Here is a 56,502-nt window from a genome sequence, read left to right on the forward strand (position 1 = left end):
CCGATTCATCTTTATGGTCAAAGACAATGATGTTTTTATAAAGCATGAAATGACAATCCGGCATGTCTGTGTCATTGGGCAGCTCCCCGCCGATATCTTCATAGGAGCGAATAGCATCATAACCGGTATATCCTACTGCACCTCCAAAGAAGGGGAGGGGAATATCAACATCCAATGAAGGAATTTCGTTTTGTAACACGGATAAAACCGTCTCATACCGTTTTTCGGTTGTTTGTTGATATCGTATGGTCGTTTCATCATGGCCTCCGGTGATTTCTATATATGGGTCAGCTCCGATAAAGGAATATTTGCCTTTTTCTTCATGTTGGAATGAGCTTTCCAGCAAAAACCGTTTTGTTCCTTGCAGGTTTTGAAATATGCCTATCGGGGTCAGGGTGTCAGCGTTACGTTTTATATATTTATAGGGCAGTGGTTTTGAGTTGGTTACCATGTCTGCAAAACTCCTTTTCGGTTAAAAATAAAAAACCTCTGCAAACATAGTCGACTATGTTTGCAGAGGACGATTGTGACCGCGGTGCCACCTCTTTTTGGAGACAACGAATGTTATCTCCATCTTTTTCAGATACGGGATGTGTAAGGGACGTTGCTTTGGACCTTTTCATCCGATACCTTATCCGTATAACGGCGGAGTCCCGTGTTTCCGTACTGTCGTTCAGGAAACCTCTCACAAGTCCATTCGGCAATCATCCACGTGCCGGTATTGCACCACCACCGGCTCTCTGGAACGCTTCATAAAAGCTTACTTCTCTTGCTCAGCGATTTGTAGTTATTTTGTTAGTATCCGAACTGCCAAGTGGGTTGATTGGTTATGGTGATCAACCCATATAAAAAAGCTTCCCATCCTTGTAAAAAAGGACGGGAAGCCCGTGGTGCCACCTTTATTAGCTGCAGAAACAGCTCACTCCGACCATAGGAATGTATCCTATGCCTCCCGGATAACGATGGGAATTAAGTCGCCGGAGTCTACTGTAATAACGGTTCGATCCGGAGCTCGGAAGTCCATTCGCCTGCCATATACACCGGTTTACACCTACCACCGGCTCTCTGGAGAATAACAACAGGGTACTCCTCTTCGTCAACGCTTTAATTTGAAAGAATATTTAATATTTATTCTAACGGCGTTTTAACCTGATGTCAATACAAAATAACCGGAAAAATTATTTTTATTTAAAAATACAGGTTAATGTGACGGTCATGTGTATCCGATTTTTTCTCGGGATAACATTTTTTCTGTTTTGAACGAGCCTTTTTGTGCTATGTTAGATATATATATGTGCAAAGGGGTTCTGAGGATGCCGAAGAAAACGGTAGGGATTATTTTTGGCGGCAAGTCCGCCGAACATGAAGTTTCATTGCAATCAGCCAAAAATATCGTTGATGCGATCGATGAAGAAAAATATAAGGTCGTTTTGATTGGAATTGACAAGCGGGGGAAATGGCATATAAATAACCCATCATCCTATTTGATTAATGCCGATGACCCGACATCCATTCGGCTGAATCAGTCGGAGCAAACGGTTGCGTTGGTACCCGGAAAAACAGACCATCAGCTGATTCATGCCACAGATGCCCGTTTGATTGAGCAACTGGATGCTGTATTTCCGATTGTTCATGGAACGTTGGGCGAGGATGGCAGTCTTCAGGGGATGATGCACTTGGCTAACCTCCCGTTTGTCGGTACCGATGTGCTTGGTTCAGCGATCTGCATGGATAAGGATATTGCCAAGCGGCTGCTGCAAGCGGCTGGGTTAAACGTTGCCAAAGGGCTGACCTGTTCACATGCGGATCGACAGGAGATGACCTTTGCAAAAGCGGAAAAGGAAGTAGGTGTGCCGATGTTCATTAAACCGGCCAACCAAGGGTCATCCGTCGGTGTCAGCAAAGTTTCGGGAGAGGAAGCGTTTGATCAAGCTCTGGATGAAGCCTTCCAGTATGATCGAAAGGTCGTTATAGAAGAGACGCTGAACGGTCGTGAAATTGAGTGTGCGGTATTGGGCAATGACGATCCGAAAGCATCCGTTCCGGGTGAAATTTTACCGCAGACGGAATTTTATTCGTACGAATCCAAGTATATTGACGAATCCGGTGCGAAATTGGAAATGCCGGCTGATCTATCGGATGAGGCGGCTCGAAAGGTGCAAGCAACTGCCGTAAAAGCGTTTCGAACACTGGAGTGCGAGGGGTTGGCGCGCGTGGACTTCTTCCTGACTGATGACGGAGACGTCTATGTGAATGAGGTTAATACATTGCCCGGTTTTACACGCATCAGTATGTATCCGAAATTGTGGGAACTGAGTGGCGTTGCCTATCCGGAATTAATTGATCAACTAATTAAACTGGCTATTCAACGGCATGAGCGTAACAGTAAGAAGAAAAGTGCCGTATGGGACGACTAATCTTGCTGTAAATTAAAGACACTGCATGGCTTGGATATATTATGTTTAGGCATTCCCTGTATTCCGGGGAATGCCTAAACATTCATTGATAAAGTTCTATAATGTTTGATAAGCGTCTGCCAAATCTCTGACGCTCCAAAGCCAGTGGAACATTGATAAGATTTTGGTTAGGGTGCTATTCATAGTTAATGAGTGATGCCGTATTTTAGTAGATAAGGAGATGGGATAATGGCAAAAGATAATCGTGTGGCTCTTGTCACGGGTTCCGGAACAGGTTTAGGAAAGGCGATTGCCACATCGTTCGTTAATGAAGGCATGACGGTCGTGTTAACTGGTAGACGGGAGGATGTATTGCAGAAGGCGAGCGAGGATATTGGCCAGGATCAAACGATTGTGCTCCCGGGTGATATGACGAGTGAAGCCAGTGTTCAAAAGCTTCGGGATAAATTGCTGGCGCAAACAGGCGGGAGACTTGATATTCTCGTAAATAACGTCGGAGGTGTTCCTGCCAGAGAATCCATCGAAGACATGACTGTGGATCAATGGTACCAAGTGATCGATAAAAATACGACAAGTCAATTTCTTGTTACCAAGTATTTTCTGCCTGCTCTGCGCAGGAGTAATCACGCAGTTATTATTACGGTAACATCAGTCCTTGCCCATTTTTATATGAAAGGATTTGGCGCTTATTCGGCAGGTAAAGCAGCCGCTGAAGCCTTGATTCAAACGGTTGCCGAAGAAGAGAAGGCTAACGGCATACAAGTGGAACTGCTTGATCCCGGAAGCGTCGCGACAGATGCCAATCCGAGCGGCAAAAATGATTCTATGGATGTAGCAGCGCGGCTGGTTAATATGGTTAAATAGGCTATTAAGCTTAGATAAATCCGAGGTATAGCATTTATGCCATTCAGTTTAGACGAGGGGGTAAGGATGATGGACATTCGTGAAATTGAAATGAACGACAATCAGGCATTGAAACGCATTATTAAATGGTCATTGGAGGATGCTGGCTTAAATATTCCCGGAACAGCCTATTTCGATCCTCAGCTTGGCTATTTATCACAATTTTATAAAGAGAAGCCCGGGGCCAAATATTGGGTGGTTGTGACAGATGCGAATGAAGTTGCGGGTGGGGCGGGTATTGCTCCCTACGCCCAAAATTCAGACGTGGGAGAGTTGCAAAAGTTGTATATTGCGCCTGAATTTCGAGGCAAGGGGCTATCCAAGCAATTGATGACGACAGCGCTCGACTTTGCCAGCAAGCATTATACGTATTGTTATCTGGAAACGTCGCGGAAACTTGAAATCGCCAGCTACTTATATCGCCAGTTTGGCTTTCAGGAACTGAATGAACCGCTGGATGGCTCGGAACATGGCGCCATGGATGATTGGTATATCAAAAAGTTAGTTTAAAAGCTATACAACTTTTAAGTAGGAGAAGGCCATTTGATATCGTTACCCTTCAAATCGGGTGAATTTATCGGTGGCCGGGATTCGTTCCTTTTTGACGGGCTTTTCATCAAAATAGCCGAGATGCAGGAACCCGACGATTTTTTCGTTGTTACCTATGTCCAGGATCGCTTTCACCGCCGGATCATAAATATGCGAATTGGTTTTCCAGACAACCCCAAGCTGATGCTCCCATGCAAGCAACCAGAAGTTTTGAATCATACAGGCGGTTGCACCAAAGTTTTCATCCCATTGTTTTTGACTGTCAGGTTCATCCATGACGACAATAAGGAACGCGTTGGGTTCACAAAGGTATTGATACCGGTTTTCCTGGCGTTCTTCCGGATACGTGGCGGCAACGTTTGCGGCAAAGGTTTCTTTTTGCTCCGGTCCGACAAAGATGAATCGCCAAGGCTGACGGACGCCGTGGGTAGGTGCCCATATAGCATCTTCCAGCAGTTCTTTGACGGTATCCTCGGTAACGGGTTTATCGTTGTAATGCTTTTTGACAGCACGTCGGTCGCGGATGGTCTGTTGAAGTGATGTCTTTGTCTTAGCAGAATTCAATTCTCACCCTCCATCAAAAAATATGTATTGATCATTTATTATAGCTTATAAATGAATAAGTAGCAAAACATTAAAAAGGTCTTGATTTGTGAAATGAATCACGTAATAATGGGAGGAACAGTAAGAATTCGCATAATTAAAAAATTACATGTGAATAATTTCACAATAGGGGGAGGAAGACATGAAAGCATTTTTGAAGCGAAAAGGAGTTTCTTTGTCGGTCAGGGCGTATGTTATTACGGCGTTAAGCTATATGGCATTAGGGCTGTTCGCATCTCTTATTATTGGTCTGATTATTCAAACCATTGGTGAGCAAGCGGTAAAATGGGGATGGGATCAGCTGGCGTTTTTTGTGGATATGGGCGGCTATGCGATGGAGACCAAAATAATGGGCGGTGCCATTGGCGTGGCAATTGCTTATGGGTTGAACGCACCCCCGCTCGTTTTATTTTCTGCGCTGTTTGCCGGAGCATTCGGTGCTGAATTGGGCGGACCGGCTGGAAGTTATGTGACCGCCCTGATTGCTACTGAGTTTGGGAAAATAGTCTATAAAACGACACGTGTTGATATTATCATCACGCCATTTGTAACAATACTTGTCGGGTTTGCCATCGGTACCTTTATTGGCCCGCCGATCAATGCATTCATGTCGTGGTTCGGAGGAATTATTAATTGGTCCACCGACCAGCAGCCTTTGATTATGGGGATACTGGTTGCTGTTTTGATGGGATGGGGATTAACGGCCCCCATATCCAGTTTAGCCATTGCCATCATGCTTTCCATTGATGGATTGGCAGCAGGTGCGGCAACGATTGGGTGTGCCGCGCAAATGGTTGGATTTGCATCGGCCAGCTATCGTGAAAATGGTGTCGGTGGTTTGCTGGCACAGGGAATTGGCACGTCCATGCTGCAGGTAGCCAACGTGTTGCGCAATCCTGTGATTATTATTCCGCCGACTATCGCCGGAGCCGTCCTGGCCCCATTTGCAACCGTCTGGCTGGAACTTGAAAATAATGATCTTGGTGCGGGGATGGGCACCAGTGGTCTGGTGGGACAAATTATGACTTTTGAATCCATGGGCTTTAGTTGGCATGTGTTAGGATCCATGGTGGCGTTGCATGTGATCGGCCCTGCGATTATCAGTTTCGTTCTAGCGGAATGGTTCCGTAAAAAAGGCTGGATCAAACCAGGGGATATGAAAATCGACTACGAATGAATTCTGAGGATACGATTCGCAAAAACGCAACAATAGCTCGTATTTGTTATACTGGAAATAAGTCAATAAGAAAAGACCTAAAAGGAAGCGTCAACTGACAATGACACGTATCCCTTTGCCGGATGGCCAGGAAGATTTGGTTGCACCAGGGAAAGAACGAATGAATGACGATGGGATATAAAGGAGCGTCAGCATGAAGACTGTTGTGGACAAAGCATTGAAGAAGGCGGGCGATGAAACCCCTTTGAAAAAGGTCACCCGTGTTGGGGGAGGATCCATTAGTGCAAGCTATTTTGCGGAGACTCATCAAGGCCGTTATTTTGTAAAATACCATCCAAATGCACCGGCGCGTTTTTTTGAACTGGAAGCAAAGGGGTTGGACCTCATCAGTCAGACGGATTCAATCGCTGTTCCGGACGTATGTGCCTACTCGGATGAAAGCGGAGGTGCGTTTCTGGTGATGGAATGGATCGAAGGAACGCCTTCTGCCGATACACAGCGTCAGCTCGGTGACCGGGTCGCGAAGATGCATCAGTCATTCGGTGACAAGCATGGTTTGGACGTTGATACGTTTATCGGTACGCTTCCTCAGCCAAATGGCTTGTTTTCAAGCTGGCTGGCGTATTATCGGGACCAGCGTCTGGGTGCCCAGCTTCAGCTTGGAATCGACCGTGGAAGAATTACGGGTGAACGGCGCCACCGGATGGAAACATTGCTGGAAAACTTAGGTAAGTGGGTTCCAGATGATACAGCCCCTTCGTCTTTGCATGGGGACCTGTGGGGTGGCAACTGGCTTGTTGGTTCAGGAGGGATTCCCTATGTGATTGATCCGTCATTTTTGTATGGGGACAGGCATTTTGAGCTAGCTTTTACGGAGCTGTTTGGCGGGTATTCCAACGATTTCTATCGAGCGTATGAAGAGCGATTCCCACTATCACCGGATTATGACGATATCAAACCATTGTACCAGCTGTATTACTTGCTCGTACACTTGATTAGTTTTGGCGAAGGGTATGGGCCGCCCGTTGATGCCATTCTAAAACGATATTGTGGGTAGTGTATCAGGCACAAATTTGTCATAAAATGTACTAGTATCGTGCTTCATATCACAAATATACCCTGCCCCTTATCGTGTATGATGAAGGCACATGATGGAAGTGGGTGGTGAATGATGACATTATATGAACTGCTTGTTGTCATACACGTTTTTTCGGCCATATTGGGAATGGGCCCGGGGTTTGTGATGATTTATATAGTTAGCAAAGCTCGGACGATGACCGAATTGCGGCAGGCCCATGCCATTCGCAATCATCTCCATCATGTGGTGATGATCGGTGGTATATTGCTGTTTGTTACCGGCCTGTGGATGGGTATGTTACATCCGTATCTTTTTGATCAAGGTTGGTATGTAACAAGTCTCATATTGTATCTGGTCGCTTTGGGGCTTGGTCCGGTCATGCTGTCACCCAGGGCGAAACCGGTCAAAATGCTGCTTAACGAGCATCAAAGCGATGATATACCGCCTGATTACTATCTATTATCAAAAAGACTGTTTTTCTATGAACGGTTGGAGAATATATTGTTTTTGATCATCATTGTGCTTATGGTATTGAAACCATTTTAAAAGTGAATCAAAAGGAATAAATAACCACAATTAATTCAGGCGCACATAACGATAAATGTGCGCCTGAATTACGCTTCACCCAAATATTCTTCCAAAGTTATATCTTGCTTCATGATGGCTGTGGCGGCTTTTTGGCCGACATACCGGAGATGCCATGGTTCGTATTGATACTTAGTGATGGCTTGTTTTCCTTTCGGGTAGCGAATAATAAAACCGTATTCACTCGCATGTTGCTTAATCCATTGTCCCTCGTCGGTTTGCCCGAAATCGGTGACCAATCGGTAATTGACATCCGGGCTGGTGACATCCATGGTCAAGCCAGTCTGATGTTCGCTTTCGCCCGGTTTGGCACTGACTTTGTTAGCCGCTTCTTCACCACGTTCCCGGACATTGGAGGCAAAGATGGCATCCTGTCTCTCGTAGGACCGATAGCCGGACTGAGCGAACAGTTCAAGATCGTTGTTGTTGGCTGCTTGAAACATATCTTCCAGTGCTTGAGCGGCTACCTTCCGCATTTGTTTTTTCGGCAAAAAGTCGTCAAAAGGAAAACGGACATCGGGTACGGTCAGGTTACGCGGAACAAAATCACCAGGCAGTCTGTTGTCTTTATTGACCAGTGCAAGGATGTCATGTGGATTGCCAACAGCTGTCGGTTTCTCGTCCGGTTTACGCAGAACAGCCCCTGCTTTGACGGCGTCCGTTTCATCCAGTTTCTTTTGTAATGCGTTTCGAGTCGGCTCATTATAAATACCAGTAGCAGTGAGCGAGTCTTGTTGCAATTGAAAATCGGTAAGCGCCCAGGTTGTTTCCCTATCAAAGGTTCCATTGTCAGAAATGGAATAACCGGCGTTGTTCAAGGCTTTTTGCAGCGTTTTCACCGCCTGGCCCTGATCGGTTTTTTGCAGCTGTTCCTGGGGGAGATCGATGCTCGTATCTTTCGGACGATCTTTTTTTTGGTTGTCTGTTTTGTCTGTTGGTGTATGGTCGGCGGATCCGTTATTGTCTGGGCTCCCGTTGCAGGCTGTGGTTAAAAATGTCAAATTGAACAGTATAAAAATAGCGGTCAGGCTTTTGTAGAACATGGTTTTCTCTCCCTATTGTCTCATCTTTTACGTTTATCGTATCACTGCATGATTGTTTTGGTCTATGGTTTCTTTTTGAAAGGCCAGCCGGATGTTAATGCAGAGACGTTCGGTTTTCTTTAGCGAAAATAAAGCATAAGCAGGTCTGTTCATCCTCTTTTTCATCGGTTAAAATAAAGAGAAAGAAGATTGGTTCAAATAAAAAGATAAAAATATAGCAGGAGGTTCTGAAAATGTCGGTTATTGTGAGTGCCCCGTGGCTAAAGAACAGATTGGAACATGCCCCCGACGATACGGTTGTTGTGGATACGCGATTTCAGCTGACTGATGAAGACGCGGGCAGGAAAGCTTATTTGGAAGGACATATCCCGCAAGCTGTTTACTTGGATTTAAACAAAGATTTATCTGAGAAACCTGCTAAGCATGGCGGCAGTCACCCGTTGCCGGATATGGAGATGTTTGCAGCCAAAATGGGCAACATCGGTATCGATCATGACACAACGGTTGTTATTTATGATCAACACAATGACATGTTCGCAGCACGTCTGTGGTGGCTGCTGGATTATGCGGGTCATCAGGACGTTCATCTGCTTGATGGCGGTTTGGATGCGTGGATGAACAACGGGTATGAGGTGACAACCGAGGTAACGAACCTGGATCCAAAGCATTTTGAGCCATTCATACGGAATGATGCTGTTGCGGACATCGATAATGTGAAAGAAAAGTTGCAGAGCCAAACGGCGACACTCATTGACTCTCGTGCAAGTGAACGATATCTGGGTCAATCAGAACCACTTTATAGAAAGGCAGGTCATATTCCCGGAGCAAAAAATTTCTTCTGGAAACATGTTTTGAATGACAAAGGGAAATGGAAAACGGATGATGAGCTCGAATACCGTTTTAAATCCTTATCTAAGGACGATGAGATTATCGTTTCGTGTGGATCGGGTGTCTCCGCGTGCCCGAACGTTCTTGCATTGAGGTTAGCCGGATACCGGGATGTTAAGCTTTACCCTGGCAGTTTCAGCGATTGGATTTCGTATGATGATAACAAAGTGGAAACAAAGGAGGAATAACCATGAATCGAAAGCGCTGTGAATGGGTAACAGATGACTCGATTTATATTGATTATCATGACCATGAGTGGGGGAAGCCGACCCATGATGATCAGTCCTTATTTGAAATGCTTTCGCTGGAAGGGGCACAGGCGGGTTTGAGTTGGCTTACCATCCTTAAGCGGAGAGAAGATTATCGGAAGGCGTTCGATTATTTTGATCCTGAAAAAATTGCTCGTTACGATACGGATAGGGTGCACAAACTGATCCAGGATAAGCGTATCATCCGTAACAGACAAAAAATCGAATCGGTAATAACGAATGCAATGTCAGTATTGATGATTCAGCAGCAGTTTGGAAGCTTTGACAGCTATATTTGGCAATTTGTCGGCGGTGAGCCAATTCTGAATAACTGGGATACACATGCGGATGTCCCTGCGACGACCCAAGAGTCTGAACAGATGAGCAAAGACTTGAAAAAGCGTGGATTTAAGTTTGTGGGGCCGACGATTTGTTATGCGTTTATGCAAGCAACCGGAATGGTTAATGACCATACGAAAGACTGTTTTCTGTATCACGGCCGAACCGATGAAACGGTTTAAATGTCGATGGATTCAAACATAAATGGATCTGCAGTTTTGGTCTGCAACACACAATGCAGATCTCTGAGCCTTTAGAAACGGATTATCTTTTGGCTTTCTCCGATTGAGTTCAGCCAAATACCCGTTTAACGGCACCGGCGAATTCTTGAAAGTAAGCAGGGACTTTATGATCGGGAAGCCCAGTGTACATGTTTGCTGCGATGGATTGGTTATACCATTTCTGCTGATCAAATCCCGAATGAAAGTGATCCCAAAGTTTGTGACCTTGCCGGTTCAGTTCTTTTTCCATGGACAGCAAGTTATCCAGTTTATCAGCTATAATTAAGTACTTTACGTCATCTTCTGCACGTTTTACCGTATCAATGGTATCCTGTTTGCGCCCTTCCCACGATTTGGATTTATCTTCCGTATGGGCAGAGACGAGTGCTGCAACCTTTGATCCAAATTGGTCTTTGATATCTTCTATTTCATATGGCGTATCTTCCACAACGTCATGCAAATAACCGGCACAAACCAGCTCATCGCTGAATCCTGAAGTTTCCAGCCGTTGTGCGACACGGACGGGATGGGTGATATAAGGTGTGCCGGAAGCCTTACGTGTCTGCCCATCATGCGCTATTTCGGCAAACATTTTTGCTGCTTGTTTCATATTTTTCCCTCCTACCTCCCATGTTTCATGTTCCCAATGCTGTAAGTGTAGCATATGTGAATATTTTTCTGAAAATGATTCATGCCATTATGATTACATAAATTCAAAATCCTTGGTATGATAGAAGAAATGATACTTGAGATAGGATGAATCACTATGGGTGAAGGAATTAATAGACGGAAGACAGAGCACATTCGTCTTTGTCTTGAAGATAATGTGGAAGGAGTGGACAAGTCAACCGGTCTGGAAGGAATATCGTTTATACATAACGCACTGCCGGAGATCAATTTTAGAGATATTGATTTGACGTCCCATTTCCTTGACAAGCCAATCAAAGCGCCGTTTCTGGTCAGTTCGATGACGGGTGGATCGGAGCTTGCGGCGCAGATAAACCGGAATTTGGCGAAGGCTGCAGAAGAAAAAGGGTGGGCCGTAGCGCTTGGCTCAACGAGGGCTTTATTGGAAAGTGATGCGCACCAGGAGTCCTTTTTAATACGCAAGCATGCACCGACTGTTCCACTCATTGCAAACTTGGGTGCTGTGCAACTGAACTATGGCTATGGGGCTGAGGCGTGTCAGCAGATTATTGATATGACCGGTGCTGATTCCATTGTGCTGCATTTTAATCCGCTCCAGGAGGCTGTGCAGGATGGGGGCGACTTGAATTTTGAAAACTTGCTGCCGAAAATCGAAAACGTTTGCTCTGCACTGGATGTTCCGGTTGGTGCGAAAGAGGTCGGGTTTGGCATTGATGGAACGGTCGCCAAACAATTATACGATGCTGGTATTTCCTATATTGATGTTGCGGGCGCTGGTGGGACGTCGTGGAGTCAGGTTGAGAAACTCCGCTCCAATGATCCTCTGAAAAAGGCGGCTGCGGAAGCGTTCAATAGCTGGGGCATCCCGACAAAGGACTGCATTGTATCGGTGAGGAGCGCCCTGGATGATATTCCTGTGGTATCCAGCGGCGGAATGAAGACCGGAATGGACGCTGCCAAAGCTTTGACCATTGGTGCTGATGTGATCGGATTTGCTCGTAAGTTGCTCCAGGCGGCAACAGAATCCGATGAAGCAGTTGTCAAAACCATGGATCAGATCGAGCTTGAACTGACAATGACCATGTTCGGTATTGGTGCCAAAACGATCGGTGATCTAAAAAATACGAAACGCGTTTCCATTATGGGAACATCATTGCTTGAAGACTGACTGCTCATTATTATGGGCAGTTTTTTCGTTCATTAAAAAACGCCAAAGTTTGGCACACAAACGCCAAAGTTAAAGTGAAAACACCAAAGTTTATAACAAAAAAGCCAAAGATGAAACCAAAATCGCCAAAGTTCATTAATCATTCAGCGTCGCAACCAGAAAATGTTATCGGAAACGGTTCCAAATGATGGTTTATGATTCGTCGACCTCCAAATGCTACATAACAAAGGAGGTCTTTCTATGGATGAAGAGATGCATGAACCAAAGGATAATAAATCCATCCCAATGACATCGATCACAAGCGGATCAGGGGAAGAAGCAGCAAATGATGTGTTTTACTATACGGACCAAATCGTGAATATTGGTTTTATTGGTTACCCGGAAGAGCGGGAATGGGTGCTGGTGGATGCGGGATTGCCTCATTCCGCCGAAAACATTATGGAAACGGCTGAGAAACGGTTCGGGACACAGCAACCGCCATTAGCCATCGTTCTGACACACGGGCATTTTGATCATGTTGGCGGACTGGTGGACTTGGTGCAGGAATGGGATGTTCCGGTTTATGCTCATCAACTGGAGCTCCCTTATCTAACTGGGGAACAAAGCTATCCGGAGCCGGATCCTAGTGTAGAAGGCGGCATGTTGGCCAAAATTTCCCGCATCTATCCGAACGAACCGGTGAATTTAGGCCGTGCGGTGCAACCGTTGCCTGAAGACAATAGCGTACCCGGAATGGAAGGATGGCAGTGGATTCACACACCGGGACATACACCCGGTCATGTGTCGTTTTACCGAAAGCATGATGGGATGCTTCTCTCCGGTGATGCCTTTATTACAGTCAGACAGGACTCGTTCTATAATGTGCTTATGCAGACCAGTGAGGTGAATGGGCCACCGCGGTATCTGACAACGGATTGGGAAAAAGCTAAAACATCAGTGGAAAAGCTGGCACAATTAAATCCGGAGACGGTCGTACCGGGACATGGTACGTGGATGCGTGGCGAAGCATTAAGGGAAGGGCTTTCACACCTTGCTCAAACGTTTGATCAAACAGCTAAACCGGACTATGGACGGTATGTTGATGGTCACGACTATCATTGATTCAGCTGAAAATCAGCGCTATGGTCAGGGGTGTGCGGTGATCCAATTGATGTCCTCCTTTGTGTCAAGAGCACAACATTTCCTGACAGTGAGAAGGCTGTGCTAAAATAACCATCAGGAAAGAGGTGTTATCATGGACATAGAGGTATGGTCCGATTTCGTGTGTCCGTTCTGTTACATGGGCAAGCGTCAATTGGAGTCCGCACTCGACCATTTTCCTCATAAAGACAATGTATTCGTGACGTATAATAGTTATGAACTAGATCCTGATTCCGAGAAAAATCCTGATCAGTCGATTCATGAACGAATGAGTGTTAAATTTGGCATGAGCGTGGAAGAAGCCAGACAATCGAATGAAAAAATGAGAAAAAAAGCCGAGGAACTGGGGTTGATATACAATTTTGATACGATGCAGCCGACCAATTCGTTTGATGCCCACCGTGTTGTGCAATATGCAAAAAACAAAGGAAAGAGCCATGCCGTGATCGAGCGTCTGTTTCGTGCTTATTTTACGGATTCTGAACGAATCAGTGATTACGAAATACTAGCCCGATTAGCAGCTGAATCCGGTCTGGATCGGGGCAATGTGCGAGTAATGCTGAAAAAGGATGACTACGCGGAAGATGTCCGGATGGATGAAAAAGAGGCGGCACAACTAGGTGTACAAGGTGTTCCGTTTTTCGTTTTTAATAGCACATATGCATTATCCGGTGCACAGCCAATGAACGTATTCACTGAAGTGCTTGCGAAAGTATGGGAAGAGGAGCAATCGAAATCGTCGTCGCACTCGTTGACACCAAAAAAATCAAAAACAACGTATTGTACGGATGAAGGCTGTGAAGACATGAAAAATGACTGATGCATTCCGATATAGCAACCTCTCGCAAGGCAAATAGCCATCAGCGAAGGTTGTTTTTTTATCTTTTCGTCCCAACAGGGTATCCGTTGTAGGTTTGACACACTGAATCGTTAATGATATAACTAATTCGGTGATAATGATTATCAATATCGCCAAATTAAAGCATACAGTTTTTCGTTATCAGGATTAATCGGCTGTATCAGCAAGGGAACGGGAATGGGATGAGAAAAGGATATTTGCTAATCATAGCGTTGTTTTTACTTTCTTTTATATCGCTTTTTGTCGGTGTTAAAAACATATCACCACTCGATCTTTTTCACTTAACGCAGGATCAACAGAAAATTTTAACCGTAAGTCGGTTGCCGCGCTTGATCAGTATTTTAATCGCGGGGAGCAGCTTAAGTATATGCGGTTTGATTATGCAACAATTAACACGAAACAAATTCGTTTCACCGACAACGGCGGGCACCATGGATTCCGCACGTCTTGGTGTTTTGGTGTCATTACTTGTTTTTCCTGCAGCCGGCATGCTTGAAAAGATGGCCATAGCCTTTGCCTTTGCACTGGCGGGTACATTTATATTTATGAAGATTCTTGATCACATTAAATTTAAAAACACGATATTTATCCCGCTTGTTGGGCTGATGTTCGGTAATATTGTCGGATCGATTACAACGTTTTTCGGGTTGAAGTATAACCTGATACAAAGTATATCCTCCTGGCTGCATGGGGATTTTTCCATGGTCATTGAAGGACGTTACGAACTTTTATATATCAGTATTCCGGCGATTATTTTAGCATACCTGTTTGCCAACCGTTTTACGCTGGCAGGCATGGGTGAGGATTTAGCGGTGAATCTGGGTTTGAGTTATAAACGAATCGTTAATCTGGGACTTATTATCGTTGCTTTTGTCTCCTCGATCGTAATACTTACTGTTGGAACCTTGCCTTTTTTGGGTTTGATTGTCCCCAATATTGTGACGATCTTCCGTGGGGATAATATAAAGAAAAGCATCTTTCCCACAGCAGTGATGGGAGCTGTATTCGTTCTGTTTTGCGATATACTCGGACGCATAATCATTTATCCATATGAAATCTCTATCAGTCTGACCATCGGTATTATCGGCAGTGCCATTTTCCTGTATTTGTTATTGGGGAGAAACGCTCATGAAAACTAAACTTATTATTCTGGTAACTATTACCGCAGCAATCATTACTCTATTTTTATTTATTGATATGGGAGGCTATTGGGGTTACATTTTGACCCGGCGATTGAACAAAATTTTGGCCATCATCCTGACAGGCAGTTCAATTGGCGTATCGACGATTATTTTTCAAACGATCACGAATAATAAAATTTTAACGCCTAACATTATTGGACTGGATTCGTTATACATGCTGATTCAGACCGTTGTGGTGTTCACTTTTGGCGCCAATACGCTGACGATGATGAATAGTAACATTCATTTTCTGATTTCTGTCGGCCTGATGTTAGTGTTTTCGGCGTTACTGTATACGTTTTTATTTAAACGGGAAGGGCAAAATATTTATTATTTGCTGCTTGTCGGTTTGATCTTGGGCACATTGTTTTCAAGTATCTCGTCATTCATGCAGATATTGATTGATCCAAACGAATTTCTTGTCGTAAGGGACTCTATGTTTGCCAGTTTTAACAATGTTAATACACAGCTTCTATTAATCTCTTCGGTGAGTGTCGTACTGATTGGCTTATACTTTCTACGCTTTATCAAATATCTGGATGTTTTATCATTAGGCAAGGAACAGGCGATTAACTTAGGAGTGAGTTATGATCCGGTCGTTAAAAGGCTGTTAATGATTATTGCTGTTCTGGTATCCATATCAACCGCACTGGTTGGTCCCATAACGTTTTTAGGCTTACTTGTAGCCAATATTACCTATCACTTTATGGGGACTTATCAACACAAACACTTATTCGCCGGTTCGATTTTTATCAGCATCATTTCCCTGATAGGGGCGCAAATGCTGGTTGAGCGTGTATTTCATTTTTCGACATCGGTCAGTGTTATTATCAATCTTGTTGGCGGATTGTATTTTCTTTATCTGCTTCTAAAGGAGAGTAAATGATGTTAGACGTTAAACATGTTACCAAGCAATATGGTCAAAAGAATGTCGTCGAGGATGTTTCCGTTTCTATACAAAAAGGCAAAATCACCTCGTTTATTGGCCCGAATGGCGCCGGAAAAAGTACGTTGTTATCAATGGTCAGTCGACTTATTAATAAAGATAGCGGTGACATTGTCATTGACGGCAAAAATATTAAAGATAGTAAAAGCAATGATCTTGCCAAAAAAATATCTATTCTCAAACAGTCGAATAATGTTAACATCCGCATTACAATTAAAGATTTGGTCAGTTTTGGCCGTTTTCCTTATTCGCAAGGGCGATTAACAGAAAAAGACTGGCAGCATGTAAACGACGCGCTGCATTATATGAGACTTGAGGACATGCAAAACAAATATATTGATCAATTAAGCGGCGGTCAGCTGCAAAGAGCGTACATAGCGATGATACTTGCCCAGGATACCGAGTATATCCTTTTGGATGAACCGCTCAATAATTTGGATATGAACCACTCGGTGGAAATCATGAAAGCACTAAAGAAAATGGTGAACGAACTCGGGAAAACGGTTGTGATTGTTCTGCATGATATTAATTTTGCTTCCTGCTATTCCGATCATATTGTAGCATTAAAGGATGGAAAGGTTGTTAAAGGCGGTGCCACAGAGGAGATTATTCAACAACCGGTGTTGAAAGAAGTGTATGATATGGACATCCAGATTGAAATCATCAATAACAACCGGATTTGTATTTACTATACGTAAACGCTCAAAAACACATTTTCAAAAAAATACGGAATGTCTATTGACGTCTTGAAAAGTAAATGGTAGTCTAATTAACAGTGAAACTGATAATCATTTTCAATTAATGGTAATTGACATAGTCGATTACCATATCCCTTGCGCAAGGGTTATTTTTTTACACATAACTGATAACGATTATCAATTTCGTTTAATCGTATGTGTTATAAAACATAATCAGGAGTGATCTCAATGGTCAAAAAGTTTTCAGCGTTTTTAGTGGTTTGTTTGTTAGCGATGGCTTTAGCCGCTTGTGGATCCAGCGACTCGACGGGTTCGTCCGGCAATACCAGTGATTCATCAGATAAAAATAATGAAGAATCATCCAATAAAACGGTTACTGTCAACCATAAACTAGATAAAACCGATGTTCCAAAAAACCCGGAAAATGTTGTGGTGTTTGACTACGGTGCGTTGGAGACCCTCGATAAGCTGAATGTTCCAGTTAAAGGTGTTGCAAAGGGAAGTGCTCTCCCGGAATATTTATCAAAGTATGAGGGATCGGAATATAAAAATGTCGGCAGTTTAATTGAACCAGACTTTGAAGCCATCAATGAGCTGCAGCCTGAACTGATCATCATTTCCGGCAGACAGTCCGATGCTTACAAAGAGCTTAGTAAAATTGCACCGACCATTTATGTTGGTATTAATAATAAAAACTACATGGATTCGTTTACGAAAAATGCAAAAACACTCGGTAAAATTTTTGATAAAAAAGATGAGGTCAATCAAGAACTGGATGACATTAAACAATCCATTCAAAACCTTCAGGATAAAACGTCTGAAAGTGACAAAAAAGGTCTGATTGTCTTATCAACCGGCGGGAAAATAAGTGCGTACGGCCCCGGCTCACGATTTGGACTCATTCATGATGTATTTGGCGTTCAGCCAGCCGATGAGAACATTGAGGCATCAACACATGGTCAGAAAGTGACATTCGAATATGTCGCGGAACAAGACCCGGATTATTTGTTTGTTATTGATCGGGACAAAGCGATCGGCGGCGATACGGTTGCCAGTGAAGTACTTGATAATGAACTTGTGAACGGAACAAAGGCAGCCAAAAATGATCATATTGTCTATTTAAATCCAAATGTTTGGTACCTTTCCGGTGGCGGTCTGCTATCAATGGAAGAAATGATTAAAGAGGTTAAAAACGGATTGGATTAGATACAACAAGAGGCAAGGGATCGAATCTCTTGCTTTTTTTTGTTGATAGGCAGAAAAAATGTGGCAAATGCTAGTAAAATGGCTGTTCCATTGTAAATGAAATGTTAGTTATTCCTTTCAACGCCGGGATGGCAATGCTTATTAATTCTTTAAGCGAAGTATTAACATTTGCACCACCCCCCTTATATATGTTTGAATAAAGAAACAAAGTAAGGAAATGAGGGACAGCCATCTATGAGAAAATTATTGATATCACTTATGGCGCTGACCGTGGCACTTGTATTGGCAGCGTGCGGCGGTGATGATGGATCGGACGATAAGGACAAGGATAAGGATAAAGGCGGCGGTGAGAACGGACAAGCTTCTCAGCAGCAAAAGATGCCTGAGCCTGATTTGAAAGACGTACCAGATGTTGTAGCCAAGGTGAATGGTGACAAAATCAAGAAGAAAGAATTTAGTTCCATGTATCAGAGCGTCTTTCAGCGATCGGCCATGCAATCAAGGCTGACTGGAAAAGAAGTGGATCAGAAGAAACTGAAAAAACAGACGGCAGAAGTTTTGGTTGGCAATGAGCTGCTTAAACAAGAAGCAAATAATCGGGATTATAGCGCATCCGACAAAGCTGTGGATAAAAAGTTGAACGACTTGGCGAAGCAAAATGGGCTTGAGTCCAAAGATAAATTGCTCAGCAAATTAAAAGAGCAGGGTACGAAGAAAAATGAAGTGATTTCACAGATTAAGACGCAAGTTAAAATGGATAAACTGGTTGCCGAAGAATCCGGTGACATAGAGCCAACAGAAAAGGAACTGAAGAAAGCGTACGATCAGTGGAAATCGCAGAAAAAGCAAGCACAAAAAAATAAAAAAGACAATGAAGATGGCGACAGTGGCAAGGATAGCAAAAAAGATAAGGAAATAGCTTCATTCGATGAGAAAAAGTCAGATTTGAAACAAAGTATAAAAAGCAAAAAAGAAGCTCAAGCACGGCAAACATTGGTTGACAAACTCCGTAAAGATGCGGACGTGACCATCAATCTATAACAGTAAAAAGCCAGGGTCCGATTGGATCCTGGCTTTTTACTGTCTCTGATGCAACGATCCCAACGATCCTGCCGTTATTTAAGCAATAATGGCATCAATGGCTCTCAACAGTTGTTCCATCTGTTTTTCGGTACCAATCGTAATACGGACATGATTGGCAATCGCCGGATTTTGAAAATGTCTGATTAAAATTTTCCGACGTTTCAGTTCGTTGTAAAGCGTTTCTGCTTTAACGGTAGAGTGCGTTGTAAAGATAAAGTTTGCCGCGGACGGAAGTACGCTGAACCCACGTTTCTTCATTTCAGGAATCAGCCACTCTCTTGTCCGAATGATCTCCTCCGTTGTTTCCTGAAAATAGTGATCATCTTTCATGGCTGCAGCTGCACCAGCGAGGGCCAGTCGGTCCATGGTGTATGAGTTGAAAGAGTCTTTAATACGGAAAAGTGCCTCAATCAGATGAGGCTGCCCAATGGCAAATCCGATACGAAGACCGGCCAGTGACCTTGATTTGGACATCGTCTGCACAATCAGAAGGTTGGGGTAGTCCTGAACCAGAGATGCCGCAGAGGCAGGCGCGAAGTCGATATAAGCTTCATCCATAATAACGACTTGGTCCGAATTGTTGGCTGCAATTGTCTCCACATTCTCCAAAGACAAATAAATACCTGTCGGTGCATTCGGATTAGCCATGATGATTCCGCCATCAGACTGGAAAAAGGATTCAACCGGAATCGTAAAGTCCTGGTTCAAAGGGACTTCCTCATACGGGATATGGAAAAGTTTCGCATAAACCGGATAGAAACTATATGTTACGGATGGAAATTGGATACGCGCGTCTGTATTGAAAAAAGCCATAAACGAAAAGGCAAGAACTTCATCCGAACCGTTCCCAACGAAAATATGCTCTTTATCAAGCTGATAATAACGGCCTATGTCATCTCGGAGTGCTTCAGCGTCGGGAGCAGGATACAGTTGCAAATGGTGCGAAACTTCCTTTTGAATGGCCTCAATAACGTTCGGCGAGGGACCATACGGGCTTTCATTTGTATTCAGCTTTATAATATCAGGATCATTCAGCTGTTCGCCGGGCACATACGGTTCGGTTCGTTTGGCGGCGTCGCTCCAAAGTTTATGCATGTTGGCTGCCTTCCTTTTCTGAATGGCGTTTGGCAAGTTCCTCTCTAATTTCAGAAATCGAAACGTCCATTAATTCCATCAGGACAAGGGTGTGATACGATAAATCGGCAATTTCCCACACCATTTCATCACGACTGTTATTTTTGGCACCGATGATGACTTCGCTTGTTTCTTCGCCCACCTTTTTAAGGATCTTATCAATGCCTTCTGAAAACAAATACGTGGTATACGACCCTTCCTCTGTTTCAGCCCGGCGTTTTTTAATCAGATTTGCCAGTTCGCTTAGTGTCATCTGTTCGGCCGCATTGCTGTTTTGTAATACGTGGTGGAAGCATGACGCCTCACCAGTATGGCAGGCTGGTCCGACTGGCTGAACCTTTACCAAAAGGGCGTCTTGATCACAGTCGCTCGTGATCTCCTTAACCTGCTGCGTGTTACCGGACTCTTCTCCTTTATGCCATAATTTTTGCCGTTGTCGGCTGTAAAACCATGTTTCACCGGTTTGCAGTGTTTTTTCCAGTGATTCTTTATTCATATAGGCGTGTGTTAGAATCGATCCTGTTTCAGCATCCTGAACAATAGCTGGTATAAGGCCGTATTCGTCAAATGTCAGGCTGTTCAGTTGTTCGTCATACATATGGTTACCTCCTGACGGCAATGCCGTTTTGATCAAGATAATTTTTTAGCTCCGGTATTTGAATCTCGTTGTAGTGAAAAACAGAAGCGGCCAGGGCTGCATCCGCATCGCCTTCTGTCAGTACATCGGCGATATGGCTGTCGGATCCAGCACCGCCGCTTGCAACAACAGGGACGTTGACATGGTTGGCAATGGTCTTCGTCAGTTCCAGATTGTAGCCGCTTTTGTCTCCATCCGTATCCATGGCATTCACGACGATTTCACCGGCGCCAAGACGTTCGCCTTCTTTAGCCCATTCAATGGCATCCATACCGGTATCCTCGCGGCCGCCTTTAATAAAGATATGCCATTTTCCTGTGTCCATTTGTTTAGCGTCTAATGACAGGACGATGCATTGGGAACCGAATTTCCGGGACGCTTCCTGTATCAGCTCAGGGTTCTTCACGGCTGCACTGTTAATGGATATTTTATCAGCACCGGAGCGGAGGGTCTGCTGAATATCTTGAATACTATTGATGCCGCCGCCGACCGTAAATGGAATGGCAATTTCGGAAGCAATTTGTTCGACGATGTCCAAAAACATCGGGCGATTTTCATTGGATGCTGTGATATCATAAAAGACCAGTTCATCGGCTCCCGATTGATTATACTCCTTGGCCAGCTCCACGGGATGGGCGACGTCTTGTATGTTCTGGAATTTATGGCCTTTGACAACGCGACCTTTATCCACATCCATACATGGAATGATTCGTTTAGCAAGCATTTATGTTTCCCCCTGTATTGTTTGAAATGATAGGGTACCATCATACAGCGCTTTGCCGATAATAGCCCCGTATAAATTCATTGATTTCAGCCTATCGACATCGTCTTTGCTGGAAACACCTCCCGAGGCAATGACGCGGATGGCCGATGCACGATTGATAGCGTCCAGCTCGGCAAAATTCGGCCCCTTCAGCATACCGTCTTTCAGGATATCGGTATAGATAATTGTGTGAACACCAATGGCTTCCAGTTCTTGTACCAAATCAGCTGCTTCTATATCACTTGTCTCGGTCCATCCGTCAATTGCGACGTAACCATGGCGTGCATCGATGGATACAGCGATTTTCTCTCCATATTGGGCCACCGCTTCTTTTAAGAATGCCTTGTCACTAATGGCAGCAGTACCGAGAATAACTCTGTCGGCACCAGCAGATAAATAGGCTTTTATCATATCGATAGAACGAATGCCACCACCGATTTGAACGGGGATACGAACAGTTTGGACAATGTCGCGAATGGTCTCAGTGTTGGCGGCTGTCCCTGTCTTAGCTCCATCCAAGTCAACGATGTGCAAATAGTCAGCTTGCTGTTTTTCCCACTGTTTCGCCATGTCGGCAGGGGAGTCGCTATAAACGTTTTCCTGTTCGTAGTCGCCTTGAATCAGGCGGACACATTTACCGTTGCGTATGTCAATAGCCGGGAATAAAATCATCGTACCATCTCTCCAAAATTTTGTAATAACTGCAGTCCGATGGGTCCGCTTTTTTCAGGATGAAATTGCATGCCCATCACATTGTTCGTGCGCACAATGGCGGGAATCTCGCCGCCATAATCGGTACTGCTGATCAGTTGATTCTGCTGCCACGAGCTGACAGCATACGAATGGACAAAATAGACATAAGCGTCTTCCGGAACGTCCTTTAGCAGCGGCTCTTCTTTATGGTGTGTCAGCGTGTTCCAACCCATATGCGGTACTTTGACGGATTCACGGATGCGTCCGACTTTGCCATCAAGCAGGCCAAGCCCGTCCCAATCGCCATCCTCATAACTTTTTTCATACAACAGCTGCATCCCTAGGCAGATGCCCAGCAGTGGTTTGCCTTGTGCTGCTTCCTGCTGCAGCGACTCGGCCAACCCTAGGTCTATTAAGGCCTCCATGGCATCCCGAAAGGCTCCAACTCCGGGAAGAATTACCCCGTCACTGTTCTGGATGACAACCGGGTCAGAAGTCAGCTGCGACTCCAGACCAATGTTTGTTAGGGCAAACTGTAAGCTTTTGATGTTTCCTGCACCGTAATCAATAATAGCAATCATGTTGTTTCCCCCGTATACGTTTGTATTGTACGTACGTTCTTATAACATTCCTTTGGTCGAAGGGATTCCATCGAATCGGTTCTTGATCAATGCAGACTGATCAAGCGCCCGGCCAAATCCTTTGAAAATAGCTTCAAGCATATGATGCGTGTTTGACCCGTACGCGAGATTAATGTGCAGCGTTACGCCGGCATGATTGATAAAACCCCGAAAGAATTCTTCCACAAGTTCTGTATCAAATGTACCGGCTTTGTCGTTTAATCCGTCAACATGATAGACGAGATACGGCCGTCCGCTGATATCCACGGAAATGGTTGATAGCGCTTCGTCCATCGGTGTTGTCACAGTTGCATAACGTGTGATTCCCGCTTTGTCGCCAAGTGCTTCTTTAAAGGCTTGACCGAGTACGATGCCTGTATCTTCTACGGTATGATGCTGATCGACCTCCAGATCGCCATCACATGTCAGAGTCAAATCGAAAAGCCCATGTTTCGCCATAAGAGTCAGCATATGGTCAAAAAAGCCAATGCCGGTAGCAATGGATGACTTACCTGAACCATCGAGATTGAAGTCAGCCGTAATATTGGTTTCCGCGGTTGAACGGTTAATCGTTTGTTGGCGCATTGCCTTCATCCTTTCTGATTTGAATCGCTCTGGCATGAGCCGTCAGTCCTTCTGCTTCTGCTAAAGACATCGTTGCTTGTGAAGCTTGGCTCAGAGCATTTTTGTCATAATGGATAATACTGGACTTCTTAACAAAATCATATACCCCAAGTGGTGACGAAAACATGGCTGTTCCGCTTGTCGGCAATGTATGATTCGGTCCGGCCGTATAATCGCCGAGCGCCTCAGGGGAATAGTTGCCAAGGAAAATGGCTCCCGCATTGACGATGCTTGCCATATTTGCAAATGGATCCCGGATCATAAGCTGCAGATGCTCGGGGGCGATTCTGTTAGCCGTATCCAATGCTTCGGCAAGGGTTTCGGTTACAATGATGTGCCCGTTTTGATTCAGAGATTCACGAATGATGGCTTTTCGATCCAGTTTTTCCATTTGGTTTGAGATTTCTTTTTGTATTGCATCGGCTACATCCCAGTCTGGCGTAACCAGTAGCGGTTTGGCCTGCTCATCATGCTCGGCCTGGGATAAAAGATCGGCGGCGGCGAAAGCAGGATTGGCCGTTTCGTCCGCAACAATGCAAATTTCGCTTGGTCCGGCGATCATATCGATATCGACATCGCCATACACCCATTTTTTAGTACGTGCTACGTAGGCATTGCCAGGTCCCACAATTTTGGATACTGGCTCAATAGACTCGGTGCCATAAGCCAGTGCCGCAATAGCCTGTGCACCCCCAACTTTGCAGACAGTGTCCACACCGGCCTCTTTAGCAGCGGCAAGAACGTGCGGATTGATATTTCCCTGATCGTCCGGCGGGGTCGTTATGGTGATTTTCTCAACACCGGCCAGTTTCGCAGGGATGATATTCATCAGCACGGAAGACGGATAGGACGCTTTACCACCTGGTATATAAACGCCGACACGTTTGATAGGGGTTACTTTTTGCCCGAGTGTCATACCATTGTGCGGGTTCATGAACCAAGATTTTTCCAGTTGACCGGCATGGAACGTTTCCAAGTTTTGTCGTGCGGTCTTTAGCGCGGTCTGGAACGAATCACTCATGGACGATTCGGCTTGCTGAAATTCCTCCTCGGTAACGTACAAGGTGCTGAGGCTGACACCGTCCAGTTTTTCGGTGAGACGGAAGAGCGCATCATCGCCATTTTTTTGAACATCGGAAATGATGGGCAACACCGTTTCATCCACGTTTTGGTTATGGTTTTGTCCGGATGATATGGATGGCAACTGCCGGAATTCGCTGGCTGTCATTTTTTTCACGATACATCATTCCACCCTTTTTTCAACGTATTTATGAATGTGTGAACCCGTTCGGATTTGGTGGTGAAGCTGGCTTTGTTGACAATCAGGCGGGTGCTGATCGCTTCCATTTCTTCTAGAATGGTGAGGCCGTTTTCACGTAATGTCCCGCCGGTCTCAACGATGTCCACAATGACGTCAGCCAGTCCGATAACAGGAGCCAACTCAACCGACCCATTTAGTTTGATGGTTTCGATTGGAATGCCTTGTCTGTTGAAATGCTTTTCGGCAGCTGTCGGGTATTTGGAAGCAACGGTGAGTGTTCCGTCTTTATGCAAATTCGTTCCCGAAAAACCGGCAACTGCGAAATGGCATTGACCAAATTCAAGGTCGAGGAGTTCATAGATGTCCGGCTGTTCTTCAATAATATTGTCTTTGCCGACAATCCCGACATCTGCGGCACCATTCTCGACATAGGTAGGGACATCAACGGCTTTAACAAAGATCAGTCGGATCATGCTGTCGTCATCATAGAAAACGAGTTTCCGGGAATCCTCGTTTAAATGGCTGAAATGGATACCGGCATTGGCCAATAGATTGATAGAAGCTTCAGCCGTGCGCCCTTTGGCAAGTGCTAACGTAAGATAACTCATTTAATCCCCCCTCATTTCCAATTGAAGTAAGTTCGCCAGTTCATCCGCTGTCCGGAATTCGGAGTGTTTGTTACCGTGATTAAGCACATTATGGTCGGTCGTCATGGATACAGTACCCAAAGAGGGTGGTTCCATTTCCGAGGTATGAGCCACAGGTAAGGTGATCACCTTTAATCCGTCATCCCGAAGCTTACCGGCAGTGGCCAGCGCATGGGAGGTGCTGTGGTCATCATAATAAATGGCAACCTGAACCGGACGTTCCATTTTCGGCGGCTGACCATCCTTTTCCAGTGCCTCCAGCAAATAATCAGCGAAACAGCCAAAACCGATCGCGGCCATACGTTTTCCAAATTGCTCGGTTAAATGATTATACCGTCCGCCCATCAGGACCGGTTTGCTTGACCCTGCTACATACCCCTGGAAAATGACTCCTGAATAATAATCCATGTCGTTGATCAATCCAAGGTCAAATACAACAGTATCACGAACACCGTACGCCTTTAAGACGTCCAGGACCGTATTGAGGTTGCTAATCGTTTGCTGCATGGCGTCATTTAATGATATGTCCGATGCTTTGGTGATAACCTCTTCCGGACGTCCATACAGCATGGGAATAGTCTCGACGGCCTCCGCCAGTTCCCGGTTAATGGGCAGGTTGGACAGGAATGGTTTTATTTCGGCCATATTTTTGGATTGAATCATTGCCTGCAACTGCTCGGTTTGTTCCGGAGATAGCGGCAGCTGGTCTAGCAGTTCTTTGAAAAACCCAGCGTGACTGATAACAATTCTGTGTTGACTGAACTGAAGGTCATTCAGAAGATGAGCTGCCATGGCAATCAATTCGGCATCATTTTCATGTGTATTTTCACCGAAACATTCGACGCCTGCTTGTGTCAGCTCTTCATGACGGTTCTTTTCACTCGATAGCCTGTATACATCTTGGACATAGAATTGCCTGCGGTGGCTTTTGTCGCTGAATGCAGCCTGTTGTGCAATCGGTATAGTGACATCGGGCCGCAGAACAAGCACTTCTCCGGAGGGATCGATGGTTTTAATCATCTCATTTTTAGGGACTGTCCCAGTGACTGATGTATATAGATCATAATCCTGAAAGGCGCTTGTGCTTGTCTTAATATATCCATACGTCCGAAAGCGTTGTTCCAGCAAGGGAAGCAAGCTGTTTCTCAATAAAAGCTTAGCCGTATGCCCGTTGCTTTCGGTACCGTTTTGATAGAAAACCATGGTCAAAAACTCCATTCCATCCTATTCTTTATCACTTTATTACTTTACCTAAGTAAAGTTATTTTAATAAGAAATTAGGAAAAAGTCAACCGAAAATAAAAGACTTGTTAAAAGATTTTTCTGCCGTCGTATAAAATAAAGCGGTCATTGTTACAGCACCCGACCATTTACTGTTTTTGCACGGAATGCTCCTGTCCATGGAGGTACGCAATTCATCATGAATAATTCGGTTATATGAAAGAAACGTGCACAAAATATCAAACAAAATACATGTAAAAGAAGGCATAACAGAGTTGGAGATGATATAATGAAAGATAGAGCTTATCATCATCAAGTAAACGGCATTCTCCAAGGTGGTCGTGTTGATTCCTTGTGTTCCCTTCGTTCTGAGGTGCAGGTGTGATGGACCGTTTATGCGTGATAAAGTTGGTGATACGGTGAAACAGTTCAAAAAAATTGTTTTAATTATTGTTGGTTCACTCTCATTGGTATTGGGTGTGGTTGGTATTATTTTACCATTGGTGCCAACAACACCGCTGCTATTGCTTGCGGCTGCTTGTTATGTAAGAAGTTCGAATCGCCTTTATCACTGGTTGATATCAAATAAATATGCCGGTTCCTACATACAAAATTATCGTGACGGCAACGGCATTCCTTTGAAAGCAAAAATAATAGGGGTGACCGCCTTATGGTTAGCGATGTCATACAGCATATTATTCGTTGTTCCGCTTTTAGCGGTAAAAATTCTACTGTTTATTATTGGCGCTTACGTTACATGGTTTATTCTTAAACAGAAGACATTGCACAACAAAATGGAATAAATAAAATGGAAGTATGGCTTGTCGTTTATGCACCTGTGGCCGTCGCCTTGAATAGGAATGCTCCTAAGAGTGGATAAACAGGATAATGGCGGATAAAAGGTTTAGTTGTGAACGATCAAAAAATCAAATTATTTTGTGAATCAATGACGACAGCAAAGGATGGATGTTTGTGGTGAATGTTCGCGAGACGTATGAACAATTGACAGCCATTACATCAGCAGACAATGTCCAGGTTGATGAAGCATTAAAAGACCACACATATACACGTTTGGGTGGGAAGGCGGACTTTTATGTGACACCGGAAACGTATGAGGAAGTCCGGGATATCGTCAAACTTTCCAATCAAAAACAGATTCCTTTTACATTACTCGGCAATGGATCGAATTTGATTATTAAGGACGGAGGCATAAGGGGAATCGTGCTGAATCTGGGACGCCTTGCGGACATCAGAATCGACGGCACCCGAATGGTTGCACAAAGCGGCGCTCGTATTATTGAAGCATCCCGTGAAGCGTTATCCTGCTCACTTACAGGTCTTGAATTTGCGTGTGGAATTCCAGGAACGGTTGGCGGAGCGCTCTTTATGAATGCTGGAGCATATGGTGGGGAAATTAAAGATGTATTGGTAAACACCATTGTTATTGACCGGCATGGGGACTTGCTCACATTGTCCGCTGATGACCTCGATTTGGAATATCGATCAAGCAATATCCCGGAAAAGGGTTATATTGTTTTGGAAGCGACATTTGCATTGGGGGAAGGGGACTATGATGCCATTAAATCGGTTATGGATGATCTCACGTACAAGCGCGAATCAAAACAGCCGCTGGAGTATCCGTCATGCGGCAGTGTATTCAAGCGACCTCCAGGTTATTTTGCCGGTAAATTGATTCAGGACAGTGCATTACAGGGCCAGCAAATTGGCGGTGCTGCTGTATCATTGAAGCATGCCGGATTTATCATCAATAAAGATGGTGCTATGGCGACTGAATATATTCATTTGATTCGTCATGTCCAGAATACAGTTAAAAAAACGTTTGGTGTCACGCTCGAATGTGAAGTGAAGATTATCGGGGAAGACCCATCCGGATGATGGGCTTGGTTTGGTCTATACAAAAAACCGACTTGTCCTTGTGAGCAAGTCGGTTTTTTGTATGGTTTTCGATATGATAAACGCAAATGTCGTGGTGTTATGACCGGAACCGATGCAAAAAGTTCTGCAGTCGTTCATTTGTGGAATTTTCCAGTACGTCGGTCGGCCGTCCTTCTTCAGCAATCACGCCATTATCAAGAAACAGCACGCGATCTGCAATGTCACGGGCAAATTCCATTTCATGCGTGACCAGCACCATGGCCATATCCCCTTCTTCAGCAATCCCGCGAATGACCTCTAACACTTCACCAACTAGTTCAGGATCAAGTGCTGAAGTAACCTCATCGAACAGCATAATCTTCGGCCGCATGACGAGTGCACGTGCCATTGCAACACGCTGTTTTTGCCCACCGGAAAGCTGGTTGGGATAGTCATCAAGTTTATCGTTTAATCCAACTTTCTCAAGCATCTCAATCGAGCGTTCTTTTGCTTCTTTTTTTCCGACTTTCTGGACATGTATTGGCGCCGTCATGCAGTTTTCAAGGATGGTCATATGGGGGAACAAGTTAAAATGCTGAAACACCATACCGATGCTGCCGCGAACTTGTCGTAAATGTTTTTCATTCGCTGGGGTGAGCTCACCATCCTTTTCCATGTGCCATAAATAGTTCCCATCAACCATGATGCTACCGGATGTTGGTTGTTCGAGTGTCATCAGCATCCGGATAATGGTGGTCTTTCCTGATCCACTTGGGCCAATGACGGCAACTTTTTCGGCCGGTTTGATATCCAAATCAATCCCAGTTAACACTGGGGTCTCGCCAAAGGATTTATGCACATCCTGGTAACTTACAATGGGCTCTGTCATTGTTGTGAAACAGCTCCTTTCTCTTCTTCTGCAGGTTGTTTGTTGGCGGTTGGTTCCCCTTTTTCGAAACGACGGTTCATTTTTCGCTCCAGTTTATTAATAAGTATGGCAGATGGATAACTCAGGACAAGGAACAGAAGCGCCACGATCGTCAATGGTTCCAAGTACCTGAAGTTTGCCGAACCGTATGAATTGGCTAAGTTTAATATTCCGGCGACACCAATGGATGCCGCTAAAGGGACTTCTTTAAACATGATGATTAAATAGTTTCCAAGCATAGGAATAGTAGGAGGAATTGCCTGTGGTAAAATAATTTTAGACCACTTTTGCCTTGTTGAAAAATTCAGTGCCTTAGCTGCTTCCCATTGGCCTTTGTCCACTCCATCAATCCCGGAACGGTAAACCTCGCCGATATATGTGCTGAAATGAATGCCGAGCCCTAAAACAGCACTGGTGAACGGGTCAAGGGTGAAACCAATAACAGGAATCATTGGCAATGCATAAAATATAAAGAACAATTGAACCAGTGGCGGTGTGGAGCGGATAAATTCCATGATCCAAGTGAACAGCCATTTTACAGGTTTAATCGGAATACGGTTAAGAAATGGCCAGACAAAACCAAAAATCAATGCAAATAGATAACAGGCGATGGTTAAGCCCAGCGTAATACCAAGTCCCTGTATAATAATTGGGAAGGAGTCATAGAATGTATCCCATTGCCAATTGCTTATCATTGGCTAGCCACTCCTTTCTTGGACACCTTTTCCATTTTTCTAGTCAGCCATATCAACGGCAGTGCCATGATGAAGTAGAAAACAAGTATGAGAAAATAGATGGTTGGTGCCTGTGAAATATTGTTACTGCGAAGAATATCACCGTAATACAATATATCGGTCATACTTATTAATGAAACGAGTGATGTTGCTTTTAGCATCTGGATGAGATAATTACCGAATTCCGGGAGCATCATACGGACCGCCTGGGGAAAAATAATCAGTCGCATGCGCTGAAATGGTGACATGTTCAGCGCTGTTGCAGCTTCTGTTTGTCCTTTTGCTACCGACAGTATCGAACCACGGACGATTTCTGACATATAAGCACCATAATTAAGTGCGATAGCCAGCACACCCGCCCAATAGTTACTTCCAATATCGATACCAAATAAAATGGGCAACGCATAATAAAACCAGAATAACTGTACAATCAGTGACGTTCCTCGAAATATTTCCACATAAAATCTGGTGAATCCTCTAAGGATAGGATTGTTGGCCAGACGGCAAAAACCTGAGATAAATGCGATTAAATAGCCGAGAATGATGGATCCCAATAACACGTTAACGGTGACGCCAATTCCCTGCATTAAATTTGGAAATATATCGGCTATTGCGCTAATGATAATCACTCCTTTGAAGCATCATTTTATTTATTGTCAAAAAGTATAAAAGAATAGGGTCAACCCCCTTGGGCAGGGAGCCAGACCCTATGGAGTCGTTGTTTGTTTATTGAACAGTCGATTTAGTAGATCGGTTAGTGCGTTTTACCACTTTTCACCACTGCATATTTCTTCTGTTTTTATATCTTCCGGTGGTGCGTTATATTTAGGATCAAAACCATTCTTTTCTAACATTTCAGCGACTGTACCGTCATCAATCAGCTTTTGCAGTGATTCATTGTACGCTTTACGGAGTTTATCGTTGTCTGGATGAAATGCCGCAGCACCATAGCTTGGAACCCCTTTAATATCGGGCTGTTTAAAGTCATTTACAAATTCAAGATTATCATTGCCGGCAGATTTTAACGCCATTTTCACCGTCATTTCTGTACCTGTCGTTGCATCAGCGCGTCCGGATTCCACAGCTGCGAATGTAGCAGCAATATCGGATGCTTTCTTTATTTGGCTTTCTTTTACCCCCATTTTTTGCACATATCCAATTTCTGTTGCTCCTGACATAATGGATACGGAAGCCCCGGTCTCGGCGATATCTGTATAACTATGAAGATCTTTAGGATTTCCTTTTGGTACAATCAGTCCTTCACCGTAAACCATTTCCGGTTGACCGAAATCGGCATTTTCGCACCGATCCGGTTTAATAGCCATACCTGCTGTGATGACATCAAATTTACCTGCGTTCAAACCAGCAACAAGTTCACCAAACTCGGAAATTTTTCCATTTACCGTATCAATACCCATGTCGGCAAATACGGCTTCAGCAATATCTACTCCTGCACCTTTCAGTTCTCCACTGTCATCTTGATACCCATACGGTTTTTCATTCGCAAAGCCAATGGTAACTTTTCCTGCTTCTTTTAATTCAGCAAGTTTGCTTTGATCCCCACTTTCACCATTTTCCTCCTTACCACTCGTTTCCTCTGAGCCGCCTGATCCGCAAGCAACCAGAAAAAGAAGTACAAGTGTAAAAATCGAAAGTAATTTTAATCCTTTCATTGTCTAAATGACCTCCCTTTATTTTGGGATAAACCGAATGTCCATTAATGATATGGACGCTCTGTTTATCCTAGACTTCTTAGTCTTTCCGGATTGGGATAAGATTTGTTTCATGATATGCATAAAAAAACGTATGTAGTACAACTTTTTATTAGCAGCAGAATAGTAAAAGCAGTGAGAAAAATGCTATAATATAATCCTATAGGGATGTTGAATGGAATTCAAAGAGCATTTTTTCAGATAATTTGGAATATACAAGCAAAGCAGTGTGTGAAGGATATATAACTTGTCTTTACCAAATTATGCTTAAATATAATATATATTACTTGTATATGCTTTAAAATTGTTAGTATTAAAGGAATTTTTGTAAACAAAAAACGGTTGTATTACATCAGATTATTTTGTAGAGCGTTATCGTTGGAGGGAGCAAATGCTGGAAATTATTAGTTGGGTTGTTATAGTTGTACTATTCATCGCAAGCTTTGCAGGCGTCATTTTTCCTGTCGTCCCATCGCCACTCGTGCTGTGGATAGGTTTTCTACTCTATCATTTTGTTATTAATGCCGATGAACTGTCAGTATGGTTCTGGACAGGCATGGTTGTATTGACCGTGATAGTGATCGCAGCGGATGTTATTGCGAATAGTTATTTTGTCAAAAAATATGGCGGCAGCAAATGGGGCGAACGTGGTGCTGCGGTTGCTGTCATCATCGGTTCATTCATAATGCCACCATTTGGTATTATTATTCTTCCGTTTATCACAGTATTTGTGATTGAAATGGTACAAAAGAAAACATCAGGAGAAGCTATACGTGCATCCATTGGCTCTTTGATTGGATTTTTAGGTGGCGTTGCTGCGAAAGTTGTTATTCAACTCGTTATGATTGGATGGTTTTTTGCAGCTATTTTATTCTAATGATAGGGAGTGTTTATATTGCGTATACCATCACGAGTTATGACCTTTGCCGGATCTGCGGCTGGAGGCAGTGCCGGCATTCAAGCCGACTTGAAGACATTTCAAGAATTGGATGCTTACGGAATGAGTGTCGTGACAGCGCTTGTTGCTCATCATCCGGAGACGGATAAAAACGTTCATTTGCAGACGATTGAAGCGATTGAAGCACAGTTTGCAACGGCTATCAAACAAGTAGGGGTAGATGCGCTTAAAACAGGCATGTTATTCTCTGAAGACATTATCGAAAAAGCGTCAAATCTGATTGCCACATCGGATGTCCGTACGATTGTGGTTGATCCGGTCATGGTCGGAAAACTTGATTCGAAGTTGTTGGCTGATAATGCCATTGGTATGTTGCGGGACAGGCTCTTGCCTATGGCGCAGATCATTACACCGAATGTTCCGGAAGCCTCTTATCTGCTGAATGGCAGGGCGATGCATACATTGGACGACATGAAACAGGCTGCTATTGATTTGCATGAACTGGGACCAACGTACGTCCTCGTTAAAGGTGGCCGCCTGAAAGGGGAAGCGATTGACGTATTATATGACGGCGAGACGTTGATCACTTTCGAGGCGCCTAGGATTGATACGGTAAATACGAGCGGAGCAGGCTGTACGTATTCAGCGGCGATCACCGCCTATTTGTCAAAAGGATATTTGGTTCCCGAAGCCGTTCGTTTGGCAAAAAGTTTTGTTACAACAGCGATCGAGTATGGATTTTCCTATAATGATATGGTGGGTCCGACGTATCATGCCGCAGAACGTGTGCAAGGAGAAGCACATACGATTAAAGTGGAACAACTGGTCTAAGCTGAGCACTGATAGAGGAAAGGCCAGGCGACTTTAGCCTGGCCTTTCCGGTTGATAAATTTCAAATCCGGTTGATAAATTTCAAATCCGGTTGATAAATTTCAAATCCGGTTGATAAATTTCAAATCCGGTTGATAAATTTCAAATCCGGTTGATAAATTTCAAATCCGGTTGATAAATTTCAAATCCGGTTGATAAATTTCAAATCCGGTTGATAAATTTCAAATCCGGTTGATAAATTTCAAATCCGGTTGATAAATTTCAAATCCGGTTGATAAATTTCAAATCCGGTTGATAAATTCCCAATCCGGTTGATAATTCAATTAATTAGTAGATTTTCCCCATTGGCTTCGATTAATCCTTGACTTTGCAGCAGTCTCCGTATATATTGGAACATAATATAGGAAACGTTGATGAGGATCAGTACAATTTATCGTCTTTCCCAGAGAGGAAATGGTCGGTGAGAATTTCCAAAGGCGTCATTGGAACCTGCCTCCTGAGTTCGCCGTTCGAAAGGCTTGTTGCTGTAAGACGGCGCGGTGTTAAACCGTTATGATAAAAGTGTGCAGCATATCGGTCATACTGCTGTAAACAAGGGTGGTACCACCAGACCTCGGTCCCTTTCAGGACGGAGGGTTTTTGTTTTTCCAAAAATGGATAGGAAGTAAGGGGTGTTTTCTTTGGGTCAAAACAATAAACAATTTGTTGAAAATATTACGGCTATGGAAGATGACTTTCCGCGTTGGTATACCGATGTTGTGAAACAGGCGGAATTGGTTGATTACGGTACCGTTCGCGGCACGATGATCATTAAGCCATATGGGTTCGCCATCTGGGAAAATATTCGTGATCAATTGGACCGTCGCTTCAAAGAGACGGGCCATTCGAATGTCTATTTTCCGTTATTTATTCCGGAGAGCCTTCTGCAAAAGGAAAAGGATCATATTGAAGGTTTTGCACCGGAAGTGGCCTGGGTAACACAAGGCGGAGATGAAGAACTGGAAGAAAGAATTTGTGTCCGTCCGACATCCGAGGTGCTTTTCGGTGAATATTATGCCAAAAATATTCATTCTTATCGTGATTTGCCGAAACTCTATAATCAATGGAGCAATGTTGTTCGCTGGGAAAAAACGACACGGCCATTCTTACGTTCGCTGGAATTTCTTTGGCAGGAAGGGCACACGTCCCATGCGACCCAGAAAGACGCAGAACAAGAGACGGCGCAAATGCTGGATATTTACGCGGAGCTTTGTGAACATTATCTCGCTTTTCCTGTCCTGCGCGGAAAGAAGACGGAAAAAGAAAAATTCGCCGGTGCCGAGTATACGTTAACGATCGAAAGTTTGATGCATGACGGCAAGGCATTGCAGTCCGGCACATCACACTATTTTGGAACCGGATTTGCTGAAGCTTTCAACATTCGCTACTTGGATGAAGACGGTGAAGAGAAGCCGGTTCATCAGACGTCTTGGGGCATGTCCACTCGGATTATGGGTGCATTGATTATGGTTCATGGTGATAACCGTGGGCTGGTGGTACCGCCGAGAATTGCTCCGACACAGGCGATGGTTGTACCGGTCGCTCAGCATAAGGAAGGGGTGCTGGACAAGGCGTATGACTTGCGCGATCAGCTTCAGCAACTGGTTCGTGTCGATATTGATGGCAGTGACAAAAAACCGGGCTGGAAATTTAATGAGTATGAAATGAAAGGCATTCCTGTCCGGATTGAAGTTGGGCCGAAAGATATCGAGAATGAACAGGTCGTTCTTGTCCGGCGGGATTCCGGTGACAAAGAGTTTGTCCCGTTAAGCGAATTGGAAGAACGGTTGCCGGCTCTTTTGGAGGAAGTACAACAAAACCTATACAGCCAGGCATTAACACATTTGCAGGAAACAACCACCACTGCTAAAGACATGGATGAATTTAAGCAGGCACTTGAAGAGAATCCAGGGTTCATTAAAGCAATGTGGTGCGGTGATGAAGCATGTGAGGAAAACATTAAAGATGAAACATCCGCTACATCACGGTGCATTCCATTTGAACAGGAGGCCGTTTCCAACTCTTGTGTATACTGTGGCAGAGAAGCGAAAGAAATGGTCTACTGGGCAAGAGCTTATTAAAATGAAAAAATTGGGTGCTGCCAGTACTGCCGCCCGATTTTTTCATTAGAAAACCGGAAAGCCAGGCGATTTTAGCCTGGCTTTCCGGTTGATAAATCCCAATTCCGGTTGATAAATCTCAATTCCGGTTGATAAATCCCAATTCCGGTTGATAAATCTCAATTCCGGTTGATAAATCCCAATTCCGGTTGATAAATCTCAATTCCGGTTGATAAATCCCAATTCCGGTTGATAAATCTCAATTCCGGTTGATAAATCCCAATTCCGGTTGATAAATCTCAATTCCGGTTGATAAATCCCAATTCCGGTTGATAAATCTCAATTCCGGTTGATAAATCCCAATTCCGGTTGATAAATCTCAATTCCGGTTGATAAATCCCAATTCCGGTTGATAAATCCCAATTCCGGTTGATCTTCATCCATGAAGAAGCTTTTCAATATCCGGTTTCAATTGTTCCGGTTTTGTTTGTGGTGCGAATCGTTTCACAACATGACCATTCCGGTCGATCAGGAACTTCGTGAAATTCCATTTGATGCGATTGGTTATCATACCTTGGGCTTGCTCGGTCAGGTGAACAAACAGTGGGTGGGCATTGGCTCCTTTTACATCTATTTTGCTGAACAAGGGGAACGTCACACCGTAATTCCGCTGGCAGAAAGCAGAAATGTCGTCATCTGATCCAGGGTCTTGCTGATTGAATTGATTGCACGGAAAGCCAAGCACCGTAAAACCTTGCTCCTTGTAATCGTCGTACAGTTTTTGCAGGCCCTCCAGTTGTGGGGTGAAACCGCATTCGCTGGCCGTATTGACAATGAGAAGGACATGGTCGTTATAGTCGGCTAATGATTGTTTCTTTCCGTCAATTGTTTTCGCATGAAAATCGTAAACGGTAATAGTGAATCATCTCCTTTGTCAAAGAGGATACCAAATGAAATCTGATCCGTACATAAAAAAAGGGCCAGCTGTGTGCGCCGGCCCACCATTATGCATCTTGTTTGGACTGATTCTCTTCCTCAATGTTCGCAAGTTTTTGATTGAATTCTTCCTGGGATAAACTGTGCTCTCTGACATACAAGTTATCCCGGCTCACTCGGCATTCATGCGTACAACCGCGCATATATTTATGTTCATTTTCCTCGGAACAAATGATCTGTTTATTGCAATCGGGATTGGCACAATTGACATAACGTTCACACGGGTGTCCGTCAAAGTAATCTTTGCCGACAATCACGTGTTCGTTCTGATTGATGGGAACTGATATTCGCTTATCAAAGACATAGCATCGGCCATCCCAAAGTTCGCCCTGGACATCCGGGTCTTTGCCATAGCTGACAATGCCGCCGTCCAGCTGATTGACATCTTCAATGCCTTCATTCATGAGCCAACCGGTGAATTTTTCACAACGGATACCGCCGGTGCAATAAGTGAGCACTTTCTTGTCTTTAAGTTGATCCTTGTTTTCGCGAATCCAGTCCGGAAGATCACGGAACGTTTCGATATCGGGACGGATGGCACCACGGAAATGTCCGAGGTCATATTCATAATCATTGCGTGCATCCAAGATAACCGTTTCTTCATCCTGCATGGCGTCATAAAATTCCTTCGGTGAAAGGAACGTAGCCGTTTTTTCCAACGGACTAACAGCCTCGTCCTCATTCATTTTCAGGCTGACGATTTCTGGACGGTGACGCACATGCATTTTCTTAAAGGCATGCCCATCATGTTTGTCAACTTTGAATGTCATGTCGGCAAACCGTGAATCGTTGTGCATCGCTGCCATATATGCCTCCGTCTGTTCAACCGTTCCGGATACCGTACCGTTCAGCCCTTCGTTCGCCACCATAATACGGCCCTTCAGACCAAGATCCTGACAAAAAGCCAAGTGCTCTTCTGAAAATGTGACTGGATCATCAATCGGGACGAATTTATAGTACAGCAAGACGTGATAGTTGTTGTTCTGTTCCATTGTATTACCACCTGTCATTTATATTTGCAAGATACAAATGCGGGGTCGATATTTGATTTTAAATCTTGCGTAGGTTATTATACCAATGTCAGCCATATGACTCAAATCGAATCGCTTACGAAAATGCAGGCATGATAAAATATTTTTCGAAAATAGCAAATCAGACGTTGCAAATGTTTGTATAATGACGTATACTGGTAATCAGCAAATGAAATTGAAATTAGTAATACTTTACGATCTCTTGAATAAGTGGTGTAAAGGTATTTAAGATTCAATTACTTTGCACAACACGTATAAGGAGGTCGTTTATTATGTTAAACGGTACAGTAAAATGGTTTAATGCTGAAAAAGGTTTCGGTTTTATCGAGCGCGAAGAAGGTGACGATGTTTTCGTACACTTCTCTGCTATCAATCAGGAAGGCTTCAAAACACTTGAAGACGGCGAAAACGTTGAATTCGAAATCGTTCAAGGAGATCGCGGTCCTCAAGCATCTAACGTCAATCGTCAATAATGAAATGCGTCCGGAGGTAACATCCTAATGGACGCGAAGCCATAAATGGTTTCCTCAAAAAAAGCTTATCTCACAGCTGGGATAAGCTTTTTTTATGTGTAACAGTCAGAAAGAATATAAAATGGAGGGGACGTCATGAATCAGTCGTTTTGCTGGCATCGGAAAGCGAAAGATGAATGGGATGATCGGGCTGACTTCTGGCATGAACGAAGTAAAAAAATGTGGGATAGCGGAAGTCGACAATCCATTATTCCATTTATCAGAAATCATTTGAAACAGGGCAGCAATATTTTGGATGTCGGTTGTGCGGACGGATACGGTGCATATAAATTGCATCAAAACGGATACGATGTAACTGGCGTCGACTTATCAACGGTGATGATTCGCCAGGCCCGTGCAGGACTGCAGCATACAGGGATCGAATTTTTGCAGGGGGATGCTTGTGATTTACCGGCTGCATCCAAAAGTACCGATGGGTTGATGGCCATAAATGTGCTGGAATGGACTGAAACGCCTTCACAAGCGCTTCAAGAGTTTTCCCGTGTTCTAAAAAAAGATGGTCTGTTGTTTGCCGGCATTCTCGGACCGACGGCAGGGCCCCGACAAAACAGCTATGCCCGTCTTCAGGGACAACCAACGATTTGTAACACAATGATGCCATGGGAGTTTCGTCAGCTTGCTTCTGAATATGGGTTCATGTGTGACGGCGGATTTGGTGTCTACAAAGAAGGGGTTTCCGAGTCCCATTATCAAGGGCTTCCGGATGACCTTAAACAGGCGTTAACGTTTATGTGGGTGTTTATGTTAAGAAAGGCAGGGGATAGCCATGACGGATAACGACAAAGACAAGCAGATTATTGAACGTTACCAGCAAGATGAAAAAATGATGATTCTCGTTTATGCTCAGTGGTGTATTAATCACGATTTGGATCCGAACGCTATTTACAAACGTGCATACCCTGATCAGATACATAATGAGTTATTGGAGGACGTGTTGGAACAAACGGTTTCCAAACAAGAATCGGAGGACATACCTGATCAGACTGTTATCCAGGCTTTGCAGGCATTTGGCAACGATGATCTCGCATTTGCTGTGCAGGAACAAATCGACCGGTTTAAGAGGGGGGAAGGGAGATGGAATGGTACGTAAAAACGTTTAACGAACTATCAAATGACGAATTATATGCGATTTTGAAACTGAGAATGGATATATTTGTAATGGAACAGAATTGTATGTATTCGGAGTTGGATAATTACGACCAAACATCGTTTCATTACTTTTTAAAGGATGGTCACGAGATTGTAGCGAATGTTCGTATTTTGCCGGCGGAGACGAAATTTCCGGAAGCGTCCATTGGTAGGGTTGTGGTCAATCCAAAATATCGCGGCAATGGGTATGGCCAGCAGATCATGCGGAAGTCGATTGATTATATGACTACAGTTCTTGCTGAACCCTGTATTAAAATCCAGGGTCAAAAACATCTGGAGCGGTTTTATACAGAACTTGGATTCAGAAGAACCTCTGAGTCTTATCTTGAGGATGGAATTCCACATATTGATATGGTTTGGGTGCGTGGTGAAAGTTTTTTGTGAAGTCTGGCCCCTGTCACCATGAATTGGAATGATGGACGGTGTATCATCCATAAGGATTGACACATAGTATGGTTAGCAATTCATTTATTGAATGGAGGTTGCTGACATATGATGACAAATGATCAGCTGACACAATGCAAACATGCGTTATTGGAACGGCAAAATGAGTTGATTAACCAGGTGCAGGAACACTTTGGCACCTCTCTGGAACTGACAAAAGAATCGATGGGCGAATTGTCCAATTATGATAATCATCCGGGTGATATGGGGACCGAATTATTTGAACGGCAAAAAGATGTGGCGCTTAATGAACATGCGGAGAAGGAACTGGCCGATATTAATGCCGCTCTTCATGCGATTCATGACGGTACTTATGGTATATGCAGGGAATGTGGAGTAGATATTCCGTTTGCACGGTTGGAGGCAATGCCAACAGCAGATCACTGCCTGAAGCATGCAAAAAGCAATGAGAATCTTGCCATGAATGACCGGCCGGTGGAAGAAGGCGTATTCAGTCCCAATATTAATGCGGATGAGGTGACTGCTGAGGAACAAACAGCCTATGATGCGGAAGATGCGTGGCAGGATGTGAGTCGATATGGTACATCAGAAACAGCTTCCGACTTTTATGGAAACCAGGATTATGATAGTATGTACCCTAACAGTGATGAGCGCGTCGGTAGTGTCACCGATGAAGAAAGTTTTTTGGCAGCTGACCAGCTGGGTAATTTTACCGGCCCGGCACCGAATCATCGGAAATATGAGGAATAATCCGTTTATTTTTGTAAAAGAATGATCGAAAAAAATGAAACGTGAACGCCTTATCATCTGTACAGCATGCCTAAGAGGTGATAGATATGGAAGATAACGATCGAGGTTGTGTAAAATGTGGAAGTGCGGATGCTGAACAGAAAGAAGTGGCCATGTCCGGGACAGGCCTTTCCAAAATGTTTGATGTGCAGAACAACCAGTTTTTAGTGGTTTCTTGCAAAAACTGCGGATATACAGAGTTTTACAATAAGAATAGTTCCACCGCCAGCAATATTTTTGACTTCTTTTTTGGATGAAAAGGGGCTGGGACAAAACGAATAACTACACGTTTTTTGTCCCAGCCCTTTTTCGGTTAAAATCCACCGAGCATGGATCCCATGATATTTCCAATCATTGACTGAGCAAATGCTCGGATGAACACGCCGAACACCAGTGTGGCGAGTGCATATAATCCAAGCAGAATATAGATCCGATCTATTCCTTCCGGTGTCTGTTCCATCAGGATAAACGTTGGAACCATCATTAGTAGTCCCAGTATACTGATGAAAATAAACAGTCCGGCTAAAACAGAAAGGCCAATCAAGGAAAAGACAAGTGCAACAACATACAAAATAGCGAAAGGCACTAAATACGCCCCATATTTAGCCAGAACATCCGCAAAGGTCACTGCTTGAGCAGCAAGTTTCGCCCCGGCGAATGTTATACCTGCCATAATTAATTGCAATAGAATAAAGACGATAAATGGCAACACAAGGCTGTCTATAATAGACACATTCATATAAAAACTTGCCAAAATGGAGTACTGGATAACGAAATAATAGCTGAAGGCAATGATTAACGCGAACAATGCCATAACAATGGCTGCAGAGACAATGTCGGTGTGATTGGCTTTTTTGGCAATACTTGGACGTTTTAAAAGGGCACCGCAAAAATGGACGACATTCGTACCAATTTCTTTTAGTTTTTCAACGAAATCATCATTAGTTTCATAATGATCGGCATCTGAATTGGTTGGCACCGAGTTGTTCTCCAAACCGTTTTGTCCTGAATCCTCTGGAATCAATTGAGACCCACAATTGGTGCAAAATTTACCTTCTGCTGATTGTTGCCCGCACGAAGGACAGTACATGTGATTCACTTCCTTTCCGCATAACAGCTTTAAATGCTCTATTCATAGTGTAACATGTTTTGGTAATTGAGGGGGGAATTGACTTGGGGCTAAATAAAACGGACTCACAGCGTTATAGCTGTAAGTCCGTCAGCTGGAAAACCTTCTTCATATTATGATTCTTCCCGTTTAACAAGTTTCAGCGATTTCGTCTGTGGTTCGCCATCGCGATAAATTTCCAGTTCAACTTTTTCGCCGATTTTGGTTTCGCTATACATAAATTTGCGCAGATCCAATAGTGATGTCACTTTGTTGCCGTTAATTTTCGTAATGACATCAAACTGCTGCAGATTCGCTTTCGCTGCTGGTGATCCGGATTCAACCTTTGCGATAACCATGCCGCCTTCTACATCGTCTGGAATCTGAATCTGGTCGCGGTATTGCGGTGGAACCTGATCAACTGATGCTGTGCTGATTCCAATATAAGGGCGTGCAACCTGGCCTTTATTTTCAAGTTCTTTTATGACAGGTAGTGCAGAGTCGATTGGAATGGCAAAGCCGATGCCCTCCACTTCACGGCGGGCTATTTTCATGGAATTAATCCCGATGACCTTTCCATCCTTGTTAATCAGTGCACCACCACTGTTACCGGGGTTGATAGCTGCATCGGTCTGAATCACCTCGGTCATCCAATCCGGCTGTCTGTCCCCGTTCGTGTCAACGCTTATGGTACGTTCCAGTCCACTGACAATGCCTTTCGTTACGGAGTTTGCAAAGTTCATTCCAAGTGGATTGCCGATTGCGATGGCCATATCACCAACTTGCAGGTCGCTGGAGGAACCGAGGTTTGCAACCGTATCGATTTTGCTACCGTCAACCCGGAGAACGGCTAGGTCTGTCAGGCGATCGGCTCCGAGAACCTCTGCTTGCATGCGTTCATCGTCATTCAATACGATTTCAACGTCATTGGCGCCGTCAACAACGTGATGGTTGGTTACAACGTAGGCATCTCCGCCTTCTTTTTTGTAAATAATGCCGGACCCGGCGCCGGATTTTTTACTTTGTGCCCAGATGCTTTGCTGCTGCTTCCGAACGACGCCAACAACAGCTTTTGTGGCCTCCTGCATGTTTTCCGCCAGATTTCCTTCATTATTGGAAGCTATCGTTTTTTTGACTTCAGGAGCTTTTGATTCCCCGTCCGTTACTGCTGCGGAGGATGTGGATGACGATCCATCCCCATTTCCGTCGTTATTGGCAGGAATGATATTCGTTGAGAACAGAAGAGCGACAATCACAGCGGAAACAAGTCCGCCGAACAGGGCGCTGATAAATTTCCCGGCACCCGCATTTTTCCTTTTATTATTCGTCTGTTGGGACGCTCTCTGCTTTGCTGACTGCGTAATGCCGTTTTCCGTTTGTTGTTCATGCGGATCCGACGACTGGCCTTCTGACTGATTATGTTCATTGAATTCATCCGAGTTATTATTCCGTTCCATGAATTCATCACCTCTTGTGTTAAGATTAAAGCACTTCTTATGATAATGGGTGTCTTTGGTGCAATTTTGGCATATCGTTGGCAGAAATGTGTAAATTGCCTTTTGGTGTTATACCCATTATTATGTAAAAATAATCGTTAGAACGCAATCGATGGAGGTCCGATCTATGAAAAATCATATTGGCGTTGTGGAAGACGATCCAAATATCCAAAATATTGTTTCCGCTTATTTAAAAAAAGAAGGATTTACGATAACGGTCATGGAATCTGCTGAACAAGCATGGGAATGGTGGGAGACACAGCCGCCAGATATGTGGATTCTTGATATTATGCTTCCCGGTATGGACGGCTATGAATTTTGCAAACGTATACGCCGGGAGACGGATGACGTTCCGATCATTATCATTTCTGCAAAGGATGAGGAATTTGACAAAATTCTTGGGTTAGAACTGGGCGGGGATGATTACTTGACGAAGCCATTCAGCCCCAGGGAATTAGTAGCTCGAGTCAAACGGGTGTTCAAGCGTACGAAACCGGGAGAAGATATAGATGCCGGTGATAAGTTAAAAGCCGGCAGTCTGTTGATTCACCAGGAAGAACGCAGAATTTTCTGGTATGGTGAGGAACAGGATGTCACGACGAAGGAATTTGATTTAATGCTTATCCTGGCGGCAAATCAGAACAGGGCTTTTTCCCGTGACGAACTGTTAATGAAAGTTTGGGGGGACGATTATTTTGGCAGTGATCGGGCTGTCGATGATCTGGTTAAACGCATTCGTAAAAAGTTAACAGCCATTCCCTTGGAGACCGTGTGGGGATATGGTTACCGGCTGCGCGTTGACGAGGACGGGCAATGAGACTGCAATCACAGCTTAATGCGGCCTTTACAGCGCTATTGTTGGTTATTCTCACCGTTGCAGGAATTGTCATTTATTCCTTGATCCTCAATATGCTCATTGAGGACGAGCGTGCCGAACTGAAGCAAAAAGGTGAATTGCTTGTGCAAGTATTAAATGAGCAATATCAATCGAAGCGGGGCAATCAGGGTGTCCGTCACTTTTTGCAGCAACAGGATCTGCAGCTGTTTCTCTATGATCGAAGCCGGAATAGGGTACTTTTTTCCACTATGCCGGACCGTTATGTGCAAGGGTTTTCCTCCAAACAGTACTTTGCGGATAACCAGGAAACGTTATGGGATGCAGGTAACAGTAAATTTGTCACATCACGAATTTTGTTTCAGCCGAAAACCACGGGATTGGAATTAATTTTACTGACACCGCTCGATGATTTGCAGGCGATTCAGCAAGATTTTTTCAGACGGCTCGTCATTGTATTCCTGATTGGTACGATCGCTGCGGTAATGCTCAGTTATCTATTAACGAAAAAATTGGTCACTCCACTTACTAAACTTAAAAAACAACTGAAAAAAATTGAAAGACGCAAATTTGATCAGATAGAACCGATCAAGGCAACAGGTGAAATTAAAGAGGTGGAGCAAAGTGTCTATGACATGGCTGCTGAACTCGAACGATACATGGCATCTCAGCAGGCTTTCTTCCAAAATGCATCGCATGAATTGAAGACACCGCTTATGACGATTCAAGGCTATGCAGAAGGAATCCGCGATAAGGTATTTGATGAGGCCGATCAGGAAAAAGGACTGGAAATGATGGTAACGGAAGTGGAGCGACTAAAAAAAATCATTAATGAGATGATTTTTTTGGCGAAATTGGACAGTGACCGCTCAACCTACCATCCTGAATCCATACGTGTTTCTGAACTGTTGGACCAAGTATTGGATAGGGCTTTGCCGATTATAAACGAAAATGGTGTAACACTGCATCATGAGGTTGATAAAAACGTGTATGTTATAGCTGATGCGGAAAAATTTCTGCAAGCACTTCTCAATCTGACGTTCAATGCCATCCGGCACGCTTATTCCCAGGTGAACGTAACGGTTTCGGATACGGCTATTGTTGTTGAGGACGATGGAGAAGGTATTTCAGAAGACATGCTCCCACATATATTTCACAGGTTTGTAAAAGGTAAAACCGGAGAGACCGGTTTGGGGCTCGCCATTGCTCGGGCGATCATCGAACAATCCGGTGGAAAAATAATGGTGCGTGATTCAGATTTAGGTGGCGCGAAGTTTATCATTGTTTTACCTGAATGAACAGTTATGGTATAATAATGTAGTTTTGAGTAATCCTTAAATATAGAGGAGCGTACGTTATGCAATTAAGAGAAGATATACGCAATATCGCTATTATCGCTCACGTTGACCATGGCAAGACGACACTTGTTGACGAGATGCTGAAATATTCTGGGACGTTTCATGAACATGAACAAGTGGACGAACGTGCGATGGACTCGGACGATATTGAACGGGAACGGGGCATCACCATTTTAGCCAAAAATACGTCTCTGCGCTATAATGACACGACTATTAACATTTTGGATACACCCGGGCACGCTGACTTTGGCGGCGAAGTGGAGCGCATTATGAAAATGGTGGATGGTGTTATGCTGGTCGTGGATGCTTATGAAGGCTGCATGCCGCAAACACGGTTCGTCCTGAAAAAAGCACTCGACCAGAAACTGACGCCTATTGTCGTACTGAATAAAATCGATCGTCCAAGTGCACGGCCGAATGAGGTCATCGATGAAGTGCTGGATTTGTTTATTGAACTTGGTGCAGACGAAGACCAATTGGAATTTCCGGTTAAATATGCGTCTGCTATCAACGGAACGTCAGGTGATGAGCCGGATAACCAAGAAGAAACGATGGATCCTGTGTTCACGGAAATTCTTGATCACATTCCGGCACCGGCGGATACTAAAGAAGAACCACTACAGTTTCAAGTTACACTTCTGGATTACAATGATTATATGGGTCGAATCGGCATTGGCCGAGTTGTCCGCGGTAAGATCAGTGTTGGACAGCAAGTGGTTGTTTTGAAAAAAGATGGCACACAGAAATCATTCCGAATCAGTAAATTGTTCGGGTTTATTGGCCTGAAACGAATAGAAATTAAGGAGGCAGCTGCTGGGGATATCGTTGCTATCTCAGGTATGGATGATATTAACGTCGGTGAAACTATTTGCCCGCAGGATCATCCGGAAGGTCTGCCATGGCTCCGTATTGATGAGCCGACACTGCAAATGACGTTTGTTACGAATAACAGCCCATTCGCCGGAAAAGAAGGCACGTATATTACGTCACGGCAAATTGAAGAACGACTGATGAAACAATTGGAAACGGATGTCAGTCTGCGGGTGGAACGAACCGAATCGCCTGATGCGTGGACCGTATCCGGGCGTGGTGAATTGCACCTGTCCATTCTGATTGAGAATATGCGCCGCGAAGGTTTTGAGTTGCAATTGTCAAAACCTCAGGTCATCATTAAAGAAATAGATGGGAAGAAACACGAGCCGGTTGAGCACGTTCAAGCCGATGTTCCGCAAGACTATACAGGTCCGGTCATGGAGGCACTCGGGGCCCGGAAAGGTGAAATGTTGGACATGGTTCATCAGAGTACCGGCCAGGTTCGTCTGGAATTCAGGGTACCGTCACGTGGGTTGATTGGTTATGCCACTGAATTTATGTCTCAAACGCGCGGCTACGGCATTTTAAACCACTCTTTCGACGGTTATGAGCCGATTGCTAAAGGTCAGGTCGGCGGCCGCCGGGAAGGTGTGCTTGTCAGCATGGAAAATGGCAAAGCAACAACCTATGGTATTATGCAGCTTGAAGACCGGGGCGTGATTTTTGTCGAACCGGGAACCGAGGTGTATAGTGGTATGATCGTTGGCGAGCACAACCGGGAGAATGACTTGACCGTCAATATTACGAAAGCGAAACACTTGACGAACGTTCGCTCAGCAACGAAGGACGAGACAGCAACGATAAAGAAAACGCGTAAGCTAACTCTGGAAGAAGCGCTGGAGTTTTTGAATGATGACGAGTATTGTGAAGTGACACCGGAATCTATTCGTCTCCGCAAAAAAACATTGGATAATAACGAACGTCAAAAGGCTGCGAAAAAATCCAAATCAAGTTAAATAGAACTGGAATATACCCGGCAAGAGTTCCAAGTGATCTTTTGTCGGGTTTTTTAATTTATTCCAGGTGAAAAGAAGGTGTAGACGCGTGCGGAAATTTGCTAAACGAATCCGGTTTTTATTTCGTTTTCATAAGTCCATTCCGTTTTTGAAGGATTTTTTTCTTTCCAACGAAGTAAAAAAACGAACGAAATGGTTTTATCTATTATTGATAATTGGTTATGGTCTGTTTCCGTTCGATTTTATTCCGGATTTTTTCTATATGGTGGGAATCTTTGACGATATAACCGTAGCGGTTTTTCTGCTGCAGCGAATGGTACAAGCTGCACCGGACTCGTTGAAAGAAAAACATGGTTTCGACTGATGCCATGGAAGGAATGTTAAAACAGCATAGGGGGGGGAACGATATTGGATTTACAGACCGTTTCAGCAATTATTATCTTCCTGGTGACACTTGTTCTGATTATTTGGCAGCCTAAAAATCTGGGAATTGGTTATACAGCCTGTTTTGCTGCTCTTGTTGCCTTGGCTGTTGGGGTCGTTTCGTTTGAAGACGTGATGGCTGTTGCTGATATCGTCTGGAATGCGACACTCGCGTTTGTGGCGATTATCATTATATCGCTCGTTCTGGATGACATTGGGTTTTTTGAGTGGGCGGCGCTTCATATGGCGCGGTTAGCAGACGGCAATGGATTGAAAATGTTTTTGTACATATCTGTGCTCGGTGCCATCGTTGCGGCGTTGTTTGCCAATGACGGTGCAGCACTTATTTTAACACCGATTGTTCTGGCAATGGTTCGGGCTTTGAACTTTCGAGATGCGTTTATTTTGCCGTTTATTATGGCGAGTGGATTTATTGCCGATACGACATCGTTGCCGTTTGTTGTCAGCAATCTGGTTAATATTGTATCGGCAGATTTTTTCGGGATTGGTTTTTTGGAGTATGCAGCTCGTATGATCATTCCAACCTTGTTTTCACTGACAGCGAGCATTTTGGTTCTTTTCCTCTTTTTCAGAAAGGATATCCCCAGGAGCTATAATATTACGGAATTAAAAGAGCCGCGTGATGCGATTAAAGATGGAAATATGTTTCGGCTGTCGTGGCTGGTGCTGGCGGTATTAGTGATCGGCTATTTCATGAGTGAGTTTATTGCTGTGCCGGTCTCGTTTATTGCGGGAACTATTGCGATTATCTTTTTATTGCTCGGTCGGAGGAGCAGTGCTGTGGAAACAGGTAAAGTCATCAAGGGTGCTCCGTGGGATATCGTGTTTTTCTCACTTGGTATGTACGTTGTTGTCTATGGACTGCGCAACGTTGGGCTGACAGACATGCTTGCAGGTGTTCTTCATTCTGCAGCTGACCAGGGATTATTTACTGCAACGATGACGATGGGCTTTCTGGCCGCTATCCTGTCATCTGTCATGAATAATATGCCGACTGTCATGATTGATGCGCTCGCTATTGCTGATTCGAATACAACCGGAGTAATGAAGGAAGGACTTATTTATGCCAATGTCATCGGCAGTGACCTTGGACCGAAAATAACTCCGATTGGATCATTGGCTACACTTCTCTGGCTGCATGTTTTGCGTACAAAAGGTGTCAACATTTCGTGGGGTTATTACTTCAAAGTTGGTATTGTTCTTACAGTACCGACATTATTCGCAACCTTGACCGGGCTGTATTTGACGTTATGGCTGCTGTAGAACGGTCCGGCTATTCATTTCCATAAAGGAAGGGGCATGAACCATGACGACAAAACCGATTTTATACTTTTTGTGTACTGGAAATTCCTGTCGAAGCCAGATAGCGGAAGGATTCGGCAAAAAACATCTTGGCGATAAGTGGGATGTCAAGAGTGCAGGGATAGAGGCACATGGCTTGAATCCGCTCGCGGTCAAAGCAATGGAAGAAGTGGGTGTTGATATTTTCGATCAGCAGTCAAGCATCATTGATCCGGAAACACTTAACAATGATGAATTGGTCGTGACATTGTGCGGTGATGCGCATGATAACTGCCCAGTGACTCCACCACATGTACGAAAAGCGCATTGGGGTTTTGATGATCCGGCAAAAGCGGAAGGGACGGACAGAGAGCGATGGGCGGTTTTCGAGCGCGTGCGGGATGAAATTGAACAGCAAATTATCCGTTTTAAAGAAGCGGAATTCATTTGATCGAGGCAAGTGCAGGCGGACGTCCAAAAAAACCGCGCCTATGTTGATGTATAACACGGCGCGGTTTTGAAAAATGTGTTTGTGTTTAATGGCCGGCAACATCCCGTTTCGTAAAGAACGTCCATGTGACAGCTATGAAAATAACGTAATAAACAGCCAGAACGATGATAGAGAATCCTAAACTCATCCCTTCAAATAAAGGAGATCCGTTTATATACTGATCCATATTCGTGTTGGCAAATAGGATGTATTTTGCCCAGCTATATTCTGAAAGAAAACTGACAATAGGGCTGCCGGAAAGCATCAGGAAAATAGCAATCCCGATTGCCAAAGAGCTTTGCCGGAAAATAGCCGATATCATAAACGCCAATGTTGCCATCATGACGAGTGTTATCAGCTGGAGTCCATACCCTTCTGCCATTTGATTGATAATGGAGACTTGGGTAAATTCACCAGTCTGATTCAAGACCATTTGCGGATCCATTCCATTCACCCCGAAAAGGAGCGCACCGACAAGCCACGAAAAAATGAGCAGAAACAGCAATGTGAACAACGCAAATAATAAAACGGACACATATTTTGATGCGAGAATGGTTGTGCGCGTAATCGGCCGTATGAGCAGAAGCTTAATCGTTCCCCACTTAAACTCATTGGCGATAATTCCTGAAGCAACGATAATGGTAAACAGACTGACCAGTGATAGCAAAAATTTGTGCTCCAATACAAATTGCCAAGCATCATAACTGCGTGGCTGAATGCCATTGTCCAAGTAAAAGTTATTTTTCTCGATTTGATTGGTAGAGAAATCGTGCATTATGTCGTCTTCTTTCATCTGTTCTTTGATCTCCGCGTTCTCATCCTTCAATGTTTGTCGCCAATTGTCACTCTGATATTTTTCTGTTTGTTCCGCTTCAAAGCTTGCAAGAAGGGCGAGCCCAATGACAATTACCCCTAGGAGTATGTACATAATCCATGTTGATTTGCGTATGTACAGCTTGACTTGTTCATTGACCAATAGCTGCAAAAAATTACTCAATCGTATTCTCTCCAATCAGTTCAAAGAATTTATCCTCCAGCGTTGATGATGTCATGGATATTTGAAATAGTTGTATATCGTGTTGAACAAACGTTTGAACAATAGACGGAATGGCGTCACGCTGGGTTTGGATGGTTAACGTATTGCCTGATGAGGAAACGCTCAGGTTGAACTCATTTTTCAAAATTTCCATAGCGTCGTTCGCTGGTTCCGCTTCAATGATCACTTCAGATGACGTTGTTTGTTTCGTTGCTGCCCCAACATCTTGTGTAGCAATCATTTCGCCATTTTTAATCAAGCCGATCCGGTCACACATTTGTTCAATTTCCGATAATAAATGGCTGGAGATAATAACAGCAACATGTTCTTGTTCAGCCAGTTTTCGTATGTACTGCCTGATTTCGCGAATGCCGGCAGGATCCAATCCGTTGGTCGGTTCATCCAATATGAGTACGGATGGCTTATGCAGCAAAGCTTGTGCAATGCCGAGTCGCTGCCGCATGCCTAAAGAATATTTCCCAACTTTGTCATTAATAGGTTTTTCCAGTCCGACGAGCTGAACGATTTCTGAGATACGTTCTTTGGTAACACCAGGCATCATGCGTGCATAATGCTTTAAGTTTTGCCAACCAGTCATAAACGGGTACATTTCTGGGTTTTCAACGATGGCTCCCACCTCGCTGATGGCGTCTTTAAAGTCGGACTTAACGCTTTGTCCCAATATGCGCACGTCGCCACTTGTAATTTTCATCAGACCGACCATCATGCGAATGGTGGTTGTTTTACCGGCGCCATTGGGACCGATGAATCCGAACACTTCTCCTTTATGGATGGAGAAGGACAGACCGTTGATAATGTTTTTGTTGCCGATGTTTTTCTTGACATCGATCAGTTCCATAGCTGTTTCTGACATGAATAATATCCTCCGTTTTCTGAAGTGTCTATACATATGGTGGAACAATGAAACGTATCACTATTAGTCAATTAATGCGCTCTAACCATTACTCCGATTCTTAATCTTCTTCTACTATATATTCCATTAAATCCCCGGGCTGGCACTCTAATGCCTCACACAATGCATCAAGGGTAGTGAAGCGGATAGCCTTGCCTTTTTCATTTTTAAAGATGGATAGATTGGCGGGCGTAATATCTACTAATTCAGAGAGTTTATTGAGTGACATTTTACGCTCAGCCATCATGACATCAAGTTTAATTCGTATCATTTTTAACTCCCTGCTTCGTCTTCATATTGTTTCCAGATTAATATTAACACACTTATTTTTCTGTATTCAATATTAATTTATTGTTTTTCGATAAAATGATATTAAAATGATTGTTTTGTTAAAAGATATTCGTACCCCACAGCAACGATTGTCAAAAGATAGTATAAAGGTTTGGCTGATTAGTGAAACAGTAATGAATACTCGGGGTATTATTCTATCTCGACTATCACTTTTCCAAAGCTTAGATGTGTGCAAATAATGTCGTTTTTTGGCATCAGTCATGTTATCATAAGAGCAAAATGACGAAGGGGTTAAGATACGTGAAACGAAAGTTATCCTTATGGACGTTGATTCTATTTGGTCTAAGTCTTTTATTGGCGGCATGCTCGGGTAACCAAGTGGATGAAACATCAGGATCGGATAAAAAACCTGCCAAAGAGGCGGCAGAACATGAGAAGCCGAAAGAGCCTAACATTACGAAACAAACCATTACTCTTTCTGCCATTGGTGATATGCTGATTCACAGCAGAGTTTACAATGATGCGCGTACAAAGAGTGGAGAGTTTGATTTTCATCCGATGCTGAAGCGAGTGCAACCTTATCTGAACAACACAACGATCACATTTGCGAACCAGGAAACGATGATTGGCGGTGAGGTGTTGGGATTGTCAAATTATCCGACATTCAATAGTCCGCAAGCAGTAGGAGATGCTTTGAAAGAGGCAGGCGTTGATGTTGTCTCACTGGCGAATAATCATACGCTGGATGGCGGGGAAGAAGCCATTCAAAGTGCTATAAAACATTGGGAAAAAATTGATATGATGTATACAGGATCTTATAAGAGTGAATCAGATAGAAACGACGTGCGTGTGCATGAAACTCGTCAAGGTATTTCTGTGGCCTTTTTAGCGTATACATACGGAACAAACGGAATTCCGGTCCCCTCAGGAAAAGGTTACCTCGTCAATCTGATTGATAAAGAGAAGATGAGCAAACGAATCAAAACAGCCAATCAGCAGGCAGATGCTGTCGTTTTAAGCCTGCATTACGGTGATCAGTATGAACGGATGCCGAGCAATGAACAAAAAGACTTGGTCCAATTTGCCGCTGACAACGGCGTCGACGTCGTCTTAGGCCATCACCCGCATGTTTTACAGCCGATTGATTGGATTAAAGGGGAAGATGGTCATCGAATGCTCGCCATTTATTCATTAGGTAACTTTTTATCCGGTCAGGATGAATTTTACCGCCGTATTGGCGGGGTCTTCAAGTTTACAATGGAGAAAACTGTAAAAGGCGGGCAAGAAACGGTTCAAGTGAAGGCACCAAAGTTTCTTCCGACATTTGTGAAATTCCGGAATCAGGCTAATTACGAAGTTGCTCCGATGTACGAGCTGACAAATAACGAACTCGCAGATTCCCAGCAGCACTATCAGGAGATAAAAAGTCATATGTCGCAATGGGTACCGGAGTTGGAATTCATCGAAAAACCGCTGGAGAATGACTGATCTCTACGCGGGTCATGATGGTGAAAGACGACGGACAGACATCATTCCGACGATACGGTCATATGATTGACAAGCATCATTTGATAGGAATGTTACTAAAGTAATGGACAAGGGAGATTTACAATTATGGAATGGAAAAATATTTATCGTGGTGTACTGATGGGAGCCAGTGATGTTATTCCCGGTGTGAGCGGGGGTACCATCGCTGTCCTGCTTGGCATTTATGACCGGTTGATTGCAGCTATCAATGGCGTCTTGAGTAAAAATTGGAAAAAACAATTAGGGTTCCTTGTGCCACTTGGTACGGGAATCGTTATCGCTATATTCTCACTGAGCCATCTGATTAAGTGGCTGCTGAAATATTATCCGCAGCCACTGCAGTTTTTCTTTTTGGGACTGATTCTGGGTATCATACCCTATTTATTTCGCCAGGCGGATGCCAATAACACATTCCGCATAAGACATGTGCTCATCCTGCTTGTTGGTGCGGCCGTCGTTGGGTCGCTGGCTTTAATAGGTGAAAATGAAGGATCGGCTGTTCAGGATCGAACATTAATGACGTATGCTTGGCTGTTAATGGCCGGATTTCTGGCGAGTTCAGCGATGATATTGCCCGGGATCAGCGGCTCGCTTATCTTTCTCATGATTGGTGCCTTTCAAACCGTTATTACCGGCATCAGTGATATGCAGTTGGACGTTATTGCAGCGGTAGGCATCGGCATTGTATTGGGTATTTCGGTTATGAGTAAAATTATTCATTTCTTTTTGGTCCATTACCGTATCGCAACATTTGCCCTTGTCACTGGGTTAGTGATCGGATCGTTGGTGGTAGTATTTCCGGGGTGGCCGGCAACGGTTCCCCTTGTATTGGCAAGTATCGCCACGTTTGCATTGGGACTATCAGCAGCCTACATTCTTGGGAAAGTCGAACATGCGGACTGAACAGATTATAAGACAAATATATGTTTTATAGGTACAATAGAATTAGACGCATAGAAAGAGGAGTGTTCTTATGAATCATATTGAAACTGAAGAACAGTTCAACGACATTATCCAATCGGACAAACCGGTGATTGTGAAAGTTTTTGCAGACTGGTGTCCCGACTGCAAACGTATGGATATGTTTATTGGCGATATTATGGACGAATTCAATCAGTATGAATGGTACGAAGTCAACAGCGATGAAGTGCAAGGCATTGCGCAAAAATATGAAGTGATGGGTATTCCGAGCATTCTTATTTTCAAAAATGGCGAAAAAATTGCCCATCAGCACAGCTCTGATACGAAGACACCGGAGTCGGTAAGTGAATTCCTGAACCAGCAACTGACATAAAGCATCAATTAAAAATCACTCCCATGGTGGGGAGTGATTTTTAATCAAGGAGAGCCGTCCGTCTATCTCAAGACAAAACTCCATGCCTCGGCAAAACGTAACTCGGCATTTTCCAGTCGTGCTGTTTGATGTGTGTAGGGAAGTTGATAAATGGCTGCAAATTCATTCGGATTGTTTATGATCGCATCCAGGGATGATATGTGTTGATCATTGATCATGTTTTCATCCGGCGGTGTATTTTTTACGTCGTCCCATTCGATTAAAAAGGGCCACACATTCTCAGTTGATTCAGATGACGGAAACAGCATCTGCCATTTCAAAAGCTGTCCATCCGACCGTTTTCGGCTTCCCGGGAAGGGTCCAGTGTATGCGATACCCTGAGCATGGAAATGATCGATATATGCATGCATTCGGTCGGTGCGGAGCGCATATTGGATAGTCCCTTCCGTTCCGTTTGAGAGCTTTCCGGCCAGTTGCTGGATTAATGGATTGGTTGATTGGTTTGCAACAGCCCAATCAGCGATGCCGATCCATTCGATATAACAGTCATTGCGGAAGTAGGCGAGATAATTATACGTCCCCCAGTTGGGGTGTTCACTTCCCTGAACGACTGTTATGCCATATTTGTTGGCAAATTCCTGAGCAGCTTGTTCCGGATTATGTGCAGAAATAATAATATGATCGAGTGCAAGCATGGGATTGCCTCCTGTCATTCCTTTTGGCGTCATTTTACGGTTATTCCGGTGTGGCTGGCGAATAATCAGCTCAAACGTCTGCATATTGGTACCATTATCACTATCCTTTGCCGCTTAATACAAATGTAATCTGTTTGTCATATAAGCGTTTTATGCGTTGGAAAAATGGGAAGATAATAAGCGACAACGCATTGCAAAGGGTGTGACCACCAAGGAGGAAGCCAAAGTGAACAATCAAAAGGTTGTTGTCTATATCAGTGATGCCAATAACGATTGCAAACAATTGCTTAGTCAGTTAGATTATTGTCAGATTGATTATGAAACAAAAAATATAACCCAGCATAAGGACCATATGGAACAGCTTCAGGAAAACGGTATTTTTGGCACGCCCGCGACGTTTGTTAATGACCGGTTGATATTGGGGCGACAAATCAATACCATTAAATACGAGCTTGGCCTAAAGCAGCATGAATCATATGGGCGTGCATCGAATGGATAAGGTCTGTGTTTACATGCACGGTTATGTCACCAGTGCATAAACTGAATGTAAGAACAGCTTATAAAAGGGGCGGATTACATGCTGAGGAAAGATACGCCTGATCATCCATCGTTTCAGAACCCCTATCCCCACAGCCCTGTGAATACCGGTTATCCACCGACACCATTTGATGTGTATGCCAAGCCTAAACAACCGATGATGCCGGACCCATATGCAACCAACAACCATACGCCCGGCCAGTCATCTGCATCCGAAAATCTTTTTCATTATTTTCAGGATGATAGTGGTGGAATGGATATTGAAAAAATCATGACAACAGCCGGGCAAGCAACTCAAACAGTTCGTCAGTTGTCCCCGGTTGTCAAGGAAGTGCACTCATTGATAAAGCAAATGACCATTAACACAGACCGTTGACATACAGTTGGACGTGTCCAGAGGGATGTTTGTCAGATTCGGATAAATGAGGAGAATGAGCATGGTCGGTTGTTTAATCATACACGGATATACAGGCGGACCTTATGAGGTTGAGCCGCTAGCAGCCTATTTACGAAACTATACGAACTGGGATGTGCACGTGCCGACACTACCCGGGCACGGCGGAAATCGTGAACTTGATGGCGTATCCTATACAGCTTGGCTTGCATCGGCAGAGAATGCATTGAAAAAAATGAGAGAAAAGACGGATAGACTGTATTTAATTGGTTTTTCCATGGGCGGGATGATTGCAGCCTACTTGGCATCGAGGCATGCGGTTGATAAATTGGTGCTTCTGGCCACATCGAGAAAATACTTGTCATTCCGGCAAATGTCGAAAGAATTAAAGGACATACTTGCGGATGGGGTGAA

64 protein-coding genes and 3 other annotated features (2 of these 67 running past the window's edge) are annotated in these 56,502 nt (G+C 44.0%); of the genes, 39 read left to right on the top strand and 25 right to left on the bottom strand.

All coding sequences use genetic code 11. The annotated features are described in order from the left end of the window. Positions 1-451: the 5' end (the start) of an anthranilate synthase component I gene (gene trpE / locus ACZ5Q7_RS05550; RefSeq protein ID WP_343750905.1), read on the bottom strand. 950 nt of this gene lie to the left of the window's left edge; 451 of the gene's 1,401 nt are visible here — the first part of the coding sequence; the start codon lies at positions 449-451; its stop codon lies off the left edge, out of view. Positions 452-513: 62 nt separating this feature from the next. Next, positions 514-786: a binding site (T-box leader), on the bottom strand. Positions 787-869: 83 nt separating this feature from the next. Then, positions 870-1,109, bottom strand: a binding site (T-box leader). A gap of 204 nt (positions 1,110-1,313) precedes the next feature. On the opposite strand from trpE, the gene ddlA reads away from it, so the two are divergent. The 3 genes from ddlA to ACZ5Q7_RS05565 all read left to right on the top strand — a co-directional run bounded on the left by ddlA (position 1,314) and on the right by ACZ5Q7_RS05565 (position 3,830). After that, a complete protein-coding gene (gene ddlA, locus ACZ5Q7_RS05555; protein ID WP_343750906.1) occupies positions 1,314-2,417 on the top strand; it encodes a D-alanine--D-alanine ligase in 1,104 nt (367 codons plus the stop codon). Positions 2,418-2,645: 228 nt separating this feature from the next. After that, the gene (locus ACZ5Q7_RS05560; RefSeq protein WP_343750908.1) at positions 2,646-3,281 is read left to right on the top strand and encodes an SDR family oxidoreductase; all 636 of its coding nucleotides are present in this window, start codon (positions 2,646-2,648) and stop codon (positions 3,279-3,281) included. A gap of 69 nt (positions 3,282-3,350) precedes the next feature. Then, positions 3,351-3,830, top strand: a complete 480-nt coding sequence (locus tag ACZ5Q7_RS05565; protein ID WP_343750910.1) for a GNAT family N-acetyltransferase — start codon at positions 3,351-3,353, stop codon at positions 3,828-3,830. A 42-nt stretch (positions 3,831-3,872) separates the two neighbouring features. On the opposite strand, the gene ACZ5Q7_RS05570 is transcribed toward ACZ5Q7_RS05565, so the two are convergent. Beyond that, positions 3,873-4,433, bottom strand: coding sequence for a nitroreductase family protein (locus ACZ5Q7_RS05570; protein ID WP_343750911.1), 561 nt, complete (start codon positions 4,431-4,433; stop codon positions 3,873-3,875). Positions 4,434-4,614: 181 nt separating this feature from the next. On the opposite strand from ACZ5Q7_RS05570, the gene ACZ5Q7_RS05575 reads away from it, so the two are divergent. The 3 genes from ACZ5Q7_RS05575 to ACZ5Q7_RS05585 all read left to right on the top strand — a co-directional run bounded on the left by ACZ5Q7_RS05575 (position 4,615) and on the right by ACZ5Q7_RS05585 (position 7,273). Continuing rightward, positions 4,615-5,649 carry a PTS sugar transporter subunit IIC gene (locus tag ACZ5Q7_RS05575; RefSeq protein WP_343750913.1) on the top strand — a complete coding sequence of 345 codons (1,035 nt, stop codon included), beginning with the start codon at positions 4,615-4,617 and terminating at the stop codon, positions 5,647-5,649. A gap of 193 nt (positions 5,650-5,842) precedes the next feature. Then, on the top strand, positions 5,843-6,706 hold the full coding sequence (locus ACZ5Q7_RS05580) for a fructosamine kinase family protein (RefSeq protein WP_343750914.1): 864 nt from the start codon (positions 5,843-5,845) through the stop codon (positions 6,704-6,706). 111 nt (positions 6,707-6,817) lie between these two features. Next, on the top strand, positions 6,818-7,273 hold the full coding sequence (locus tag ACZ5Q7_RS05585) for a DUF2269 family protein (RefSeq protein ID WP_343750916.1): 456 nt from the start codon (positions 6,818-6,820) through the stop codon (positions 7,271-7,273). A 68-nt stretch (positions 7,274-7,341) separates the two neighbouring features. Here the strand turns inward: ACZ5Q7_RS05585 and ACZ5Q7_RS05590 are convergent, their stop codons facing one another. Next, positions 7,342-8,355, bottom strand: a complete 1,014-nt coding sequence (locus tag ACZ5Q7_RS05590; protein ID WP_343750917.1) for a D-alanyl-D-alanine carboxypeptidase family protein — start codon at positions 8,353-8,355, stop codon at positions 7,342-7,344. Positions 8,356-8,588: 233 nt separating this feature from the next. On the opposite strand from ACZ5Q7_RS05590, the gene ACZ5Q7_RS05595 reads away from it, so the two are divergent. After that, on the top strand, positions 8,589-9,431 hold the full coding sequence (locus ACZ5Q7_RS05595) for a sulfurtransferase (protein ID WP_343750919.1): 843 nt from the start codon (positions 8,589-8,591) through the stop codon (positions 9,429-9,431). A gap of 2 nt (positions 9,432-9,433) precedes the next feature. Beyond that, positions 9,434-10,012 carry a DNA-3-methyladenine glycosylase I gene (locus tag ACZ5Q7_RS05600; protein ID WP_343750921.1) on the top strand — a complete coding sequence of 193 codons (579 nt, stop codon included), beginning with the start codon at positions 9,434-9,436 and terminating at the stop codon, positions 10,010-10,012. A gap of 109 nt (positions 10,013-10,121) precedes the next feature. Here the strand turns inward: ACZ5Q7_RS05600 and ACZ5Q7_RS05605 are convergent, their stop codons facing one another. Next, positions 10,122-10,661, bottom strand: coding sequence for an HD domain-containing protein (locus ACZ5Q7_RS05605; RefSeq protein WP_343750923.1), 540 nt, complete (start codon positions 10,659-10,661; stop codon positions 10,122-10,124). Positions 10,662-10,817: 156 nt separating this feature from the next. On the opposite strand from ACZ5Q7_RS05605, the gene fni reads away from it, so the two are divergent. The 8 genes from fni to ACZ5Q7_RS05645 all read left to right on the top strand — a co-directional run bounded on the left by fni (position 10,818) and on the right by ACZ5Q7_RS05645 (position 18,938). Then, positions 10,818-11,867, top strand: coding sequence for a type 2 isopentenyl-diphosphate Delta-isomerase (fni, locus tag ACZ5Q7_RS05610; protein WP_343750924.1), 1,050 nt, complete (start codon positions 10,818-10,820; stop codon positions 11,865-11,867). Positions 11,868-12,107: 240 nt separating this feature from the next. Then, positions 12,108-12,968 carry an MBL fold metallo-hydrolase gene (locus tag ACZ5Q7_RS05615; RefSeq protein WP_343750925.1) on the top strand — a complete coding sequence of 287 codons (861 nt, stop codon included), beginning with the start codon at positions 12,108-12,110 and terminating at the stop codon, positions 12,966-12,968. Between the two features lie 133 nt (positions 12,969-13,101). After that, positions 13,102-13,827 carry a DsbA family oxidoreductase gene (locus tag ACZ5Q7_RS05620; protein WP_343750926.1) on the top strand — a complete coding sequence of 242 codons (726 nt, stop codon included), beginning with the start codon at positions 13,102-13,104 and terminating at the stop codon, positions 13,825-13,827. Positions 13,828-14,048: 221 nt separating this feature from the next. Beyond that, positions 14,049-15,005, top strand: coding sequence for an ABC transporter permease (locus ACZ5Q7_RS05625; protein ID WP_343750928.1), 957 nt, complete (start codon positions 14,049-14,051; stop codon positions 15,003-15,005). Continuing rightward, entirely contained in the window at positions 14,995-15,933 is a 939-nt protein-coding gene (locus ACZ5Q7_RS05630) for an iron chelate uptake ABC transporter family permease subunit (RefSeq protein WP_343750930.1), read from the top strand. Before ACZ5Q7_RS05625 ends, ACZ5Q7_RS05630 begins: the two co-directional genes overlap by 11 nt. Then, entirely contained in the window at positions 15,933-16,691 is a 759-nt protein-coding gene (locus ACZ5Q7_RS05635; RefSeq protein ID WP_343750932.1) for an iron ABC transporter ATP-binding protein, read from the top strand. The genes ACZ5Q7_RS05630 and ACZ5Q7_RS05635 overlap by 1 nt, the downstream gene beginning before the upstream one ends. 228 nt (positions 16,692-16,919) lie before the next feature. Further along, the gene (locus tag ACZ5Q7_RS05640; protein ID WP_343750933.1) at positions 16,920-17,897 is read left to right on the top strand and encodes a siderophore ABC transporter substrate-binding protein; all 978 of its coding nucleotides are present in this window, start codon (positions 16,920-16,922) and stop codon (positions 17,895-17,897) included. A gap of 234 nt (positions 17,898-18,131) precedes the next feature. Next, the gene (locus ACZ5Q7_RS05645; RefSeq protein ID WP_343750934.1) at positions 18,132-18,938 is read left to right on the top strand and encodes a SurA N-terminal domain-containing protein; all 807 of its coding nucleotides are present in this window, start codon (positions 18,132-18,134) and stop codon (positions 18,936-18,938) included. Positions 18,939-19,016: 78 nt separating this feature from the next. Here the strand turns inward: ACZ5Q7_RS05645 and hisC are convergent, their stop codons facing one another. The 9 genes from hisC to ACZ5Q7_RS05690 are packed head-to-tail and all read right to left on the bottom strand — an operon-like array spanning position 19,017 to position 26,562. Further along, a complete protein-coding gene (gene hisC, locus ACZ5Q7_RS05650) occupies positions 19,017-20,075 on the bottom strand; it encodes a histidinol-phosphate transaminase (RefSeq protein ID WP_343750935.1) in 1,059 nt (352 codons plus the stop codon). Beyond that, positions 20,068-20,712 (bottom strand): bifunctional phosphoribosyl-AMP cyclohydrolase/phosphoribosyl-ATP diphosphatase HisIE, encoded by a 645-nt coding sequence (gene hisIE, locus ACZ5Q7_RS05655; protein ID WP_343750937.1) that lies wholly within the window; start codon positions 20,710-20,712, stop codon positions 20,068-20,070. The genes hisC and hisIE overlap by 8 nt, the downstream gene beginning before the upstream one ends. A 4-nt stretch (positions 20,713-20,716) precedes the next feature. Then, complete coding sequence (hisF, locus tag ACZ5Q7_RS05660) at positions 20,717-21,475, bottom strand: imidazole glycerol phosphate synthase subunit HisF (protein WP_343750938.1); 759 nt, start codon at positions 21,473-21,475, stop codon at positions 20,717-20,719. Further along, positions 21,476-22,186, bottom strand: coding sequence for a 1-(5-phosphoribosyl)-5-[(5-phosphoribosylamino)methylideneamino]imidazole-4-carboxamide isomerase (hisA, locus tag ACZ5Q7_RS05665; protein ID WP_343750939.1), 711 nt, complete (start codon positions 22,184-22,186; stop codon positions 21,476-21,478). Continuing rightward, positions 22,183-22,788, bottom strand: a complete 606-nt coding sequence (gene hisH / locus ACZ5Q7_RS05670; RefSeq protein ID WP_464433156.1) for an imidazole glycerol phosphate synthase subunit HisH — start codon at positions 22,786-22,788, stop codon at positions 22,183-22,185. Before hisH ends, hisA begins: the two co-directional genes overlap by 4 nt. 39 nt (positions 22,789-22,827) lie before the next feature. Beyond that, positions 22,828-23,412 (bottom strand): imidazoleglycerol-phosphate dehydratase HisB, encoded by a 585-nt coding sequence (gene hisB, locus ACZ5Q7_RS05675; protein WP_343750942.1) that lies wholly within the window; start codon positions 23,410-23,412, stop codon positions 22,828-22,830. Beyond that, positions 23,393-24,688: a histidinol dehydrogenase gene (hisD, locus tag ACZ5Q7_RS05680; RefSeq protein ID WP_425542334.1), complete on the bottom strand. Its 1,296-nt coding sequence runs from the start codon at positions 24,686-24,688 to the stop codon at positions 23,393-23,395. The genes hisB and hisD overlap by 20 nt, the downstream gene beginning before the upstream one ends. Beyond that, positions 24,685-25,320, bottom strand: a complete 636-nt coding sequence (gene hisG / locus ACZ5Q7_RS05685) for an ATP phosphoribosyltransferase (RefSeq protein ID WP_343750944.1) — start codon at positions 25,318-25,320, stop codon at positions 24,685-24,687. The genes hisD and hisG overlap by 4 nt, the downstream gene beginning before the upstream one ends. Beyond that, positions 25,321-26,562: an ATP phosphoribosyltransferase regulatory subunit gene (locus ACZ5Q7_RS05690; protein ID WP_343750945.1), complete on the bottom strand. Its 1,242-nt coding sequence runs from the start codon at positions 26,560-26,562 to the stop codon at positions 25,321-25,323. It abuts the gene before it with no gap. 413 nt (positions 26,563-26,975) lie between these two features. On the opposite strand from ACZ5Q7_RS05690, the gene ACZ5Q7_RS05695 reads away from it, so the two are divergent. Next, on the top strand, positions 26,976-27,383 hold the full coding sequence (locus ACZ5Q7_RS05695; protein WP_343750946.1) for a YbaN family protein: 408 nt from the start codon (positions 26,976-26,978) through the stop codon (positions 27,381-27,383). Between the two features lie 163 nt (positions 27,384-27,546). Next, positions 27,547-28,476 (top strand): UDP-N-acetylmuramate dehydrogenase, encoded by a 930-nt coding sequence (murB, locus tag ACZ5Q7_RS05700; RefSeq protein ID WP_343750947.1) that lies wholly within the window; start codon positions 27,547-27,549, stop codon positions 28,474-28,476. 97 nt (positions 28,477-28,573) lie between these two features. Here the strand turns inward: murB and ehuA are convergent, their stop codons facing one another. The 4 genes from ehuA to ehuB form a co-directional block, all read right to left on the bottom strand. Then, the gene (gene ehuA, locus ACZ5Q7_RS05705; protein WP_343750948.1) at positions 28,574-29,344 is read right to left on the bottom strand and encodes an ectoine/hydroxyectoine ABC transporter ATP-binding protein EhuA; all 771 of its coding nucleotides are present in this window, start codon (positions 29,342-29,344) and stop codon (positions 28,574-28,576) included. Next, positions 29,341-30,078, bottom strand: coding sequence for an ectoine/hydroxyectoine ABC transporter permease subunit EhuD (ehuD, locus tag ACZ5Q7_RS05710; RefSeq protein ID WP_343750950.1), 738 nt, complete (start codon positions 30,076-30,078; stop codon positions 29,341-29,343). The genes ehuA and ehuD overlap by 4 nt, the downstream gene beginning before the upstream one ends. Next, positions 30,075-30,704 carry an ectoine/hydroxyectoine ABC transporter permease subunit EhuC gene (gene ehuC, locus ACZ5Q7_RS05715; RefSeq protein WP_464433195.1) on the bottom strand — a complete coding sequence of 210 codons (630 nt, stop codon included), beginning with the start codon at positions 30,702-30,704 and terminating at the stop codon, positions 30,075-30,077. The genes ehuD and ehuC overlap by 4 nt, the downstream gene beginning before the upstream one ends. A gap of 177 nt (positions 30,705-30,881) precedes the next feature. Beyond that, positions 30,882-31,790 carry an ectoine/hydroxyectoine ABC transporter substrate-binding protein EhuB gene (gene ehuB, locus ACZ5Q7_RS05720; protein WP_343750951.1) on the bottom strand — a complete coding sequence of 303 codons (909 nt, stop codon included), beginning with the start codon at positions 31,788-31,790 and terminating at the stop codon, positions 30,882-30,884. Between the two features lie 430 nt (positions 31,791-32,220). Here ehuB and ACZ5Q7_RS05725 point away from each other — a divergent pair, with 430 nt between their 5' ends. The 3 genes from ACZ5Q7_RS05725 to proS all read left to right on the top strand — a co-directional run bounded on the left by ACZ5Q7_RS05725 (position 32,221) and on the right by proS (position 35,678). Beyond that, on the top strand, positions 32,221-32,706 hold the full coding sequence (locus ACZ5Q7_RS05725; RefSeq protein ID WP_343750952.1) for a DUF456 domain-containing protein: 486 nt from the start codon (positions 32,221-32,223) through the stop codon (positions 32,704-32,706). 18 nt (positions 32,707-32,724) lie between these two features. After that, on the top strand, positions 32,725-33,558 hold the full coding sequence (thiD, locus tag ACZ5Q7_RS05730; RefSeq protein ID WP_343750953.1) for a bifunctional hydroxymethylpyrimidine kinase/phosphomethylpyrimidine kinase: 834 nt from the start codon (positions 32,725-32,727) through the stop codon (positions 33,556-33,558). Between the two features lie 401 nt (positions 33,559-33,959). Further along, positions 33,960-34,183, top strand: a binding site (T-box leader). Between the two features lie 55 nt (positions 34,184-34,238). Further along, the gene (gene proS, locus ACZ5Q7_RS05735; RefSeq protein ID WP_343750955.1) at positions 34,239-35,678 is read left to right on the top strand and encodes a proline--tRNA ligase; all 1,440 of its coding nucleotides are present in this window, start codon (positions 34,239-34,241) and stop codon (positions 35,676-35,678) included. A 415-nt stretch (positions 35,679-36,093) separates the two neighbouring features. Here the strand turns inward: proS and ACZ5Q7_RS05740 are convergent, their stop codons facing one another. Both ACZ5Q7_RS05740 and trhO read right to left on the bottom strand, forming a co-directional pair. Next, positions 36,094-36,573, bottom strand: coding sequence for a glutathione peroxidase (locus ACZ5Q7_RS05740; protein ID WP_343751020.1), 480 nt, complete (start codon positions 36,571-36,573; stop codon positions 36,094-36,096). Between the two features lie 88 nt (positions 36,574-36,661). After that, positions 36,662-37,645, bottom strand: coding sequence for an oxygen-dependent tRNA uridine(34) hydroxylase TrhO (gene trhO, locus ACZ5Q7_RS05745; RefSeq protein ID WP_343750957.1), 984 nt, complete (start codon positions 37,643-37,645; stop codon positions 36,662-36,664). A 311-nt stretch (positions 37,646-37,956) separates the two neighbouring features. On the opposite strand from trhO, the gene ACZ5Q7_RS05750 reads away from it, so the two are divergent. The 6 genes from ACZ5Q7_RS05750 to ACZ5Q7_RS05775 all read left to right on the top strand — a co-directional run bounded on the left by ACZ5Q7_RS05750 (position 37,957) and on the right by ACZ5Q7_RS05775 (position 40,817). Beyond that, positions 37,957-38,157, top strand: a complete 201-nt coding sequence (locus ACZ5Q7_RS05750; RefSeq protein ID WP_343750958.1) for a cold-shock protein — start codon at positions 37,957-37,959, stop codon at positions 38,155-38,157. 135 nt (positions 38,158-38,292) lie between these two features. Continuing rightward, on the top strand, positions 38,293-38,994 hold the full coding sequence (locus ACZ5Q7_RS05755; RefSeq protein ID WP_343750959.1) for a class I SAM-dependent methyltransferase: 702 nt from the start codon (positions 38,293-38,295) through the stop codon (positions 38,992-38,994). Then, the gene (locus ACZ5Q7_RS05760; protein WP_343750961.1) at positions 38,984-39,307 is read left to right on the top strand and encodes a hypothetical protein; all 324 of its coding nucleotides are present in this window, start codon (positions 38,984-38,986) and stop codon (positions 39,305-39,307) included. The genes ACZ5Q7_RS05755 and ACZ5Q7_RS05760 overlap by 11 nt, the downstream gene beginning before the upstream one ends. Continuing rightward, positions 39,292-39,750, top strand: a complete 459-nt coding sequence (locus ACZ5Q7_RS05765; RefSeq protein WP_343750964.1) for a GNAT family N-acetyltransferase — start codon at positions 39,292-39,294, stop codon at positions 39,748-39,750. The genes ACZ5Q7_RS05760 and ACZ5Q7_RS05765 overlap by 16 nt, the downstream gene beginning before the upstream one ends. A 108-nt stretch (positions 39,751-39,858) precedes the next feature. Beyond that, complete coding sequence (locus ACZ5Q7_RS05770; protein WP_343750965.1) at positions 39,859-40,521, top strand: TraR/DksA C4-type zinc finger protein; 663 nt, start codon at positions 39,859-39,861, stop codon at positions 40,519-40,521. Between the two features lie 86 nt (positions 40,522-40,607). Further along, positions 40,608-40,817 (top strand): zinc ribbon domain-containing protein, encoded by a 210-nt coding sequence (locus ACZ5Q7_RS05775; protein WP_343750967.1) that lies wholly within the window; start codon positions 40,608-40,610, stop codon positions 40,815-40,817. Between the two features lie 56 nt (positions 40,818-40,873). Here ACZ5Q7_RS05775 and ACZ5Q7_RS05780 read toward each other — a convergent pair whose 3' ends face one another. Together ACZ5Q7_RS05780 and ACZ5Q7_RS05785 are read right to left on the bottom strand one after the other, a co-directional pair. Continuing rightward, positions 40,874-41,539 carry a hypothetical protein gene (locus ACZ5Q7_RS05780; protein ID WP_343750968.1) on the bottom strand — a complete coding sequence of 222 codons (666 nt, stop codon included), beginning with the start codon at positions 41,537-41,539 and terminating at the stop codon, positions 40,874-40,876. A gap of 263 nt (positions 41,540-41,802) precedes the next feature. Beyond that, positions 41,803-43,125, bottom strand: coding sequence for a S1C family serine protease (locus ACZ5Q7_RS05785; RefSeq protein ID WP_343750969.1), 1,323 nt, complete (start codon positions 43,123-43,125; stop codon positions 41,803-41,805). Positions 43,126-43,291: 166 nt separating this feature from the next. Between ACZ5Q7_RS05785 and ACZ5Q7_RS05790 the strand changes: the two genes are divergently transcribed. From ACZ5Q7_RS05790 to arsC, 6 genes are all read left to right on the top strand, one after another. Further along, complete coding sequence (locus ACZ5Q7_RS05790) at positions 43,292-43,981, top strand: response regulator transcription factor (protein ID WP_343750970.1); 690 nt, start codon at positions 43,292-43,294, stop codon at positions 43,979-43,981. After that, entirely contained in the window at positions 43,978-45,297 is a 1,320-nt protein-coding gene (locus tag ACZ5Q7_RS05795; protein ID WP_343750972.1) for a sensor histidine kinase, read from the top strand. Before ACZ5Q7_RS05790 ends, ACZ5Q7_RS05795 begins: the two co-directional genes overlap by 4 nt. Positions 45,298-45,356: 59 nt before the next feature. Next, positions 45,357-47,186 carry a translational GTPase TypA gene (gene typA, locus ACZ5Q7_RS05800; RefSeq protein ID WP_343750973.1) on the top strand — a complete coding sequence of 610 codons (1,830 nt, stop codon included), beginning with the start codon at positions 45,357-45,359 and terminating at the stop codon, positions 47,184-47,186. Positions 47,187-47,274: 88 nt separating this feature from the next. Next, entirely contained in the window at positions 47,275-47,550 is a 276-nt protein-coding gene (locus ACZ5Q7_RS05805) for a DUF1232 domain-containing protein (RefSeq protein WP_343750974.1), read from the top strand. Between the two features lie 44 nt (positions 47,551-47,594). After that, the gene (locus ACZ5Q7_RS05810) at positions 47,595-48,893 is read left to right on the top strand and encodes an arsenic transporter (RefSeq protein ID WP_343750975.1); all 1,299 of its coding nucleotides are present in this window, start codon (positions 47,595-47,597) and stop codon (positions 48,891-48,893) included. Between the two features lie 43 nt (positions 48,894-48,936). After that, entirely contained in the window at positions 48,937-49,362 is a 426-nt protein-coding gene (arsC, locus tag ACZ5Q7_RS05815; RefSeq protein WP_343750978.1) for an arsenate reductase (thioredoxin), read from the top strand. An 85-nt stretch (positions 49,363-49,447) separates the two neighbouring features. Here arsC and ACZ5Q7_RS05820 read toward each other — a convergent pair whose 3' ends face one another. From ACZ5Q7_RS05820 to ACZ5Q7_RS05830, 3 genes are all read right to left on the bottom strand, one after another. Beyond that, a complete protein-coding gene (locus ACZ5Q7_RS05820) occupies positions 49,448-50,398 on the bottom strand; it encodes an ABC transporter permease (protein WP_343750980.1) in 951 nt (316 codons plus the stop codon). Beyond that, on the bottom strand, positions 50,391-51,311 hold the full coding sequence (locus ACZ5Q7_RS05825; RefSeq protein WP_343750982.1) for an ABC transporter ATP-binding protein: 921 nt from the start codon (positions 51,309-51,311) through the stop codon (positions 50,391-50,393). Before ACZ5Q7_RS05825 ends, ACZ5Q7_RS05820 begins: the two co-directional genes overlap by 8 nt. Before the next feature lie 100 nt (positions 51,312-51,411). Next, entirely contained in the window at positions 51,412-51,621 is a 210-nt protein-coding gene (locus ACZ5Q7_RS05830) for a helix-turn-helix domain-containing protein (protein WP_343750983.1), read from the bottom strand. Between the two features lie 320 nt (positions 51,622-51,941). Between ACZ5Q7_RS05830 and ACZ5Q7_RS05835 the strand changes: the two genes are divergently transcribed. The 3 genes from ACZ5Q7_RS05835 to ACZ5Q7_RS05845 all read left to right on the top strand — a co-directional run bounded on the left by ACZ5Q7_RS05835 (position 51,942) and on the right by ACZ5Q7_RS05845 (position 54,462). Continuing rightward, positions 51,942-53,129, top strand: coding sequence for a CapA family protein (locus ACZ5Q7_RS05835; RefSeq protein ID WP_343750985.1), 1,188 nt, complete (start codon positions 51,942-51,944; stop codon positions 53,127-53,129). 126 nt (positions 53,130-53,255) lie between these two features. Then, entirely contained in the window at positions 53,256-54,071 is an 816-nt protein-coding gene (locus ACZ5Q7_RS05840; protein ID WP_343750986.1) for a DUF368 domain-containing protein, read from the top strand. A gap of 70 nt (positions 54,072-54,141) precedes the next feature. Then, positions 54,142-54,462 (top strand): thioredoxin family protein, encoded by a 321-nt coding sequence (locus ACZ5Q7_RS05845; protein WP_343750987.1) that lies wholly within the window; start codon positions 54,142-54,144, stop codon positions 54,460-54,462. A 62-nt stretch (positions 54,463-54,524) separates the two neighbouring features. Here the strand turns inward: ACZ5Q7_RS05845 and ACZ5Q7_RS05850 are convergent, their stop codons facing one another. Then, a complete protein-coding gene (locus ACZ5Q7_RS05850; protein ID WP_343750988.1) occupies positions 54,525-55,241 on the bottom strand; it encodes a VOC family protein in 717 nt (238 codons plus the stop codon). A gap of 142 nt (positions 55,242-55,383) precedes the next feature. Here ACZ5Q7_RS05850 and ACZ5Q7_RS05855 point away from each other — a divergent pair, with 142 nt between their 5' ends. From ACZ5Q7_RS05855 to ACZ5Q7_RS05865, 3 genes are all read left to right on the top strand, one after another. Continuing rightward, positions 55,384-55,656: a glutaredoxin family protein gene (locus ACZ5Q7_RS05855; RefSeq protein ID WP_343750989.1), complete on the top strand. Its 273-nt coding sequence runs from the start codon at positions 55,384-55,386 to the stop codon at positions 55,654-55,656. A 78-nt stretch (positions 55,657-55,734) separates the two neighbouring features. Then, positions 55,735-56,070, top strand: coding sequence for a YppG family protein (locus ACZ5Q7_RS05860; protein ID WP_343750990.1), 336 nt, complete (start codon positions 55,735-55,737; stop codon positions 56,068-56,070). A 61-nt stretch (positions 56,071-56,131) separates the two neighbouring features. Further along, on the top strand, positions 56,132-56,502 hold the 5' portion of the coding sequence (locus ACZ5Q7_RS05865; protein ID WP_343750991.1) for an alpha/beta hydrolase. 349 nt of this gene lie beyond the right edge of the window; only the first 371 of its 720 coding nucleotides appear in the window; the start codon lies at positions 56,132-56,134; the stop codon falls past the right edge of the window.

It is taken from the genome of Lentibacillus halophilus (assembly GCF_055395055.1).

Coding starts and splice junctions, on each gene's coding strand:
- ddlA (WP_343750906.1), top strand. CDS start 1,314: ATGCCGAAGAAAACGGTAGGGATTATTTTTGGCGGCAAGTCCGCCGAA.
- ACZ5Q7_RS05560 (WP_343750908.1), top strand. CDS start 2,646: ATGGCAAAAGATAATCGTGTGGCTCTTGTCACGGGTTCCGGAACAGGT.
- ACZ5Q7_RS05565 (WP_343750910.1), top strand. CDS start 3,351: ATGGACATTCGTGAAATTGAAATGAACGACAATCAGGCATTGAAACGC.
- ACZ5Q7_RS05575 (WP_343750913.1), top strand. CDS start 4,615: ATGAAAGCATTTTTGAAGCGAAAAGGAGTTTCTTTGTCGGTCAGGGCG.
- ACZ5Q7_RS05580 (WP_343750914.1), top strand. CDS start 5,843: ATGAAGACTGTTGTGGACAAAGCATTGAAGAAGGCGGGCGATGAAACC.
- ACZ5Q7_RS05585 (WP_343750916.1), top strand. CDS start 6,818: ATGATGACATTATATGAACTGCTTGTTGTCATACACGTTTTTTCGGCC.
- ACZ5Q7_RS05590 (WP_343750917.1), bottom strand. CDS start 8,355: ATGTTCTACAAAAGCCTGACCGCTATTTTTATACTGTTCAATTTGACA.
- ACZ5Q7_RS05595 (WP_343750919.1), top strand. CDS start 8,589: ATGTCGGTTATTGTGAGTGCCCCGTGGCTAAAGAACAGATTGGAACAT.
- ACZ5Q7_RS05600 (WP_343750921.1), top strand. CDS start 9,434: ATGAATCGAAAGCGCTGTGAATGGGTAACAGATGACTCGATTTATATT.
- ACZ5Q7_RS05605 (WP_343750923.1), bottom strand. CDS start 10,661: ATGAAACAAGCAGCAAAAATGTTTGCCGAAATAGCGCATGATGGGCAG.
- fni (WP_343750924.1), top strand. CDS start 10,818: ATGGGTGAAGGAATTAATAGACGGAAGACAGAGCACATTCGTCTTTGT.
- ACZ5Q7_RS05615 (WP_343750925.1), top strand. CDS start 12,108: ATGGATGAAGAGATGCATGAACCAAAGGATAATAAATCCATCCCAATG.
- ACZ5Q7_RS05620 (WP_343750926.1), top strand. CDS start 13,102: ATGGACATAGAGGTATGGTCCGATTTCGTGTGTCCGTTCTGTTACATG.
- ACZ5Q7_RS05625 (WP_343750928.1), top strand. CDS start 14,049: ATGAGAAAAGGATATTTGCTAATCATAGCGTTGTTTTTACTTTCTTTT.
- ACZ5Q7_RS05630 (WP_343750930.1), top strand. CDS start 14,995: ATGAAAACTAAACTTATTATTCTGGTAACTATTACCGCAGCAATCATT.
- ACZ5Q7_RS05635 (WP_343750932.1), top strand. CDS start 15,933: ATGTTAGACGTTAAACATGTTACCAAGCAATATGGTCAAAAGAATGTC.
- ACZ5Q7_RS05640 (WP_343750933.1), top strand. CDS start 16,920: ATGGTCAAAAAGTTTTCAGCGTTTTTAGTGGTTTGTTTGTTAGCGATG.
- ACZ5Q7_RS05645 (WP_343750934.1), top strand. CDS start 18,132: ATGAGAAAATTATTGATATCACTTATGGCGCTGACCGTGGCACTTGTA.
- hisC (WP_343750935.1), bottom strand. CDS start 20,075: ATGCATAAACTTTGGAGCGACGCCGCCAAACGAACCGAACCGTATGTG.
- hisIE (WP_343750937.1), bottom strand. CDS start 20,712: ATGTATGACGAACAACTGAACAGCCTGACATTTGACGAATACGGCCTT.
- hisF (WP_343750938.1), bottom strand. CDS start 21,475: ATGCTTGCTAAACGAATCATTCCATGTATGGATGTGGATAAAGGTCGC.
- hisA (WP_343750939.1), bottom strand. CDS start 22,186: ATGATTTTATTCCCGGCTATTGACATACGCAACGGTAAATGTGTCCGC.
- hisH (WP_464433156.1), bottom strand. CDS start 22,788: ATGATTGCTATTATTGATTACGGTGCAGGAAACATCAAAAGCTTACAG.
- hisB (WP_343750942.1), bottom strand. CDS start 23,412: ATGCGCCAACAAACGATTAACCGTTCAACCGCGGAAACCAATATTACG.
- hisG (WP_343750944.1), bottom strand. CDS start 25,320: ATGAGTTATCTTACGTTAGCACTTGCCAAAGGGCGCACGGCTGAAGCT.
- ACZ5Q7_RS05690 (WP_343750945.1), bottom strand. CDS start 26,562: ATGGTTTTCTATCAAAACGGTACCGAAAGCAACGGGCATACGGCTAAG.
- ACZ5Q7_RS05695 (WP_343750946.1), top strand. CDS start 26,976: ATGCGTGATAAAGTTGGTGATACGGTGAAACAGTTCAAAAAAATTGTT.
- murB (WP_343750947.1), top strand. CDS start 27,547: ATGTTTGTGGTGAATGTTCGCGAGACGTATGAACAATTGACAGCCATT.
- ehuA (WP_343750948.1), bottom strand. CDS start 29,344: ATGACAGAGCCCATTGTAAGTTACCAGGATGTGCATAAATCCTTTGGC.
- ehuD (WP_343750950.1), bottom strand. CDS start 30,078: ATGATAAGCAATTGGCAATGGGATACATTCTATGACTCCTTCCCAATT.
- ehuC (WP_464433195.1), bottom strand. CDS start 30,704: ATGCAGGGAATTGGCGTCACCGTTAACGTGTTATTGGGATCCATCATT.
- ehuB (WP_343750951.1), bottom strand. CDS start 31,790: ATGAAAGGATTAAAATTACTTTCGATTTTTACACTTGTACTTCTTTTT.
- ACZ5Q7_RS05725 (WP_343750952.1), top strand. CDS start 32,221: ATGCTGGAAATTATTAGTTGGGTTGTTATAGTTGTACTATTCATCGCA.
- trhO (WP_343750957.1), bottom strand. CDS start 37,645: ATGGAACAGAACAACAACTATCACGTCTTGCTGTACTATAAATTCGTC.
- ACZ5Q7_RS05750 (WP_343750958.1), top strand. CDS start 37,957: ATGTTAAACGGTACAGTAAAATGGTTTAATGCTGAAAAAGGTTTCGGT.
- ACZ5Q7_RS05755 (WP_343750959.1), top strand. CDS start 38,293: ATGAATCAGTCGTTTTGCTGGCATCGGAAAGCGAAAGATGAATGGGAT.
- ACZ5Q7_RS05760 (WP_343750961.1), top strand. CDS start 38,984: ATGACGGATAACGACAAAGACAAGCAGATTATTGAACGTTACCAGCAA.
- ACZ5Q7_RS05765 (WP_343750964.1), top strand. CDS start 39,292: ATGGAATGGTACGTAAAAACGTTTAACGAACTATCAAATGACGAATTA.
- ACZ5Q7_RS05770 (WP_343750965.1), top strand. CDS start 39,859: ATGATGACAAATGATCAGCTGACACAATGCAAACATGCGTTATTGGAA.
- ACZ5Q7_RS05775 (WP_343750967.1), top strand. CDS start 40,608: ATGGAAGATAACGATCGAGGTTGTGTAAAATGTGGAAGTGCGGATGCT.
- ACZ5Q7_RS05785 (WP_343750969.1), bottom strand. CDS start 43,125: ATGGAACGGAATAATAACTCGGATGAATTCAATGAACATAATCAGTCA.
- ACZ5Q7_RS05790 (WP_343750970.1), top strand. CDS start 43,292: ATGAAAAATCATATTGGCGTTGTGGAAGACGATCCAAATATCCAAAAT.
- ACZ5Q7_RS05795 (WP_343750972.1), top strand. CDS start 43,978: ATGAGACTGCAATCACAGCTTAATGCGGCCTTTACAGCGCTATTGTTG.
- typA (WP_343750973.1), top strand. CDS start 45,357: ATGCAATTAAGAGAAGATATACGCAATATCGCTATTATCGCTCACGTT.
- arsC (WP_343750978.1), top strand. CDS start 48,937: ATGACGACAAAACCGATTTTATACTTTTTGTGTACTGGAAATTCCTGT.
- ACZ5Q7_RS05825 (WP_343750982.1), bottom strand. CDS start 51,311: ATGTCAGAAACAGCTATGGAACTGATCGATGTCAAGAAAAACATCGGC.
- ACZ5Q7_RS05830 (WP_343750983.1), bottom strand. CDS start 51,621: ATGATACGAATTAAACTTGATGTCATGATGGCTGAGCGTAAAATGTCA.
- ACZ5Q7_RS05840 (WP_343750986.1), top strand. CDS start 53,256: ATGGAATGGAAAAATATTTATCGTGGTGTACTGATGGGAGCCAGTGAT.
- ACZ5Q7_RS05845 (WP_343750987.1), top strand. CDS start 54,142: ATGAATCATATTGAAACTGAAGAACAGTTCAACGACATTATCCAATCG.
- ACZ5Q7_RS05850 (WP_343750988.1), bottom strand. CDS start 55,241: ATGCAGACGTTTGAGCTGATTATTCGCCAGCCACACCGGAATAACCGT.
- ACZ5Q7_RS05860 (WP_343750990.1), top strand. CDS start 55,735: ATGCTGAGGAAAGATACGCCTGATCATCCATCGTTTCAGAACCCCTAT.